We start from the raw sequence: 57,671 nt of genomic DNA on the forward strand, positions 1-57,671 counted from the left end.
TAAATTGGTGACCTCTACTACAATACCTCCCCGTCCTCCGGTCGCGTTTTTACCAAAACCCTCTGCCGTGGGAAAGGCCTTTAGTGGGCCTAAGTGAGCCCCGGAATTGGAGCTGCCACCACTACTGCCGCCCGACGAATCAGATCCACCATTATCATTGCTGCCACTGCCACTACTTCCACCGTCGCTGGAACTTCCGCCATCATTATCTGTAGGTGCAGGGCTTACTTTTACAATTTGTTTGACGGTATGGGTCAAGCCTTCGGCATCCTTTACCGTTAAGGCTACATCATACGATCCAGCAGCCTTATAGGTATGGTCCGGGTTTTTCGTAGTCGTAGTAGAACCATCTTTAAAGTCCCATGAGTAAGCGGTTACTTCATTATCATCCTTGGAGTTCCAGGCTTTGAATTCCACCTTAAGCGGGGCATAGCCTTCAAAAGGACCTCCGGAGATGACAGCCACTGGGGCTTCATTTTTGGCCTCCGTAGCCTTAATGCTAAGGGTAGAGGTGTTTTTTAGACCCTCTTCATCCGTTACGGTAAGCGAAACTTCATAGGTACCTTCTTTGGTAAAGGTATGGCTGGGGCTTGCAGACGTCGCCTTGTTGCCATCTTTGAAATCCCAAAAGTAACCGCTAATTTTATGGTCATCGGTAGAGTTGCCCCCATTAAATTTTATTTCCAACGGGATAGCACCTTCTACTTTGTTAGCCGATATTTTCGCCTTGGGCGCTTGATTCTCTTCCTCTTTTTCAGTTACCTTTATCGTAAGGCTTGATTGGTGACTTTCACCTTCTTCATCCTTTACGGTAAGACTTACCTTATAGTCACCTGCTTTCTCAAAGGTGTAGCTGGTGTTTTTATCCTTACTGCTGTCGCCATTACCTAAATCCCAAGAATAGCTCACAATTTGAACGTCATCAGTAGAACCATCACCTTTCAAATTAACTTTTAGGGGGGCTTCTCCTTCCTTGGGAGTGGCGACAATGACGGCTGTTGGGCTTTGGTTGATGGTATCACCGGCATTGACAGGATTTTCTGCGTCCGGCTCGTTTTCAACCAGGGTTTCTGGCGCCTCATCAGGGCGCTCGCTCTCCTCCCCATCTGTGTTCGGAACTTCTTCATTGGTTGCGGATTCCTCAGTGCTGGGAGCTTCCCACTCTTCCATATCATCTCCGCTGATGGCCTCTGCATCTTGCGGGGCTTCATATACCACCACTAGCTTAGGGCCTTGATGGCTTGTATTTTCCTTGGAAGCAAAGGCCAAATCGTCGCCATTTTCATGTTTTAATACCAAGGTAAGAGGTGCATTTTCCAATTTACCCTTTTCTAGGTCGATGCTCTTTGTTTGCCCCACACGATAATCATTGGTAGTTTCGCCCAACAGCGAATCCACTTTAGGAGCGGTGTTGGCAGACAGGTTATTTTCATCCCAGGGGGTGGCATCTCCTTTAAGTACCGATATGGTACCGTCCCCATCGTCCGTGGCAATGGTAAATTCTAGATGGGATTCTTCAATAATTCCACCGATGGAGTCAATCGGGCTAAGGTCGAACATCAAATAACTTTCGCGGCGATTTTCTTCCAAACGAACAATCTCGTCGTTATGGCCTTCCCCATCTTGTAAATAAGCATCCTGAATGGGGGAAAAAACGGTGGTTCGAACCTCCATGGGAACCTTATTGGCCTCCTCATCCACTAGCGGTTCTTCGGTGTCCTCTTCTACGGGCTCCTCTTCAGTCGCTTCTTCTTCCGTTTCCTCCTCTTCGTCCGTACTTGCTTGAGAAATAGGGGGAGTATCAGGATCCAAAATGGCATCCTTTAACAGGTCACTGTCTTTGGAGCAGGATAAAATTAAAATGAGGAATAACAAAACGGAGACCAAAAAAGACCTCGTGACTTTTGTGGGGTAAAAGTTCATAGGGTAGGTAAATATGTTAACTGCTTACTAATTTTTACGAGCGCAGATCGACGAAATGTATTTATAATCGACGAAACGCAATCCGCGCAAAAATAGAACCTTAATTTGATTGTCAAAATTTTTTTTGACTTTTCTTTTCGGAGACCCTAACCCCCTGAAATCTAAAACTATCGAAGCAAGTAGACAAATACGCATGCATTACGTCTATTGGATTTTTAGGAAGTTAATTTTAACTTTATTTTAATAAAAAAATCGACAAACGGCAGGTTTTTGGCAGATTACAAGTGTCTAAGGGAATAAAAAGACCTTTGTGCTGGAAAATGTTAAAGTTTCAATGTGAACTTCTTTTGAAATAAATATCTTGGGAAGTATGTTAAAATTTGTTTGGTTAAAGGTACTTTATTATTAGAAAATTTTCAACCTTGCTAACGATTTATAGCAAGGATTATGGAAAATGATGAATTCGTAGCAATTTTTATTATATATAATCTATGCTACTTGTCTGTCAAACATTAATATTATTTATTTTCCATTATTTTTTAAAACATTTTTAATTTCAAGAGAATACCGGATAGCTCCACTATAATGTAAATGAGATAAATCTCTAAAACCTGAATCTGGTATTTTAAAAGCTGAATGGTCTATTAACGTAGCATTTGGAAGCTTTTTTTCTTTAAACTCTTCATAACCTTTCTTAAGCGGTATATTGTTTTTGTAAAGTTTGGGGTGAACGGGAGTTGCCAATAGAATCATTTCTATATTATTCATCTCACAAAAATCATATATTTTTTGAAGATATAAAGTTTGGTATTTAGAGGAGTGATGCTCCTTGTTCTGTTCTAAGGGTGTCATACGATTCGTGGCTTCCTTTAGCTTGTCATCTTTTAAAGCCTTATACCCACCTAAGAACTTGTAACCTTTGGTTATCATTTGTATATTGTGAAAAATAGTTTGTGGAGTGCTAGTTAATGTAGCTATAGGGTTAGCTTTAAAAAGATTCCAATAATCCTCAAAATCTAGTAAGAAAAAATAGTACTTTATTTGAGTGTTTATTTTTTCCTTCGAAGTAGTCCAAGTGTCCATTTCTTTCATTAAATCATCATAAGCGTATCCAATAATTAATGTATCTATTTGAGGGTTTTTCTCTATAACGGTTTTAAGTTTTACGTAGTCATAGAAGTAGGAGGCTCCACTTTGTGCCAAATTTTTAGCATTAGTTATTATGCTATCATTTAAGGCACATTCTGGATGGGAATTACCTAAAATTAAAATGTTCTTAGAATTTTCTATGGTATAGTCAAATATGTAATTAGTTGTAATAGATGTAATTATAGATAATATTAAAATGCCAATACAGCTAATTGCTAAGAATTTAATTAGGCGGGTTATAAACTTACTCACGTCTTTATTTAATTAGGATTGATTAAAAAAATTTCCTAAAACTGGAAATAGATGAACTCCTGTTGGGATCCTCCGAAGGCAAATATTATAATAATCAGTACTATATAAGTACACCATCTTACCCATCTAAACATGAAAATTTTTTGTTCTACTATCGAAAGGCCATGTTCTTTTCCTCTTTGAAACCATTCAGCTAAAACAAATAGAAATATTAGAAAAAGGGTAGTTTTTGGTAGAATACTAGGTATAGAGAAAAGAGAAGTATGAAACAGTCTTTTTAAATAATCGAATGCGTGCCCTATATTTTCAGCCCTAAAAAAGATCCAAGCAACAACGGTAATCAAAAAAGTAGCGCCCATTTGAACAAGCTCTTTTAGGGATGGGAATAAGTTTTGTTGTGCTACAACGCCTAAGTTTTGTCGGTTTTTATTTAGGAGTAAAAGCGGCAGAAAATAAATAGCATTCAAAGCCCCCCATATTATAAATGTCCAATTTGCCCCATGCCAAAAACCACTAATTAAAAAGATAGCGAATGTGTTGCGCACTTTCATCCATGTTCCGCCCCTGCTACCCCCTAGGGGAATGTAGAGATAATCTCGAAACCATGTAGAAAGCGAAATGTGCCATCTTCTCCAAAACTCTGCAATGTCCCTTGAAAAATAAGGGAAAGCAAAGTTCTTCATTAAATCAAAACCAAAAAGACGTGAAGTTCCGATGGCAATATCGGAATAGCCAGAAAAATCACCATAGATTTGAAATGTAAAAAATAGGGCACCAAGAAATAAGGTACTTGCCGGGTGGACAGAGTGGTTGTTGAAAATTTCATTGGCATAGAAAGCACAATTATCCGCGATAACTATTTTTTTGAATAACCCCCATAAGATTTGTCGTAGTCCATCGACTGCAAATGAATAATTAAAATTTCTTTTTCTATAGAACTGTGGAAGTAGGTGAGTTGCCCTTTCAATTGGCCCAGCTACAAGTTGAGGGAAAAAGCAAACAAAGGCTGAAAACGCAATAAAATCTTTAGTTGGGGTAAGCTTATTTCTATAAATATCTATTGTGTAACTTAAAGTTTGAAATGTATAAAAACTGATTCCTACGGGAAGTAGAATGTTTAAGGAGTTTAAATTGGGTCTGTATCCAAAAAAAGAAAATGCCGTGATAAAGTTATCTACAAAAAAGTTGTAATATTTAAAATATCCAAGAAATCCTAAGTTGACGATGATACTTGTCCAAAGTAGAATTTTACGATTAAGTTTTTTCTCTGATTTTGAAAGTCCAATGCCAACTGAAAAATCCACTATGGTACTAAAGGCAATTAAACTTAGAAATCGCCAATCCCACCAACCGTAAAAAATATAACTGGCAATGACAATAAGTAGGTTTTGAAATTTTATGTTTTTATTGAAGACAAACCAATAAAGAAAGAACACAATAGGAATGAAAATGGCAAATTCTATAGAATTGAATAGCATACTTTAGTACTTATTGTGTCTTGACTTCAAGTTAGCTAATGTACTTATTTATAAATAATTATATATAGTAACTTTTATACCAATCCACAAAGTTTTGTACTCCTACAGAAACTTTTGTATTGGGTTGGTAGCCATAGTCTTTTATCAAATCGGAAACATCTGCCCAAGTACGTTCCACATCGCCGGGTTGTATGGGCATTAGATTCTTTTCTGCCTTTTTACCCATACTATATTCAATGGCTTCGATAAAGTCCATCAGTTTCACAGAATTATTGTTGCCAATATTATAGATGTTGTACTTAGGCCTATTCTCGATAGGCTGGGTAAGTACGCGAGAAACTCCTTCTACAATATCGTCTACATAGGTAAAGTCCCGTTCCATTTTACCATGATTGAATACATTAATCGGCTTCCCTTTCGCAATGGCATCGGTAAATAGAAAGAGCGCCATATCGGGTCTTCCCCAAGGTCCGTAAACGGTAAAAAATCGTAATCCGGTTGTTGGAATATCAAAAAGATGGCTATAGGTATGCGCCATCAGTTCATTACTCTTTTTACTGGCGGCATAAAGGCTGATAGGGTGGTCCACGGTATCCTCCGTTGAAAATGGTATCTTTTCATTAAGGCCATACACACTGGAGCTGGAAGCATATACCAAATGTTCCACTTTATGATGCCGGCAGCATTCCAAAAGATTTAGATAGCCTACAATATTACTGTCTATATAGGCTTCAGGATTTTCAAGACTGTAACGCACCCCTGCCTGTGCGGCAAGATTGCACACCTTACTGATGGAAGCCTTTTCAAATAATGATGGTAGGGCATCCCTGTCTTCCAAATTCATTCGTACAAAAGAGAATTTGTCAGCATGAAGCGCGCTTTCAACCACTTCGTTGAAAGCTCTCGCTTTTTCCCGATCAATCCCCAATTGTTCTAGTCGGCTAAATTTTAGGTTAACATCGTAATAATCATTGATGTTATCCAAGCCAATTACGACATGGCCATCTTTGACCAATTTTTCGCAAAGGTGGTAACCGATGAATCCGGCGGCCCCGGTGACTAAGATTTTCATGATTGGCCTATTTTGTAATACTGAAAGCCAAGAGATTCCATTTTTTCCTTATCCAAAATTCTACGACCGTCAAAAACGAAGGCCGGTTTCAACATTTTGTCAAAAATGCTGTCCCAGGCATAAGTTTTAAACTCATCCCATTCCGTGAGAATGGCTATGGCATGGGCATCTTGAACGGCATCCATTGGGTCTTTAACGACCTTTAGTAAGGCTTTGTTTTCTTCAGGAGAACGGGTGCCTAGATAATCCAAATCAGCATATACTTGTTTTTCGGAGACCTTTGGGTCGTAAACCACGATTTCCGCTTTTTCTTCTAAAAGGGCATCCGCAATATTGATGGCGGCTGATTCTCGGGTGTCGTTGGTGTCCTTTTTAAAGGCCCATCCGAAGAAAACAATTTTCTTGCCTGAAACGGTATTGTATAAGGTTGAAATAATGTTCTCGGCAAACCTTCTTTTCTGGTAATCATTCATGATAATCACCTGTTCCCAATAATCGGCCACTTCGGTCAACCCAAAACTTCTGGAAATATATACCAGGTTGAGAATATCTTTTTGAAAGCAAGAACCACCAAACCCTACAGAGGCATTTAAGAACTTAGGTCCGATACGGCTATCGGTTCCAATGGCGCGTGAAACCTCCGCTACGTTAGCGTCGGTTCTTTCACACAGGGCGGAAATGGCGTTGATAGAAGAAACCCGTTGCGCCAAGAAGGCGTTGGCTACTAACTTAGAAAGTTCGGAAGACCAAACATTGGTCTGTAAAATTCGTTCTTTTGGAAGCCAATGCTCATAAATAGAGCTTAAGGTATCTTTTGCTTCTTGTCCGGAAGGGGTGTCGTCTCCACCAATCAAAACTCTATCGGCCTTTAACAAATCTTCAACGGCCGTGCCTTCCGCCAGGAATTCTGGATTGGAAAGGATTTCAAAGTTGACGCCATTACCGGTGTTTTCCAAGATGCTTTTAATAGCACTCGCTGTCCTTACAGGCAAGGTCGATTTCTCAACAACTATTTTATCGGTTTTGGCTACTTTGGCAATATTTCTGGCGCAAAGCTCCACAAATTTTAAATCGGCCGCTTGTCCTTTTCCTTTACCATAGGTTTTGGTGGGAGTGTTTACCGAAATAAATATGATTTCCGCCTCATCAATGGCTTTGTCGACCTCCGTAGAGAAAAAGAGGTTTTTTCCTCTGACTTCACCCACTATTTCTTTAAGCCCGGGTTCGTAAACTGGAAGCTTATCTAAATCGTTATCGTTCCATTGGTCAATACGTGATTGGTTAATATCCACAACAGTTACCGTTATTTCTGGACATTGACTTGCGATGACGGACATGGTGGGTCCCCCTACATATCCTGCACCAATGCAGCATATCTTATTTACTTTTTTCATGGTAAAGTTCATTAATTGCGGTTGCAAAGATTACCAAATAACTCAAAAAAAACCTACTTTTTTTCGGTTAAAGCGGAATATTTGCGATTAAACGAATGGTGAATTGTATTCTTTGTCAAATGATTTACAGTGCTCAGCGTTTGTTGTCGATTTTTATTTCTTAGGATGAGATTCCGAATTTCGAACGCTTTAGTTCCATTTGCCTTATAAAATGTATAGTTGGTAGTATTTTTTGTAGGGTTGTATGATCTATTCGATTAAGAGTAATTATCTTCGTGCCAATTGTTTGTTTATAAAAGACATGTGCAATAATCAACTAATACCAATTGAACTTCTCTAAATGAAAAAAATATTAATCACAGGAGCGGCGGGGTTCTTGGGATCGCATTTGTGCGATCGATTTATTAAAGAAGGTTACCGTGTGATAGGGATGGATAACCTGATTACGGGGGATCTAAAAAACATCGAGCATCTGTTCAAGCTCAAGAATTTTGAGTTCTACCATCACGATGTCAGTAAATTTGTGAGTGTGCCAGGAAAATTGGACTATATTCTTCACTTTGCTTCCCCTGCAAGTCCCATAGATTATTTAAAAATACCTATTCAAACATTAAAGGTAGGTGCTTTGGGCACCCATAATTTATTGGGTCTTGCAAAGTCTAAAAATGCCCGTATTTTAATTGCTTCCACTTCAGAAATTTATGGAGATCCTTTGGTGCATCCGCAAACGGAGGAATATTATGGAAATGTAAATACTATTGGGCCTAGAGGAGTGTATGATGAGGCCAAGCGATTTATGGAGTCCATTACTATGGCATACAACCGTTTTCACGGGCTGGAAACTAGGATTGTTCGTATTTTCAATACTTATGGTCCAAGAATGCGATTGAATGATGGTAGGGTCATACCTGCCTTTATTGGTCAAGCTTTGAGAGGCGAAGATTTGACCGTTTTTGGAGATGGTAGCCAAACCCGTTCTTTTTGTTATGTGGATGATCAGGTAGAAGGTATTTATAGGTTATTGTTGAGTGATTACGATATGCCGGTAAATATTGGCAATCCTCACGAGATAACCATTCGCGATTTTGCCGAGGAAATCGTAAAACTTACGGGTACCGATCAAAAGGTAATTTACAAGCCCTTACCGAAAGATGACCCTATGCAACGCCAACCCGATATTTCCAAAGCTAAGGAAATACTGGGGTGGGAACCGCAAGTTTCAAGGGAAGATGGGATGAAGGTTACCTATGAATATTTCAAATCCTTGCCAGAAGATGAACTATATAAAAAGGAGCATAAGGATTTTACAGAATATAATAGGAGCTAAGACGCTAGAATTGAGTTCGCTGTAAATTTAAGAATTGTGGATACAATCTACATTACGTCTTTTTACCTGTTTAGGCCGTATGTATTGATGATTGCTTTTATGTGTAATTGGAATTGGAATGCGATTAACCGATTATTTCAACATCTTTAACCAATTATCTCCTAATGGAAACTATTAAGAATTAGTTTTACGCATCATGAAATTTAATGAGCTTTTTTTTATACCCCAATCTTGAAAGAATTAAACCCAAGCTAGTGAAAACAGTGACACATACTAAAATTTGGTTGTCTTCTCCCCATATGGGCGAAAATGAGCAGAAATATGTACAGGAAGCCTTCGATACCAATTGGGTAGCACCCTTAGGGCCCAACGTTAATAATTTTGAAAAGGCCATAGAGGACTATGTTGACGAAAATGTGCATGTTGCCGCCCTTAGTTCCGGTACTGCCGGTCTTCATTTAGCCCTTGAACTTTTAGGGGTGGGTTTAGGGGATGAAGTACTTTGTCAAAGTTTTACTTTTTCGGCATCTGCCAACCCCATTAAATATCTAGGCGCTACCCCAATTTTTGTGGATAGTGAAAGCGATACTTGGAATCTTTCCCCAGAGTTACTGGAAAAAGCTATTAAAGATAGGCTGGCCCAAGGGAAAATGCCAAAAGCAATTGTAGCTGTTCACCTTTATGGAATGCCCTATAAGGTTGCCGAGATTACAGAAATTTCAAAAAAATACCAAATTCCAATTGTTGAGGATAGTGCGGAGGCTCTGGGTAGTTCTTGCAATGGAATCAAATGTGGTAGTTTTGGTGATATAGGAGTATTTTCCTTTAATGGAAATAAAATTATAACCACTTCAGGGGGAGGGGCTTTAATTTCCAAAAAAGAGGAGTACAAGAAAAAAGCCGTTTTTTTGGCTACACAGGCTAGGGATGAAGCGCCACATTATCAACATTCCCATGTGGGATATAATTACAGAATGAGTAATGTGTTGGCAGGAATTGGACGTGGCCAAATGGAGGTTTTGGATGATAGGGTTGCGGCCAGAAGGTTCAATCATGAATTTTATAAGGATCAGTTGATGGAAAATTCAAATATTGAGTTTTTAGAAGAGCCATCTGGGTTTTATTCCAATAGATGGCTTACTTGTATTTTGACACCTTCTTATGAGGTTAGGGAGAAAATAAGATTGGCCCTTTTAGATGAGGATATTGAATCGAGACCCTTATGGAAACCCATGCATTTACAACCTATCTTTAAAGGTTGTGTAAACTATACGGATGGTACTTCAGAAGATTTGTTCAACCGTGGTCTTTGCTTGCCTAGCGGTTCAAATCTTGAGGAAGAGGATTTACATAGAATAGTTTCTCTTATTAAAAATGTAATATAACAATCATGATAAAGAATTATTTAGTCAATTACGCCCATAGATACGCATCCAAATGGCTGGTCTTGCTCGTAGACGTTTGCATGATTGTCATTTCTTTTGTCCTTTCTTATATCATTAGGTTTAACCTAACCTTGAATTTTGATATTGACAAATTGTTCGTTCAATTGCCTATAATTTCCTTAATATCAACGGCTTCCTTTGTATTTACTGGCTCCTATAAGGGGGTAGTAAGACATACAGGGGTAAGGGATGTGTACAACATTTTTAATGCTATTTGTCTATCCAGCATTCTGTTGATATCCATGGTTTTGTTTAATAGGGAACTTGGAGTTTTTGATAATTTTACGGTGCCATTAGGCATTATTATCATTCATAGTTTATTGAGCTTTGTTGCTCTTACGAGCTCCAGATATGTTTTTAAGTCCTTGTACAACAATCTTATGGCCCGAGATTTTAAAATCAATAAAAACGTTTTGATTTATGGTGCTGGCGAATCTGGAATTCTTACACAGAATGCCTTGGTAAATCATACCAAAAGCAGGGTAAGAGTAGTGGGATACGTAGATGAAGACGTAAAAAAGGTAGGGAAACAAATTAATGGGGTAAAGGTTTTTCATAAAGACATTCTTTCAAAAGATTTTATTGTAAAAAATAGCATATCAGAAGTTATTTTCTCTATCCAAAACATAGACCCTAGTCATCTTAAATTGTTGGTAGAAGGGCTCGTTGATTTTCCGGTGCAAGTGAAAATTGTACCTCCCGTAGAGCAATGGATCAATGGCGAGCTCAAGGTCTCTCAAATCAAACAAATTCAGATTGAAGATTTATTGGATAGGGCACCTATTAGCATTCGAAACTCTAAAATTTCGGATGAAGTAAAAAATAAAGTAGTGCTTGTTACAGGTGGTGCTGGGTCTATTGGAAGTGAAATAGTAAGACAGCTCTGCACTTATGAGTACAAATCACTGTTGATAATTGATCAAGCAGAATCCGCCCTTTATGATCTTCAGCAGGAATTAAAACAAAATGGCTACCATAACTTCATTCCTGTGGTGGGAGATGTTCGTGACAAAAATAGGTTGAACAACCTTTTTCAAGAGCACAGACCTGATATCGTTTTTCATGCAGCAGCTTATAAGCATGTGCCCCTTATGGAGTATAACTCCTATGAGGCCATTAAGATAAACATTGCGGGAACCAAGGTTGTTGCTGATCTTTCAATGGCCCATGGCGTAGAGAAATTCATACTTATTTCTACGGATAAAGCTGTAAACCCAACAAACGTAATGGGGGCTACCAAAAGGATAGCTGAAATGTATGTTAGTTGTATGCAACAGGAGGGTAAAACCAAGTTCATAACTACTAGATTTGGTAATGTATTGGGCTCTAATGGGTCCGTTATTCCATTGTTCAAAAAACAGATTGAAAAAGGAGGGCCCTTGACCGTTACACATGCTGAAGTAACCCGGTTTTTTATGACCATTCCGGAGGCATCTCAATTAGTTCTGGAGGCTGGTGCCATGGGCGATGGTGGAGAAATCTTCATATTTGATATGGGAGAATCCGTAAAGATTTTTGATTTGGCCAAGAATATGATCAAATTATCCGGTCTGAAGTATCCTGAGGATATCGATATTAAAATAACCGGACTTAGGCCTGGGGAAAAGTTGTATGAGGAGCTTTTGGCCAATGGGGAGAATACCCTACCAACCTATCATAAAAAGATAATGATCAGTAAAACAAGGGAGGTTGATTATACCCATGTAAGGTCAAAAATCGATGAACTTTGTGTTTCAAATATGTTCTTTAATGGTAGTACGGTTGCCTTGATGAAAGAAATTGTTCCAGAATATATTTCTAACAATTCTGAGCTATGTAACCTTGATAAAAAGAAAGAGAAGCTCACGAAGACAGCGCCATTAAAAAGAGTTTTATAATCTTTTTCACTATCATTGCACCTAAAAATTTTACTATATGAATCGCTTACGAACAACCTTTGGATTTCTATTTTTAATATCTATCACCTCATTTATACTAACTTCTTGCGCATCCAGGAAAGAAGTGGTCTATTTTCAAAACACAGGTGACTTTGAGACCTTGGTGGATAAAAATAGTTTTACCCCCAAATTTAAAGTAGATGATCAGGTCAGTATTTATGTTTCAACTCTGGATAAGGAGGCAAGTGCTCCTTTTAACCTTTTTAGAGGGGCTTCTGAAGAAGGCGGTTTTGGGAGACCAGAGCAAGTAGATTACCTAGTTGATAAAGATGGTGAAATAGATTTTCCTGTTATAGGGAAAATTAAGATTGCTGGTTTATCTGCAGAAGAGGTGCGTATGTTGTTAAGAGACCGTTTATCGGAATATCTTAAAGACCCCATCATCAATATTCGCTTGAGGAACTTTAGCGTAACTGTTTTAGGTGAGGTGAACAGACCTGGAACCTACCCGGTTAATGGGGAGAGAATTACTGTTTTAGAAGCTTTGGGGCTTGCAGGTGATTTAACTATTAAGGGATTAAGGGAAAATGTTATGGTCATCAGGGATTTTGACGGGACTAAGGTGTATACTCGTATTGATTTGACCAACAAAGACGCCTTAAGTTCTCCAGTCTATTACTTGACCCAGAATGATGTGGTGTATGTGGAACCAAACAATTCGGCTATCAAAACATCTTCTTTGGACAATAGAGCTTCCATTTATGTATCGGTTGCCTCTTTGTTAATCACATCTACCGTTTTATTGATCACTAGAACAAACTAGGATTGAATTTTAAAAGATATCAATGAGTTCTGATTCCACAAGTTTTACGGGTAATTTAGACCTAAAGGAAACCCTTGACAATTATACAAAGCATTGGAAGTGGTTTTTACTTAGTATTTTTATTGCTCTTATTCTAGCATTTATTTATATCCGGTATGCTACTCCTAAATATGCCGTACAGACCCAGATTCAAATACTGGAAGATAAGGCCTCTGGCTCTGAGTTGGATGTGTTTCAAGATATTCCTATCCTGGGAGGTGGCAAAAACAAGGTAGAGGATGAATTGCAGATTATAAATTCTAGATCAAATTTCATTCAGGTTGTCAAGGACTTAAACCTTAACAGTAAGATTTTATTACAGGGGAAAATAAAAGAGATGGAGCTTTACAAGAACCCTCCTGTAAATATTAGTTTTATTGCTGCGGATAGCGTACTGAACAGGGCTAAATATGAATTTTTTATAACCATAGCTTCGTCTACCACATTTGGTTTTACAGAAGAAGAGGACAAGCCGGTCAAAGTATATGCTTTTGGGAAAAATATTCCTACCCCCATTGGTGATATCGTTATTACGCCAAACGTAGGAATTTTCGAAAATTACAAAGACAGGCAACTTAGAGTGGCGGTAAATCCGATCAGTGACGTAGCTCGATCGTATCAAAAAAGTATAGTGGTATCGAATCCTGGAGAATTTTCGAATATCGTGAATCTTACGTTGGAAGATGCCATTAAGGAAAAAGCAACCGATATTCTTGATGCCTTGGTAAATGTTTATAATCAAAATGCCATTGAGGATAAACAAATCATTGCTGATAGAACTTCTAATTTTATTGATGAAAGGATTGCCAATATTGCAACCGATTTATCTAGTGTTGACCAATCTGCTCAAGATTTTAAAACGGAGCGTGGGGTTACGGATATAGCGGCTGAGACGAATGTAAACCTAAATGTAGGTGTAGCCAACCAACAAGAATTGGCCAATGCCCGTAATCAATTGAATATTGCGGCTTCCATGCAGCAATTGGTGCAGCAGCAAGGCAATTATGAGGTGTTGCCTACAAACTTGGGACTTTCAGACCCCAGTATAACCAGTACTATAGACCGTTACAATCAACTGGTATTGGAGCGAAGAAGACTTTTAAAAAGTTCCAATGAGAAAAACCCTGTGATTGTCAATTTAGATCAACAGATTTCGGGGCTTAAAAATAGTATGCAATCAAGTCTAGGAGGAACGGTGAACAACTTGGGTATGACAGTAAACTCTTTGAGTAGTCAGCAAGCTCGATTTAATTCCAAAATATACTCTTCTCCGGCTAATGAGCGAGCTCTCAGGGATATTACAAGACAGCAGCAGACAACCGAATCCCTTTATCTTTATTTGTTACAAAAAAGAGAGGAAGCTCAAATTACGGCAGCTTCTAGCTCACCGAAGTCAAAAGTAATTGATAGGGCCTATAGCGTTAGTAACCTGCCGGTATCCCCAAAAAAGAAAATAATTTACTTGGCTTCCATAATTTTAGGTTTGTTAGTTCCCTTTTCCATAATATATGGGCATAATTTGTTGGATAATAAGATTCACAGTATGTACTCCTTGGAAAAAGAAGTGAAAAATATTCCTATTTTAGGTGAATTACCAAAGTTATCCAAGAATGATGGTAAACTGGTCATTAAGGAAGATAGGTCTGTTTTAGCGGAGTCTCTTAGAATTATTAGGACCAACCTTGACTATTTACTCAAAACCAAAGAGAAAAATACAGGAAAAGGAAATGTCGTTTTTGTAACCTCCAGTGTTCCTGGCGAAGGAAAAACATTTCTTTCAACCAATCTTTCCATGATATTGGCAAGCACCAATAAAAAAGTGTTGTTAATTGGAGGGGATATTAGAAATCCAAAACTATATACCTTCTTCACTGGAAACGATGTTGATAAAATGTCGAAGCCTAGTAGAAATAAGGATGCAGGCTTAACGGAATACCTTTATGACAACACCTTGGAAATCAAGGATATTGTTAATCCTATGCTAGTTCATCACAATACTATAGATGTAATTTATTCCGGTAGAATACCACCCAATCCGGCGGAATTATTAATGAGTTCACGAATAAAGGAACTTTTGGACCAGGTTTCCAAAGATTATGATTATGTAATTGTGGATACGGCACCTTTGATGGTCGTAACGGATACCCTTCTTATCAGTGAGTATTCAGACTTAATGATTTATGTGACAAGGGCCGGTGTTACCGAAACAAAAGCAGTTCAATATCCTATTAAATTAAAAGAAGAAGGTAAGCTTAAAGACATTTCCTTTGTAGTTAATGACGTTGAGGCCAGTAAACTGGGGTACGGTGGTAAATACGGGTATGGCTACGGCAAAACCCAAAAAAAATGGTGGAAATTCTAACACTTTCAAATTTCAAAAAGACCTTGATTTATTCAAGGTTTTTTTGTGAATTATAAATTTATAACTACCTCGATTTAAATTAGTAATAGTTAGAAGTAAATCTCGAGGTGCAACTTACCGATGAAGGCTGGGTTTTTAACGAAAACCGGTAGGGTAAATAATGGCCAAGGTGTTATTGATTTATATTTACTCTTGGCTTGATGAAACTTTCATCTCAACCGACAAGAACACAAGAACAGAATTATGAAAAGAAAGTACGATTTAAACCTGCTGATTTTATCATTCACATTATTGTTATTTTGCATTGTTCAAGTTAGAGCTCAGTTAACAGACGAATTTGCAAAAGTTGATATTGTTACAGGCCTCTCCAACGCAACTAATTTTAAATTTGCGCCAGACGGAAGAATTTTTATTCTAGATCGTTTCGGAGAGATTCTAATTTACAAACCTGATCAAAAATTTACAGTTTCGGCTGGAACTCTTCCCGTTTATCATGAACATGAAGATGGTTTAGTGGGGATTGCCGTAGATCCAGATTTTGAAACTAATAATAAGATTTATTTACATTATGCTCCCATTGATTTTGTCGGTTATAGAGTTTCCCGATTTAGTGTCAACGGTGATCAAATAGACTTTAATTCAGAAGAGGTCATTATTCAATGGAACACTTCGCGATCAGCTTTATGGCATTCGGGGGGTGACATGGATTTTGATTCTCAGGGCAACCTTTATATTGCAACTGGAGATAATACCACATATGGTTCAAAGGAGTATGCTCCAATAGATGAAGTTGATTCCGATTATAGTGCAGAAAAGGCCTCCTCTAATACAAATGATTTAAGAGGAAAAGTTTTAAGAATCAAACCCGGTCCTGGTACGAGCTATTCCATTCCCGCTGGCAACCTATTTCCGCCAGGAACATCAGATACGAGACCAGAAATCTACGTAATGGGTGCTAGAAATCCATATCGGATTTTTGTGGACAAAGAGTATAATGATTGGTTGTTTTGGGGAGAAGTTGGACCTGATGCAAATTACAATGATCCAGAAAATCCAAATGGTCCCCTTAATGAATTGGGTCCTGAAGGAAGAGACGAAATTAATTTGACCAAGCAGGCTGGTAACTATGGTTGGCCCTATTTTTCTGGAGCTGACAATGCAGCCTATCAAATAACTTACACAAATCCAAAGTACTATAACAATCCCTCTGCACCAGAGAATGTATCCAAATGGAATACGGGACTAACCGTCTTACCTCCAGCAGAGCCCGCTTGGATAGAAAAGTTTCATAAATGTTATTTAGCAGGTTTTAGATATAATTATGTAGATGATGATTTGTTGGATAAGCAACGGCTTCCTGCTGAATTTGATGATTTGTTCTTTTATTTTGATTTTAATACGAGTCGTATTTGGGCAGTAGATATGACAGCTGATGGTTCTATTATCTCTGAAGAACTACTTTCCACTAGTGTTTTTCCCGGTTCAGGAAATAGTTTAGATGGTTACATAGATATGGAATTGGGGCCTGATGGCAAAATGTATATTTTAGCATACGGAGAAGGTTGTTGTCCTCAAGATATTCCTAATGGTATCGGTAAGCTTATTCAAGTTAATTATACAGGTATTACAAGCAATTCTCCTCCGACTGTAGTGATGGAGGCAGATGTTACTAATGGAGCCTTGCCTCTCAACGTTAATTTCTCAGGAGACCAGACTACAGACCCTAATGATGATTCCCCTTTAACCTATGCTTGGGATATAGATGTAGACGGAATTGTTGATTATACGACTCCAAATATTCAACACACTTATAATTTGGAGGGTACCTATACGGCTCAGTTAAAGGTTACGGATCCGGAAGGAGCTGTTGGAGCTAAAACTATTACCATTTATGCAGGTAATACTCAAGCCGATTTTAGCTTTAATTCTCCAGTAGATGGCGGTTTCTTTAATTGGAACGATGATACAGATTTTAATTTGGTCACTACGGATGCAGAGGATGGGGTGATACCCTGTGAAGATGTAAATGTAATTCCCTCATTGGGCCATGAAAACCACTTTCATGATGTAGGTACGATAGATGCCTGTACCACTTCCATTAATCTAGGTGATGGTGGACATCAAATAGATGGGGAAATGGATATATTTTATGTTATAAATACTAATTATACCGATTCTGGAGGACTTATTTCTAGAAGCCAAATACGGGTGCATCCAAAAAGGAGGGAAGCGGAATATTTTGATACCCAAAATGGTGTAACGATTATTCCTAACACCTATGAGCTGGAGGGAGCCTCAAGTGCCATCCAAGTCAATAACAACTCTTTTATTTCTTTTACAGGCCGTAATTTGTTGAATATGAATGCTGTTAAGTACTTGGTGTCAAGTTCAAATGCCGGAGGAAGTATTGAGTTGCGCTTGGACAGTCCCACGGGTACGTTGGTTGCTACAACAACTATACCTTCTACAGGGGGTAATGATAACTGGCAATATGTAGAAACGCCAATTACCAATCCGGGTGGTAAACATGATTTATACTTTGTGTTTAAAAATTCTAGTGTATCGCAAGACATATTCCGTCTTAATTATGTAGAATTTTTGGGTGATGGTGTTTCCGAAGATAATACCCCGCCCACAGTTAAACTAGTTGAGCCCGATGGAAACAACAAAGTGGTAATCAAATTTTCGGAATACGTTAATGAGAGTACAGCTGAAAATGTTGCTAACTATACCATCACCAATGGCGTTACAGTACAGAGTGCCGTTCTACAACCAGATGGTCAAACAGTGTATTTAAATACAAGTCAATTAAGTGCAGGTGTGGATTACAACTTAAGTATTTCCAATGTTCAGAATACTAGTGACGTTACCATGGCAACGGATAGTTTTAGCTTTTTCGTTTTCGAGGAAATACGGATTAATGTAGGTGGTAATCAAGTTACAGGACCTGGTGGTGAGATTTTCCAGGCCGATAATTATTTTAATACAGGTAGTGTATATGTTAATGAGGTAACCATTGAAGGAACCGCGTATGATGAGCTGTATCAATCGGAACGATACTCCTCTAATAAAGGTTCAATAGCGTATGAGATCCCTGTAGCGCTTACTGGGGAGTATGATATTCGTTTACATTTTGCGGAATTGTTTTTTGGAGTAGATGAAGATAAATTGGATGAAGGGGCAGGTTCTAGGGTATTCAATGTGGTCATTGAAGGTCAAGAAGTGCTTTCCAATTTTGATATATTAGCAGAAACAGATCCCGCTACCGCGCTTGTAAAGGATTTTGATAATGTAAATATTTCCGATGGTTTTGCTAGTATAATTATCAATGGGGTCGTTGAAAGTTCGAAAATCAATGGTATTGAAATTTTGTCAAAGGACACCTTTGAGGGAGGGAGTACAAATGCCGATATTATAATTACATCACCTTCTAATGGGTGGGATGTTAACCAACCGTTTGAAGTGGCTTTCAGAGTGGAGAATTGGGTGATCAATGAAGGAGATACACATTTACATTATTACATTGATGGTGAAATGGTGGATCGATACTATGGCTATGACCCAATAGCAATTGATGAACTTTCTCTTGGAGAGCATACCATAAGAGTTGAATTATTTAATGCAGACCATAGTGGAACGGGAATTTTTGATCAAGTAACTGTCAATGTAACAGGAGCCATTTCATGTAATGAAACAGCCTTTCCTGATTCTTGGGTAGTTCATGAATTTGATGAAAATCCGTACACCGTAGTTTACACCTTTGCTGATGATGATTTGGATGGTGACGGGTTAAAGGATATCGTAACAGGAGGTTGGTGGTACAGCAACCCTGGTTCCGCAGGAGGAAACTGGGAAAGAAACACTATTGGCAATAACTTTGGAAATGTTGTACACGTCTATGATTTTGATGAGGATGGGGACATGGACTTATTGGGGACGGCTTTGGGCATTTCCCCAGATTTAGAATATGAAAGCGCACAGTTACTTTGGGCCCAAAATGATGGTAAAGGGAACTTCACAGTTTTCAATAATATACCTGCAGGGGATACGGATTATAACGAACCCTTTCTTGCAGGAATAGCGGGTGGGGTTTTTGAAAATAATGGTCCTTATCGTATGGCAATTAATTGGAATGGTGCCGAATCAACGGGTTCTCCGGTTCAAATGTTGACTCCCCCTTCTAAGGATAATGTTACCACAGAAACTTGGAGTCTTGTTGACATCAGTAATGATAGCTCGGGAGAGGATATTCAGGCAGGGGATATTGACCGTGACGGGGACTTGGATTTGTTTCAAGGAGTCAATTGGTTACGAAACAATGGCAATTTACAATTTGAGACGTTTTCAACCGGAATTACTTATGTAACAACACCGGATAGAGCACAATTAGCGGATTTTGATAGGGATGGAGACCTTGATGCCGTAGTAGGTCAGTTGAGTGCGAATACGTCTGATCCCGCACGAGATGAGTTTTCTTGGTTCGCAGCGCCGTCGGATCCCACACAGCCTTGGACCAAAAACCTTTTGAGCGATAATGTAAAGGGAAGCTTGAGTGTATTTGCCATAGATATAGATTTCGATGGTGATAAGGATATCGTAGTAGGGGAATGGCGAGGTAATCATCGGTTGATTGCATTTGAAAATGATCTCTGTGGTTCAGGGCAGTTTATAGAAAGGGAAATTGATAATGGGGCATTGGATTATGAGCATCACGATGGTGCAAGGGTAGTTGATATTGATAGTGATGGAGATTTGGATGTGGTTTCCAATGGTTGGTTGAGAAATAAAGTACTTCGAATTTATGAGAATACTTCTGCTTTAGTGACAGATGGTAGCCCATCTGTGAATGCAGGGGAGGACCAATCCGTAGTTCCGGGAACTGCTGTAAACCTAAATGGTAGCGGCAGTGATCCTGATGGAGGAACCGTTACTTTTGCATGGAGCCAAACGAGTGGTCCTTCAATTACATTAAACAATAGCACTTCTGCCAGTGCTACAACTACTAGTCTAACGGAACCCGGCACTTACGTCTTTAGGCTAACGGTTACGGATGACGAAGGTGAAATGGCTTTTGATGATGTATCCATCATCGTAACTGGCCAAATAGGAGTTACCAATATCAATGCCGGAGGCCAGGCATTTAGTTTTGGTGGTACTAACTGGGCAGCTGATCAGTATTCAAACGGAGGTTCGGTTCTTACCAATGCAATTGAAATTGCCAATACGGAGAATGATCAATTGTATCAAACCGAAAGGTATAGGACGAGCGGAAATTTAATTTATGAGATTCCCGTTTCAAATGGAACTCACAGTGTCAATCTCCATTTTGCCGAAATATACTTTGGTGTGCCAGGTGATGGTACTGATGGAGGTGCTGGTTCTAGGGTTTTCAACATAGATATCGAAGGTCAGGGAATAAAGAACAATTATGACATATTTGTTGCCGCCGGGGGGGCAGCTTCAGCCATTGTTGAAAGTTTTAACGACATTGAAGTGAACGACGGTAATTTGACCATAACCTTAATTCCTGTAACGGAAAACCCGAAGATTTCCGGTATCGAGATTGTTCAACCAACATCGGATTCAACTCCTCTAGTAGAAGCAGGAGAAAACATACAAATTACCCTGCCAAATAACAGTGTGGTTCTAACCGGAACGGGTTCTGACCCAGATGGCGGACCGGTGAGCTTCTTATGGGAAAAAGTAAGCGGCCCAAGCGCAACTTTGAGCGGAGAAGATACGGCGCAATTAAATTTAAGTAATTTGCAAGCAGGGGTGTATGTATTTAGGTTAACGGTTACGGATGACGAGAATGAATTCTCTAGCGATCAGGTGAGTGTTACCGTAGTTCCGGAAAACGGATTGTTAGCGGTAATAGATGCAACGCCCAATGAAGGAGAAGTTCCTTTGGAAGTTACCTTTACAGGAAGCAATTCAATGGGAGAGGTTAGTTCTTATCTATGGGATTTTAAAGATGGGCAATCTTCTACTGATGCGAATCCGGTTCACACTTTCGATAATATAGGAACTTATGAGGTTGAATTGACTGTTACCGATATGGGTGGCAATCAACATACTTCGCAAATTATTATTGCGGTTCTTAACATAGGGGAAGGCAATAAATTAGGACTTGTGATTCGTAAAAACCCAGTGACCGAAGGTATTTTAGGGTTTAGGATTGATAACGAACCTGATGACATGAAAATATTAGGAGTCAATCTTCATGACCAGCAGGGTAAACTTGTCAATGCTTTTGGAACCTCGCAAATTACTGTAAAGGGAGACGGTTCTTATGAGATAATCGTGGATACATTGACAGATGGGCTTTACTTTTTAAGGTTAGCCTTAAATACGGGTGATATATTAAACATCAAAATATTAGTTGACAATTGATGTAAAAAAGAGACGGGCGCCTAATGGCGCCCGTCTCTTTTAAAGATTTGTTGATTTAGTAAAAATTAGCAATAGTCCTATCTACTATTGGGATAATTTTTTCTTCTGTTTTTTGACTTATAGTAATTTTCTTTAAGGCTTCAATTTGTCGTAGGTTATGGATATCCGATCCCACAAAATCAATAAGGTTATCCTCTAAAAGCTCTAGTGCCATTTTCTGTACTTCCTTACCATAGTAATCACTTAAAGAAAGTAAGTTCATTTGGTAAAGCATTCCTTGCTCTTTGTACTCTTTATATTTTCTTTTCTTAAAATGTAAGAAACCATATCTCTCCGGATGTGCCAGAATGGTAAAATAATTTTTCTCGGCAGTTTTCTTTATGGCCTCGTCGAAATTGATGGGAGGTTGTAGATAAGACATTTCCACCAGTAAATAATTTCCTGCTAAGGACATTACTTTGTTTTGGTCCAACAGGTTCTCAAAATTATCATCGATCATATGTTCTGCAGAGGCCTCCAGGGATTCAACTTCCCACTTTAGCTCGGTCAGCTCTTCACTTAATTTGTTCAAGGCAGCAGAAATTGTTTTGGGCGTATTGGGATAATAGTTATGCATGATATGTGGGGTTGCTATAAACTTCCTGATCCCAATTTCCTGCATTCCTTTTATAAGATTGATAGAATCTTCCACTGTCTTAGCCCCATCATCTATGCCCGGTAAAATATGATTATGGATATCAACTATCCCCTTGAGGCTATCGACCAGAAATCTTTTTTTGCTGAAAAAATTGAACATATGTGAGCGCTACTAATTCTGTTCTAATTAAACGATGAAAAATCAATTTTCATGCAATGCAAAGATACGTTAGAAGAATGCGCATAGAAAATCAAAATTTTGAGCCTATTTTAAACAAAAAAGTAGCGGTTATAACCGCTACTTTTTCAATATATTGGCAATACTATATTTAGAAGTTAACAGAGATTTTCCCTCTTAGGAAAAAAGGAGTTCCAGGGGTAAAGTGGATTTCTTCAAAGGATTGTGGTTCATTAAATAACCTGCTTTCCGTTGCAAATTGTGTTTCGTTCCATTCGGTATCAAATAGGTTTTCCACGATTAATCCCAATGTCCAGTTTTTGATATTGTAATTGAGATTTAAATCAGTTACGAAATAACCTTCGGCTACAATTGAATTGTCTTCATTGGCCGGTCTGTCCTTGATATATCTATAGTTGATGCCTCCCGAAAAATTATGGATATTGCTAAAAGATAATCCTGCGCTAGAAGTCAGGTCAGGTGCTAAGGGAATATAATTTTCGCCGTCTGGATCTTCAATGCTTCTTGCGTAGGTGTAATTTACATCCCCATTGGCGTAAAGCCAATCGGTCAACTGATATCTTAAACCAAAATCGACCCCTAGTCTTTTTGTTTCTCCACTTGGTTCCACAATACCGGCATCTCCCACATAAACGAATTCTTGTTGTAAATAAAGATACCATAGGGCCGCATTGACCACTAAACGGTCTGTAGGTTTTAGAATGGTGCCCAAGTCTGAGCCAATGGCAAGCGGTAATATTTCTTCCCCACTTTGCGCCGTGACTACGCGACTGTCATTAGAGTGAAAGCCAATACCTGTTTTAGAGAATAACTGAACATTTGGCGAAGCGGCATATATCAAATTCAATTTGGGGCCTAGGAACAATTTTTGCTCTCCCTTGTTGTCATAGGCTTCCGTAAGTAGATTTTCATAATCAAATTTAAAATAGTCCAACCTCAAGCCTGGATTAATCGTCCATTTGTTTTTCTTGTAGGTAAGGTCAAAGAATCCATAAGCATTCAGTTCGTCTACATTTCCATAGGCCAGTCGTTCTAATAGCGTTTTTCTATTGGCCGTTCTTGATAATTGTACATCGTTCACATCATCGTACCTAAAACCAATGCCTGTTTCATATTTTAATTGAGAATCGTGGTTACCCACATGCACAGAATGTTGGTATGCGGTCTCCGCCCCTATAATTGTTCTATTTTCATATTGCCTTATCTGATCGCCGTTTACGGGGTCCTCCAAGAAAAAGGTAAAATTGGAAAATAGTTCAAAATCATAATTTGATACATAGGCTTTTGATCTTACGCTTGAGTGTTCGTCAAGTTGCTTGGTGTGATTCACAAGGAAATTGGACCTACTGGTATTGCCTCCCTCAGTATCATCGATTGCACCGAAACGACCAATTAAACCTTGATCAACCGCCCGTTGGGGTATTTGCCCGGAAGCATCCCATTTACTCTGAAAATGAGAAATGGAAATGGTAAGATCCTGGTCTTTTCTGTTGTTGTAGTTGTACCTACCCATGACATTTAGACGATTGAAGTTCTGGGAAGATTCAAACGGACCATCTGATAACAACATTTCCGATGCAATATAGGCGTTACTGAAATCACTTTCTGCAACCTTGAACATCCCCAAAGTTCTTAGGGTATTAAATTGCCCCACCTCTACTGAAACCATACTGCTTTCAATTTTCTTCTTCAATTTGAGGTCTACATATCCGGCAGTATTAAAATTTCCCTTATTTGCATGGTAGGGACCTTTGCCAAAATCTAAATTATCTATGGTTTCTGGAATAATAAAATGCATATCTGCATACCCCTGTCCATGGGCATGTGACACCATGTTTATGGGCAAACCGTCAACGCTTAGGGCTACATCCGTACCGTGATCAACATCAAATCCTCTTAAAAATATCTGTTCTGCTTTTCCGCCACCGGCATGCTGGCCGATTATTAAACCTGGAACTTTTCGCAATATTTCCTGTGAGGATTTCACCGGGCTGGTTTTGACATCAACGTTTACGAAATTACTTAGAGCATTTACCTTGGAAACCAACACAACTTGGTCGAGACTTACTACGGACTCTTGCAAAACGATTTCAACTGATCCGTCCAACAAGTCTTCCGTTATTGTCAATTCGTAATTTTTATAGCCTAGACTGTAAAAGAATAGCTGATCGCCTACAGAAATATCATCCAGTTCAAAATAGCCGGAAACATTGGTGTACGTATAGCCACCTGTAGTCTTATTATATACACCTACACCTTCTAGACCAACTTGTTTTTCGTTGGTAACGGTACCATAAAGGTCATGTGCCTTGAGAGAATATCCTGTTAAAATCAACAGGATAATAGTAATTATATTTTTCATTTATTTAAAATTTAGTAAGTCATATGGCTGTGTGCAATAGGAACCTTAAGGACATTTCTTAGAAGGAATATCCTATTGCTCCAACAGCTTTGGTAATTGGCCTAAAAGAGTTTAATAGTTTCTAGCTAGGCCATTATTTAATTGAAAAAAGAAATCTCTTTTCTTCGAAGTTTTCTTAAATAGAAATAAGATTAGGCGGGTGTAGTATTTTACTATAATACCCCTCTACCAAGGGAAGGGATATTTTTATAAAGTTGGCCTTTTTCTCAAAATTGTGAATAGGAGTTAATTTTATATTCGTTGAATTGATATGTTTATCCAGGGAAATCAAACTTTGAAAGTTTTGATCTTGTTTCTTTTGTTCTGAGTGTTCTTGGAACAACGAATCAAAAAAGTCTATTAATTGATGATGGTGTGAAACGGATGGATGTTCATGTTCTTGATGATGGTGGTATTTGCTTTCTGACCCATGCGAATGATGATGTACAAGGACCGCCGGTTGTTCCATAAAATGGGAAAGGTCATGAAATACCTCGCTAAGCATGGCGTGCATGGGGTTGGCCAAATAGCATAAGGCCATAAAAAGAGCACCATATTTTAGGAGATTCTGTTTCAATTACTTTAAGTTGGTTTATCGTATCTACGAGTTTATTTTAAAAAGGTTTTAGTTTTCTAAAAGTTCAGTAAGCGTTTTTTCAATGTAATTCGCATAGGCTTTAATACTCGGGTATTCAAATACTTTATTCAAAGGGAAGTTGGTCTCTATTTCCTCATTGAGTCTCGCGGTCACTCTAATGGCCGCCAATGAATGACCTCCTAGAGCAATAAAATCATCGTGTATTCCCACCTTATCCAGTTTTAGCACCTCTTTCCAAATGCCCTCTAGAAGCTCCTCAATTTCATTTCTAGGGGCTTCATACGGGGTATCGAGTTCTATTTGAAGGCTTGTTAGCTGTTGTAGCGCCTTTTTGTCTACCTTTCCGTTTTTCGTAAGTGGTAGTTCGTTCAATTGTTTAAATTGGGAGGGGACCATGTAGGAGGGGAGCTGTTCTCGCAAGGTAGTATTTAATTGTTTTACGGATACTCCAGGGTTTCCGGTATAGTAGGCAACCAATCTGTCACTATTGGCCCCACCCTCCTCGTCTTCTTTAGAGTAACCAATTTCAGACATGATTCTCTTTACCTCGGTTTCGTCAATTACCTCGTTTATTTCATCCAAGGTTTCCTCTCGGGTTTTATGCCCCAAGCGAACGTCCCAACTGTAAGGGAAGGAGTAATTGCTATACCCCAATTCTTTTTTATGCACATAGATTCCCACCTGGTTGATCAAACAATTGGTAGATCGGCCCGTATCCGTAGGTCGTACCCAACCCACTTCGTCTTTAAGATATTGCAGCATTTCATCCAAGCTCACATCACTATACCTATAAAAATCTACATACTGTATTTTTTCAAAAACGCATTCATCATCAAACATAGAAGTATCCAACAGCTTTTTTACGGCATCGTTTTCTTGATGATATAATTTTCTGGCATCTAAAATGGTCTGGTCAATTTTTTCCGTATTGAGATGGTCATCCCAAAAAAGTTCTTCCGTAAGACGGGTTTCAAAAAACTGCCCCCTGCTCAATCCAGTTACTATGAATGGAATTTGTTTCTCTAGGGCAATAGAGGTACTAAGGGTATAAATGGTCTTAAAACAGCCATTACAAACATTCTGATGTCTATGGAGACTATCCACAAAAATTTCGTTCATATGAGGTGTTTTACCATATACATGGTCTACTCCTAAATTTTTCACAATCTTATCAATATTGACTTTTGCTTGTTGGGATATGTATCCATTATCCATAGTAAATGCCAATACTTTTAAACCCATATTCACAAGTCTAGCCAACACGTAAGTACTGTCCTTTCCGCCACTTAAAAGGGAAATACAATCATAATTAGGGTTCTCTTCTCTTTTCGAGGTTAAAAGTTGAACTAGGGCATTGTCATTCTTGAAATACCGATGCGCTTTTTCTTCGTACGACTCAAAAGCCCTGCACAGATGGCAAACTCCTAATTCATCAAAATCTGTACTTGGATAATTGGAAGGCAGACCACATTTCACACAATTTGTAGTTTCTTGGTTATTAGCTGGTTTGTTGCCGGAGACAACCACAACCGAGCAACTTTCAACTCCCTCAATATTCAGTAATTGTGCCTCTATTTCAGAAAGTTCTATTCTATGCCCCCTTAGTTTGATCTGATCATCTATCCTGCCCAAAAATTCCAACTCCTGATTGGTATTCCTACGTGCCAAATCCCCTGTTTTGTATATTTTGGTTTGTTGGCTGTACGGGTTTTCCAAGAATTTCTCGGTTGTCAGTTCATGTTCACCCACATAGCCTTCGGCTAGACCTTTTCCCGAAAGGTAAAGTTCTCCTTGAACCCCATTGGGTACCATGTTCATATGTTGGTCCAGAATATAGACTTGCGTGTTATCGATAGGTTTGCCAATGGGTACCGACGTTTGGTCGTGCCTAGCTTCATCAAATTCGGTGTAGATACATCCTACGGTAGCTTCCGTTGGGCCATATTCATTAATTATGCGAAGTTGAGGATGAAATTGATTCTTTAGCTTTTTTGCCACGGCCACTTTTAAGTCTTCTCCGCCCAATATCATGATGTCAATCTTAGAAGTACTCATGTCTCTGTCAGCAAGGAGAGCCAAATGGCTTGGAGTGAGTTTAATGGTATTGACCAAATTATCCGTAACCACATCCAAAAGTGAGGTGTCCGGACCGCTACTTTTTTCAGGATATATGATTATTTTGCCTCCTGATATCAGAGGAAGGAAAAGAGAGGTAATCGTTAAATCAAAGCCTATGGATGTAAATAAGGGAAATATACTTTTATCATCTACTTCATAGGTTATTTTGGCCCAATGGAGGTAATTGATTAGGGCTCCGTTGGAAATTGCAACTCCCTTTGGGTTGCCCGTACTTCCTGAAGTAAATAAAATATAACTTAGTTGATGTTCAGAAGAGATTTTAAAATCGAAGTTTTCTGGTTGAGGCTTTGACCAATTGAATAAATTCAGGTTGGTAAAGGCTATTTCTAAAGGAATTTCTTTTTGACACAAGAGGAACGAGCAGTTGGCTTTATGTACATTATATTTTAATCTTTCCAAAGGTTGATCAGTAGCAATGGGAACAAATACCGCCCCAATCTTTAGAATGGACAATACACTTATCACATAGTCTGTACTTCGCTGTAAATGCAGCGCTACTTTGCTCCCTCTTTGCACCCCATTTGAAATCAAATGGTTGGCAAGTATATCTACTTTATGGAAAAGATTTCTATATGTAAGTGTCTCAGCTTTACTCTGTAGGGCAATGGAATTTGGATTTTTTTCAGCTTGAAGCTTAAATTCTTCATATAGGGTCTTTGTTTTTGAACTATTTTGTTGGGGAAAATTGCTTTCATCTGAAAAAGTGGGTTTAACCAAGGGTATACTGGCTATTTCGGACTGTAAATTCTCTAAAAAAGCATCTAATAGAAGAAGAAAATGCTGGGGTACCACCCTTCTTTTTTCTTCATTGAAAACAGAGGTGTTTAAGTCAAATGCAATGTAGTAATCACCATCGCCCTCAAAGTCAAAAATATGACAGCGTATATCGTGAGAATCATCAATATGCCCATTGTGAACCCATTTAACCTTTGTAGGCATGCCGTGAAAATCAGGAAATTCAGCATTGATAAAATTTAGGACTGCAGCAATCTGCTGGTCCTTTACATTACCCACCATGCCGGGAGAAACATTTTTTAAAAAGTTATTGCTTTCAATTTTTACTTTTTGAAGTAGGGATTGAAAACTCTCTTTTTCCGTTATGTCGAAATAGTATGGAAGAACCTCTACAAAAAGGCCCGGTGTGTTATTAAATTTTGGCTCATTCCTATTATGAGAAGGGGAGCCAATGGCAATATGATCGCTGCCAGTCACCCTATGGATAAAACTTGCATAAACGGTCATAAAAATGTTGTACAAGGTCAAACTTGGGGTCCAACCTCTCACTTGGGACAATTGACTAACCGTTTTAAGTTTTTCTAAACGTTTTGATCCTAAGTTTACTATGATACGTTCAGCGGCGGTAGTATTAGGCGCTTTCTTCTCACCATAGAATTTTATTTCATCAACGGCTTGTAGCGACTTTTCTTTCCAATAGTCAGAATGTTCGCTAAAACCTTCCCTGTAGACGGCATCGTTTTCAAACAAAACGTAATCTAGATACTTACCTGGAATATTTTTGTCCTCAACTTCTTTTGACATTAAATTTGCATACAAAACACTTAATCTTCGATAAAGTATTTGATAGGAAATAGCGTCCGTTACCAGATGGTGAAATTTTAACAACCAAATTGTGCTATTTTGTTTTTGTAGCAGAAGAGCATCAAACACTTGGTGTCCAATGTCTATAGGCTCTAAAGTCTTTTCGTAAATCTGTTTTTCTACCTCCTTTTCCGATAAACTTGTTACATCTAAAATGGGCAATTCAAACTTTGTAATATCAGTTTTTAACTGAAAAGGTTCTCCTTGATTCTCTCCAAAAGTTATGTTGAAAATATCGGTTTCTGCAGTAAGATTGGCAAATGCTCTTTTAAAAACAGTGGTGTTGAGAGGACCTTCGATTTCAAAAGTGTAGACAATATTATGGGATGGACTATCTGGTTGAAGCTTTTGACTTGCCCAGATAGAAAGTTGACTTTGGGTCAATGGTAATTTTGTTTTGCCTTGATCTTGCATGGGGGAGGATGATATCACGTTGTTGAATGGTTTGCCAAATACTCGAGAATATGATCAATGGTCATAAAATTTTCGAGGGTGAGATCTTCGGGAGGAATCTTTATTTGAGCCTCTTTTTCTACGTACGCAACCAATTTCATCATTCCAAGAGAATCGATTAATCCGTCGGCTAGCAAATCATCGTCAGCATGGATTGCTTCTATTTTCTGTTTCGCAATATGGTGGATGATATAATTGGAAATTTTATCTTTCATGGTTGTGGCTGGTCTATTAAATTGGCAATTTGTTTACGATCAATTTTTCCGGAACTGGTTCTTGGAAAATCTTTCATTATTGTTATACTCTCAGGGAGGGCATACGAGGGTAAAAATTGGCTGCAGAATTCCCGAAGTTCATCAATTTGCAAGGATTTGCCGTTTCTTAAAAGAATACTGGCTTGTAATTTCTGAGCCTCTTCGGTGTCCTTTACAGCTATTACCGCGGCTTCTTCCACCAGTGGATGTTGTAATAGAATATTTTCAACTTCATCCAATTCCACGCGATAGCCTCTTAGCTTTATTTGACGATCGTTTCTGCCTAAAAAAAGTAGTTCATTGGCTTCGCTTAACTTAACTAAATCACCCGTTTTATAATAGGTGTGTTGATATCCTTGAGCAATGTTTACTTGGTGAAAACATTTTTGGGTCATTTCAGGATTGTTCCAATAGCCTTGCATTAAAGTCGCAGACCGTATGGTGAGTTCACCTTCTTCGCCTTGTAGTACTTCTTCACCTTGAGAATTTAGGATTTTAAACTCTGTATTGGCCCACGTTTTTCCTATTGGAATGTTGATATGAGCATCGGGAATTTCCTCTAATGGATAATAGGTGCATAAAATAAGTTCTGCCGGTCCATATAAGTTACAATACCTCGCCTGTGGCCAGATTTCCATTAGGGCTTTTAAATGCTTGGGTATAAATACTTCCCCAGCAAAGAAAATCCATCGTAAATGGGAAAAATCATATTTTGTAAGGGTATTACTTTTTAGCAGTTGTATGAGCATTAAGGGTACAGAATACCAAACACTTATTTTCTCCTGAGCAATCAATGCACTTAAACTAGCAGGCATTTTTAAATATGCCTCAGGTATAATAACCGTTTTCGCCCGTACTAAAGGAGCAACAAAGTAACCGAAGGTGGAAGGGTCAAAATGCAGTGGTGCGGGATTGCCAAAAATATCTTCTTGGGTAAAATCAAAAGTATGAGCCACAATTTTGGCTAAACTTAGGGCACTATAATGGGTGTGCATAATGCCTTTAGGAGAACCTGTAGATCCAGAGGTATAAAGTATAAACGCAAGGTCACTTTCCAAAATTTCCAACAGGGGCTTGCTATTTTTTTCCTCAAATATGGTTTCCCAAGCTATGGATGAACAATTTGAAATAGTTTCCGATCCAATGATAAGCTGAATTTGGGAGGTCTCCTTTAGTACACCTTCAACCCTCTTTTTCTGATTAGGAATAGTAACCAAGGTTTTTATGTTGCAATCCTCAATAATGGCGGCCGTTCTATGGGCAGGAGCAAAAGGGTCTAATGGAACGTAGACCCCACCTGATTTAAGAATCCCAAAAACGGCTGTGACGGATTCCAAACAGCGTGGCATGTAAATTCCTATTCGATCCCCTTTTAAATGTGCATTATTTAACAAAGAATGAGCAAGTTGATTGGCTTGTTGATCCAACTCTTGGTAAGTAATGACCTTTTTTAGACAACTAAAAGCAACACGGTCCGGGAGGGATTTTGCTGCGTTTTCAATTATATGTTGCAAGTTGTATAACAAGATAGGAACTTGGTTGATGATTAAATTAACAAACCAAAATACTCCCCTAATAGAAAGGTGTATTTTCTTAATTCATAGCTTGGTAAAGGTAGGTTTTGGATTTTAAGAATTCAAGCAAAAGTTGGATTGCTAATCCTTATTTTGGGGTCGATAATCGAAAAAAAGGAACTTTAGTATACTTTCTTTTGAAATATTGGCAATATTTATCAACTAAACCAACAGATTGTTAAAGTGTATACTAAGGTTTGTGCTATGTAAAACTCAAATGTACTATCACACTTAAATTTTGTCTGAGCTACAATGGATATTTTATTAGCTCCATCCATTTTTCGAACCCGGGCTTTATTTTACAATTATAAAAATCTGTACCTTTTTAGACGTTATGAAAAAACTGTTACCATTACTTATTGCATTCCTATTATTACCTATCTTAATTTACGCCCACCAACCCAAACAGAGCCTTATATATTTAAGAATCTATGAAGAGACCGGTATCGAGGGGCGTGTGGAGGTAAATGCCAATGAGCTTATTTCGGTGTTTAAATTGGATGTAGGTTTAGGCCCTAGCATTGAGGATGTACGTCCATACCAAAAGAAAATTGAAGAATACCTACTGGAACATTTGCAATTTTCGTCCACTGAAATAGGCGCTTATAAAATTGTTTTCACGGGTGAGCTTTCTAAACTTGATACCAGTTTTGGAGACTTTATCAATTTTCATTTTAGGTTGGAACCGGCGAAAAACATTCCTGATGACTTAATTGTAGAATATACCGCGTTTATGGAAGAAGACCCTTCGCATCAAGGGTTGATTGCCATGGAATACAATTGGAAAGCCGGTTTAATTAATAATGAGTCCATTGTAGCCCTCTACCTTACTAAGGACGAACCTAAGGGAACCATTGACCTTACCGAAACATCTTTATGGAAAGGATTCGTAGCAATGGTTGAGCAAGGTATTTGGCATATTTGGATAGGTATGGATCATATTCTTTTCCTTTTGGCCTTGATTCTACCTTCCGTAGTTCGAAGAAGAAGGGAACCTATGGCCGATGCACCTACTAAATTCAACATTTTTGGGTGGGAGCCGGTATTGGAATTTAAGCCGGCCTTTATGTACATTCTAAAAATTGTTACCTTTTTTACCCTTGCACATACTATTACTTTAAGCTTGGCATCTTTAGGAATTATAGAATTACCGTCAAGGGTGGTAGAGTCAATTATTGCTTTTTCGGTAGGTTTGGCCGCTCTGCATAATATCAAGCCTATTTTTAAAGGGAAGGATTGGGTAATTGCATTTATATTCGGTTTATTCCATGGTTTTGGTTTTGCCAGTGTTCTTGGGGATTTAGGTTTTAAGGGGGAATATCTTTCCTTATCCTTGGTAGGTTTTAACGTAGGTGTGGAGATTGGTCAAATAGTCATCATAGCTTTAATTTTTCCAGTTCTATTCCTGATACGAAAGCGAAAAATATATCCAAAATTATTGGTCGGTCTATCTGTACTTCTCATTTTGGTGTCTGCCTATTGGTTTATAGAAAGAGCTTTTGATGTGGATTTGCCTTTGGATGAAATTGTTAATCGCAATTTGTACCCCATCGCCAGGTTCATAGGTTTGCTGTAACTTCAAACAAAATAATTTTTTAGTTGGAAAAAAAGGCATCAAATAGTTCGCTTTTAAACAGGTGGAAGAATCGGGACAAATCCAAAACATCCACGCAATCCACAGTGCCGAAAGCGCCGGAGGATGCAAAGATTCCTCTGTCTAGCGGTCAGCAGCGTATCTGGTTTTTACAGCAATTGTATCCTGAAAATCCGTTCTATAATTATTCGGAAGCTTTACTTTTTAAAGGAAAATTGGAGACTCAATTTTTGCAGCAAGCCTTTGAGCAAGTTTGCCTAAATCACGAAATACTGAGGTCCTATTTTCCAATGGAAAACGGCTCTCCTGTGATCAAAACTTCCGATTTAAAACCAGAAATACGGCAGGAGGATTTCAGCAAGCATTCAAGTGTTGAATCTGATAGGCTTTTGCAAGCCCTGATGCGCGAGCAATCCCGAACCGTTTTTACGTTATCGAGTCCGTTACTTTTAAAAGCCTCCCTAGTTAAACTTTCTGAGGATTCCCATGTTTTTTTCCTTACCATCCACCATATCATTGTGGATGAATGGTCTATTGGCCTTTTAAAAAATGAATTGGCAACGCATTATAGAGCATTGTCTTCCGGAGCAGATTTGTTAGTTTCTCAACCAGAAATCCAATATAAGGATTACGCCTATTGGGAAAGAAATAAGGAAATAAATCCCCAAGCACTGGATTATTGGAAGGAAAAACTTTCAGGAGAAATACCTGTTTTAAATCTGCAGACCGATTTTCAAAGACCGGCGGTGCCAAAGTTTAACGGAAAGCAACTAACCAAATCCCTGTCCGAGAGCTTTTCAAAAGAAGTTCTAAATCTGGCAACGAGACAGAAAACGACACCTTTTAATCTTCTTTTGGCCGGTTTTTATGTACTATTACATAAGTATACGGGTCAAAATGACATTTTAGTAGGAACCCCAGTTTCCAATAGAAATAACAAAGTCTTGGAAGATGCCTTCGGTTTTTTTGTTGATACGGTTGTTCTTAGAAATTCCATTTCTGAAAATGATTCTTTAGCGTCCTTAATAGAAAAAATCAAAACAAATACCTTGGAGGCTTTTTCCAATAAAAGCATCCCTTTTGATGTCTTGGTAAAGGAACTAAAAGTGACGCGTTCACTGTCTGTGAATCCTTTTTTTCAGGTTATGTTCTTATATCATCCTCAAGAAGAAGTTCCGGTTTTTGGTGATGAGGTTCAATTATCCAAAGAGTTTGAATTCGACACAGAGGTTGCCAAGTTTGACCTTACCCTTTCCATTTCGGAAAAAAAGGGGAGCCTTGATCTTACTTTTGAATACGATACCGATTTGTTTCAAGAAGTGACCATTAGACGAATGTTGGATCACTATGAAATTCTTTTGAAGCAGCTAGTGGTATCAACTGCTATACAAACTTCTGAAATAGCCCTATTAACAGAAAAAGAAAAAGCCTTTTTTCTAGAAAGACCCGCAAGGATTAGTTCCTTTTTGGAGTACCAAGGAATACATGAGGTCATTGGGGAAGTAGCTAAAAATAACCCGGATAAAAAGGCCGTAACTTTGGGTGATACCTCTCTTAGCTATCAAGATCTTGATAGTAGGGCAGAAGAGGTAGCAGTACATATTTTAAACCAAAGGAAGGGTGTAAGCAATGGAATTATCGGCTTGTGTGTAGACCGTTCTATGGAAATGATCATTGGTCTATTGGGTATTCTAAAATCTGGCAATGCCTATTTACCCATTGATCCAAATTACCCAATGGTACGGCTACATTTTATTTTGGAAGATGCCCAATGTTCCTTATTGGTTTCCCATAGTTCGTTAAAGGATGTTTTTGCAGGAAAAGATATCCAAACACTTTTTATAGATGAATTAAAGCCCTCGAGAACTAAGGAAAACATCACTTTTCCAGCAGACAATAGAAATAATCTGGCCTACGTTATTTATACATCGGGTAGCAGTGGAAAACCTAAAGGAGTACCCATAACACATGATGATATCCTCAATTCAACCGCAGGCCGGTTGGATTTTTACAAGGAAAGCCCTAAAGCGTTTCTTTTAATGTCTTCCATCTCCTTTGATAGCTCAAAAGCTGGAATTTTTTGGACCCTCTGTACAGGTGGCAACTTGATACTTACCGAAAATAGAATTGAACAAGATGTACAAAAAGTTGGGGAACTTATTGAAAAAAATCAAGTTAGTCATGCCCTTATGCTCCCTTCTTTATACGCACTTATTTTGGGCCATGTGGAGACTAAAAGACTTCATACTTTAAATACAGTTATAGTTGCAGGTGAGGCATGTACTCCTTCCCTATGTCAATTGCACTATAAAAAGTTACCGAGTACAAAACTGTATAATGAGTACGGACCTACAGAGGCTACGGTTTGGGCCACGGCGCACGAGATTATTCCAGCAGAAATGGAGAAAACTGTTGCCATTGGTAGGGGAGTAGCTGGTAACAAAATATATCTTCTCAACAAAAATTTAGAAATGGTTCCTTTTGGAGCTGTGGGCGAAATCTATATTTCCGGACCAAGTTTGGCCAAAGGATATTTGAATAGAACGGAACTTTCATCTGCAGTATTTCTTAAAAACCCCTTTGGCCATTCGGGTTATGAAAAAATGTATAAAACCGGAGATTTGGGTAGGTTTAGGGCCGACGGAAACTTGGAATTTTTAGGAAGGGCAGACCAGCAGGTCAAACTTAGGGGGTATAGAATTGAATTGGAAGAAGTTGAGAATGCCATCAAATCTTTAGGTACCGTAACCGAAGTTATTGCGCAGGTTGAAACTTTGGAAATAGAGAAAGATAGTACTTTTTCTGATTTTGATAATGCTGATGCATTTCTTGGACAATTGATGGCTACATTGGAAGAGGAGGAAATTGAGCAGCTTCTAAACGAAGTTGAAATATTGGGGAAAACGGAATCATTCTTGTCCTCCCGAGAATAAAAAAAATGCGAATAATTTGACTACTGCGCTTACAGATAGAATCACCAAACTGACCCCCGAAGAACGAAAGTTACTTTGGGCTAGGGCAGAGCAGCGTATAATAAACAGAGAAAAATCATCTGATAAACCAGATTCCCAACAACTTGTGGCTTATGTTAAAGCCAATCAAGATTTTGATTTGGAAGCTTTAAAAAGCAGTCTTCGAGCCAAGGTCCCTGAATATATGGTTCCGTCTCAATGGGTAAAATTGGAAGAATTTCCCTTACTGCCCAATGGGAAGGTGAATAAAAAAGCGCTCCGCAGTGTACGGCCCTTAGCGCAAGAAGAACAAAAAGCTAAGCCTGAAGCTCGAGAGCCGAAAAATGATATTGAAAAAAAATTATTATCTATCTGGCAAGAAGTTTTACAGCTTCCGAATATTGGAGTGGCCGATAATTTTTTTGATATCGGCGGGGACTCTATTTTAAGCATTCAGGTGATTGCCAAAGCGAGGTCCGCTGGAATTGAATTGGAACCCAAACAGCTCTTTGAGCATCAAAATGTGGAACAATTGGCCAATTTTATGCTCACTGAGGATAAGCGAGTAGAAGAAGCCATCTCCCAACTTAACCTAAAACATTTGGTGCCTATTGTACCTAATGGAAGCAAACCACCATTGTTCTGTCTACATAGCGGTGGAACGCATTTTTTCTTTTACAATCTTTTCGGTAAAAAATTAAAAAATGAGCGCCCTGTATTTGCCCTTCAAGCCTCACCACATGAGGGGGAATTGGTTCTTCATAATTCGGTGAATACCATGGCAAAGGATTTTATTGCGGATATAAAGCAAGTAACACCACATGGACCTTATCATTTTATTTCTTATTGCTATAACACAGCAATTGGCGCGGAGGTTTGCAGGCAGTTGGAAGAAAAAGGGGAACAGGTCAACCTTATAATCGCAGACACCATGGCCGACTACCTAAGTCTTTTTGATGCTTCACAAACCCCTAGAAGGGCAAAGGCTTTTTTGGGTAGGTTCGCGAAGAATCCGGTGAAGACCGTATCCAATTTTGTAAAGGGTAAATTTATTCGTCCCCTAAGGGAACGTTTAAAAACGAACGATGTCACAGGAAGCGAAAAAATAGTTCAAGAATTACATTTGAATCATATTGAGATTTATCGCTCGTATCAATGGCAACCCATAAAAAGCTCTATAAATCTTCTGCTCACCAAAAAAAAACAGGAAGAATTCAATAGCAAGGTGGTTGCTTCCTGGGAAAAAATGACCACTGGAAATGTACATGTGCTGCCCACCTTAGGCCATCATGACCGCTTGTTTTTGGAAGGTACCGTGATGGAAACGGCGCAGAATGTAGATGATTTAATGGACAGGTACGAGTCTGCGAAATTAATAGGTAAAGGAAAAGTTAATGAAACTTTTGAGTAATTCAGTTGATATTTGGTCCATTGATACCGCAAAGTTCCCGCATGATTTAACGTCTTACTTTCAACTATTGTCCCAAGAAGAGCAACTACGAAGCCAACGTTTTAAATTCGAAAATGACCAACGCTTGAATATCTTGGCAAGAAGCGCCTTACGCCTATTGGCGGGCCAGTACCTCAATTGTACGCCAGTTTCTATACAAATGGGTTATGAAGAGTATGACAAACCTTATTTTTTAGATTATCCAGAGTTAAAATTCAATGTTTCCCATTCGGGGGAAATGATAGTGCTAGCCTTTATACAACAGTTTGAGCTCGGTGTGGACGTGGAGTATATCAAAACAGATTTTGAGGTGATGGATATTGCCGATAATTTCTTTGCTCATGACGAGATTCAAAATCTCAAGGAAGTGGAAAAGGAATTGCAATTTGAAGCATTTTATAGATGCTGGACTCGTAAGGAAGCATTCATAAAAGCCAAAGGGAGCGGACTTTCATTTCCTTTGGCGGATTTTTCGGTTTCCATAGGGGAGAAGGCCAAATTACTTGCTACTCGTTGGGATGCAGAAGAAAAAAATGAATGGAGTTTATCATCCTTTATGCCCAAAAACGGCTATGTAGGAGCATTGGCCGTTCATGGCCCTGTAAAAACAATTAAGTATCACGAGTGGAAAGGCTTTGAAGCATAATTTAATCTACCACAAAGTTGAAACCACCAAGGGCAATCCAAGAGCTGAACGAGGTATCTCGGTCGTATTTGTAAACCTTTAAAACGATACTTTTCAATCCAATTTTTGAGATTTTGAAGTTTGTAAATATGTCCGTATAGGTGACTCCAAAACCTATTTGCTGGGCCATATATTCAGAAAGGTCAAAATCTGAAGTGTAATAATCCTGTGTTAAAATATGCTGGTTATATCCCCTAAAATAAGTAGCTGCTTGCTGCCCATAATATCTATACGAAGGGTAAAGGGTAAACTTATCCGTGATTTTAATCGGGAGTTCTACACTGGCCGTGTGGGAGGTAATTCCCCAATCATCGGTATAAAATCGATAATAGGTTCTCAAGGATAGCGAAGCATTTAAAAACCAGTTAAGTCGCGTACCAAGAGCCCATTTGAGTCGGTTATCCGGTAGTCTTTCAATATCATCCGCTAGATGAAAACCTTCCACAAAAGAATCCGAAACATCATCAAAATAAACCCGTTGAAAAGGCGTAGAGAGCAAGCCTTGTTGTTGTACGACATCCACCGAAATCAAACCTTGTATATTTTTTTGTAGAATTTGCGAAAAGGTGAATCCAAGGGAATAGGAGTTTCGGTTGGAGTTTTCCAAATCTGTAAAAGCCGGGGTGTAATTAGGATTTCCGGTTATTTCACTGCGTCTAAACTCTCCAATTCCGCCTTCGGCAAAAGGCCGCAATTCTATGGGATAAATGAGTTTCCATTTGTCTAGAAATATATTGGTGCTTAGGCTGACTTCGGTATTTTTTTCGTTGAAAAGACGGGTATAACTTCCTCCAAATCCAAAAGAAAAATAGTCATACTCAGAACTCACCGATAGCTTGCCTGTCCAAATCTTGTTTCGGTCATCGGAACTATGGCTATACGTGCCAATAAAATTCACCCAAACATCCGATTGAGAGGCTCCAGTTGTGGCATTAAAAGCATTGGCATTGTTATTACTGTCAAAGGGATTCACATTGCTGGAAGAAGCCGAGGTGTAAGCGGAAATTCCGGCATCGACCATTAAAACATCGTCATCGTTCATGGGAATGGAAACAATTACCGTTCCTGTAGCATCCGTAAGTTCTTCGGTACCCGTTCCACCTGTAACTGCAGCATTTTCTCCGTCTTGGGTGTAGTAACTAGTGAGAAAGTCTATTTCGGTGGTTTCCAGTACCCGCTTTTTATAGGAATTGTCATCTTGGGCCGTTAGCAAGAGACAAGCCATGAAAAAACAAAAAACTAGGCCATTCTTCAGTATAATTGAAAATGTTCTTAATTGCATCCGCATCCGCCCCCAGTTTTACCACCATTCGCTCCTACGGATCCCTCTCTGTAGGAATGCATCACGTTCAGGTTTCGGTCTACCTTTTTATCGGTGAGCACCATATCCGGGTCGTTTAAATTGACCTTTTGATATTCTTTTACCGTTAGACAGCTTGTGCACATAAGCCCAACGAAAGCGGCAAGAATAATTAATTTTCCCATGTTCTATCTATTTCAATGTTTTTGGAAGTAAAGATGCTTCCCTGATCATCAATAATGATGGCCTTTACTTTGGGTATTTGTTGAATTAAGTTGAGCCCTGTTTCCTTGCCCATTACAAATACTGCCGTCGCCAAGGCATCTGCAAGTTCTGCCTGTGGGGCAAAAATGGTAACACTGGCCAATCCACTGGCGGGCCAGCCGCTACGTGGGTCAATAATGTGCGAATAGCGCTTGCCGTCCAACATTTTAAATTTTTCATAGTTGCCGCTGGTTACTACAGCTTCCTCTTTTAAATTAAACGATACAAAGACTTGATTCTTGTTCAGCGGGTTGGTCAGGGCTATTTTCCATGGCTTTCCGTTCGCTTGCTGTCCCCATGTATTCATATCGCCAGAGGCATTGATAATCCCCCCGCTAACACCTTGTTTCATCAATAATTTTTTGGCCATGTCTGCGGCATAGCCTTTACCTATGGCGCCAAACCCTATTTTCATTCCGTTCTCCTTTAAAAAAACGGTATGCTTTTCTTTATCTAATTTTACCTTTTTAAAACCTACCTTAGAGACAGACGCTCTTATGTCTTCAGCCGAGGGTAGGGCTGGATCGGGATTGTTAAAATCCCAAATTCTATCCATGGAGGCATAAGTAATGTCAAAAGCACCGTCGGTCACCTGGGAAATATCCAAGCTTCTTTTGATGAGTTGCCATAGTTCCGGATGAACGGAAACAGCTCTCTTTCCTGCATTTTTATTAATAAGTGATGTTTGCGATTGGGAATCCCAGGAAGAAATAAGTGTTTCAATCCGCTCAATTTCTGCAATGGCAAAATCGATGTACTTAGCGCCTTGTACGGAATCGTTTGCTACCACTGTAATATCAAATCTGCTCCCCATCAATTTTAGGGTGCGCTGATAGTTCTGTTGGGAATAGCCAAGTGTGGTAATTAAGAAGAGAAAGTAGAGACAGCGCTTTTTCAAAGGTTCAATTCTGAGGTTTTGTTTAAAGGTAACAAATGTTGAACCCAAAATTCATTTTGAAATTATTTCTGTAAGGCAAAATAACAGCATAAAAAAGCCGGCCATTATTAAATGACCGGCTTCATTTACTTATAAGGTCTAAGAATTATTGAACCCTTAATTCACCGGAAGCCAAAGCTTCTTTATAGTTAGCGGCAATTACCGGGTGGCTACCGAAGAAACGGTGACCATTGGTACGCTTGATTTTGATTTCTTGGGTACCATCTTTCTTTTCTTTGATTGATGTTACTACCACCTCTTCGCCTTTAAGTGTCTTATAATCGGCGATGCCACCTCTTTTAATAATGAAATTTGCTCTGGGCACCTCAATGTGCTTGTATGTTCTTGCTTCGGGATTTCCTATTTCAAGAACGTCCCCAACTTTTACATCTTCTTGCGCGTTTAAAAATACACCTGAAAGTAAAAATGCTGCTACGTATTTGATCATGTTCTAAAAATTTTAAGGTTATCAATTTGTTTTTAGAACTGCCTTTTAGGTATAAGGAACCGGGGCCGTTTTCGAAATTTATTTTTATCCGAATATGTCCCTCTATATACAAGGACATATTTGAAAAAACCACTTTCATCAATGTTATCCAGAACCATACTACCCAATTGGGCAATTCTGTACCACATTGGGCAAACCGTGTGCCTGTTAAATGAAAATTTTAGATTTATTTTATAAATATTTGTCTATTAGGTAGTTGTGGGTATGAAATATTTTGCAACCAATATTTAATATGGGGATATTTTACCCAAACGGGTGCTTTTTACTCGGTTATGGTCATTCCAATTTACTTCGCAAGGTCTTGCGATCGATCTGAAGTATTTCTGCTGCCTTTGTTTTATTTCCTTGACAGTGTTCAAGAACTCGCTCAATGTACTTTTTTTCCATTTTTTTAAGAGGAACAAAGGTGTCATTTTCAAATTCGATTTGAAATTTGAGGCGATCAGGTAAATCTTGTATTTCAACCATGCCATCGGACATAATTATGGCACGCTGAATGACATTTTCAAGTTCGCGCACGTTCCCTGGCCAGTCATATCGCTGTAATACTTCGTATGCTTCTGCAGAAATTCTTAAGGGTCTATCTTTGTATTCTAAGCCATACTTTTGAAGAAAACTGTCCGTAAGCAAAAGTATATCCTCTTTTCTTTCCCTAAGCGGTGGTACTTTTATTTCCACAACGGTTAGGCGGTAGTAGAGGTCTTCCCTGAATGTTTTTTTGTTGATGTCATCCCTTAAATTGGCATTAGTGGCGGCGATGATTCGAATATCCACTTTTTCGACCTTTCTTGAACCCACCTTTACAATTTCTTTTTCCTGCAAAGCCCTGAGTAATTTGGTTTGGACGGCTAAAGAAGCGGTGCCAATTTCATCCAAAAATAAAGTGCCCCCATTGGCAGCCTGAAAAAATCCATTTCTGTTTTCATTGGCCCCCGTAAACGCTCCTTTTACATAACCAAAGAGTTCCGATTCCTGTAAGTTCTCAGGAATTGCGCCACAATTGACCGCTATAAAGGGTGTGCGTGCGTACTTACCGGAATAATGTATAGCACGAGCCACCAGTTCTTTTCCCGTTCCGCTTTCGCCCTGAATTAATACGGTAGCCTTATTGTTCTTTACACGGTCTATTAACTCAATAACCTCCAGAAATTTTTCTGAGCTACCGATCATCCCCCCATATTCCTCTTTTTGGGGAGCAGGTCTTTTCTTTTTCTTTTTTTCCGCTCCGTGAATAAAGGCTTTCTCAACACTTTCTTTGAGTTCCTGTTTGGTGAAGGGTTTGGTGAGGTAGTCCATGGCCCCGGATTTGATGCCCTCCAAAGTTCCGGAAACAGAGGGGTAGCCAGTAACGACCAATTTGGGCATTTCCGGATAATGTTCGTTGGTAAACTTCAAAAGTTGTAGACCGTCAACCTCGGGCATTTGAATGTCCGTAATGAGCAAATCAATGTAGGTATCCTTTAAGATTCGCACTGCCTCTTTTACAGAAACCGCTTTGTAGGTATGATAGTTCATTGATTGCAAATGCCTCTGCAATAGTTCTAGAATGCCAATATCATCATCCACCAACAATATATTCTCTTTTCTTAGCATGCTTGGGAATTTGGAAAATCTACCTTAAAAATAGTTCCTTTTGGTTTATTGGGCTCGTGACTTATAGTGCCTTGATGGCTACTAATGATGCCGTGTACTACACTAAGCCCTAATCCAGAGCCCTCGCCCATGGGTTTGGTAGTAAAAAAGGGCTCAAAGACTTTATCCTCATTTTTTTCTTCAATACCATCACCTTGGTCTGCAATTTTAATCTGAATTCCTTTAGGGGATTTCTTTATATCTACTAGGATCATCCCTTCCATTGGGGAGTAATAAATGGCATTCATGATAAGATTAAAAAGCACTTGGGTAAGTTGTACGGTGTCTGCCTTCATTTTGATACTGTCATGGCTGAACTGTTTTTTGAGTTTGATATGTTTACTTCTAAAAGAAGGTTGGAGCAGTTTAAGCGCATTTTCTGCAAGGGGAATCAAATCGATTTCCACCATTTCCTGTGGCATTTCACAGGCGAAAAACATCAGTTTTTTAACTATTTCCCTGCTAAAAATGGCGTTCTCCATTATTTTTTCAATGTCCCTTAGGGCATCATTATCCTTGATAGCCTCTTTAAGCAACTCGGCAAAGCCTAGAATGTTGGCCAGGGGTGTGTTGAGTTCGTGGGCAATACCAGCGGTAATTTCACCAAGAATATGCAAACGATCCGCCCGTTCCATTTGTCTTTTTATGGCCGCTTCTCTATCTCTTACCAGTTTTCGTTCAAACAAATGGCCAATGGTCAAACTAATATTATCCAACAAGTCTTGTTCTTCTTTTAGGAAATCGGATAGTTGGTATTTATCTTCAGGATATGCTACTTTTATGTACCCACTTTTTTCATTGAAAACCTTGATATTGGTGTATAGGCAAACTTGACTAGGTTTATAATCTTTAGTTTGCACTCGAAAATTGTCATAGGCTAAAATAACTTCCGTATCATTTACAAATTGCCATCCTCTTTTAAGGCAAAGTACAATTTCATCAAGGGATGATTTTAAATCATCATAATCTGCATTTACTATAATGGAAGTGACTTCATAGAGACAGGTAAGTTCTTTTACACGTTCTTTTAGACGTGCTTCGGTAGAGGTCATGGAGTATAGGTTTAAGTCGTAGTTAGCCTAAAAATACAATATATAAGCAATATTCCCCAAAGGGAGGCAACATTGGGTTTTTAGAAATTATTCGTCTATGTACAAACCATTTTGGTAGAGTCAATTCTCCAAATCGTCTATTCTCTTTTAATAGAAATGACTAGTTACGCAGTTTTGTTATAAGATTAAAATTAGTCATAGAATGAAACTACCTATTTTCATCATATTTTTTGTTTTTGTCTCAGGTATCAGAGGTCAAGAAATAAACCAAAAGAAAACTTGGAGCTTGCAAGACTGTATAGATTACGCATTAGCTCATAATATAACCGTACATCAAGCCACTCTAGAGAAGAAAAGTACGCAACGAAACCTAAAAGCCTCCAAATTTTCCAGATTGCCCAATCTATATGCTAGCGGGTCACAAAATTTCACGAATGGTAATTCAATTGACCCCATTACCAGTGATTTTGTATCGCAACAAATTAATTCTACCAGTTTGGGCTTGAATACACAGGTTACTTTATTCCAGGGCAATCAGGTTACCAATCAAATCAAACAAAACCAGCTTTTGGTAGAACAATATTCATATTACGAAGAACAAGCCAAGAACAATATAATTTTAAGTATTACAGACAGTTATGTGCAACTCTTATATACCAAGGAAAATATAAGTATTGCGGCAAACAACCTTGAGGTTTCTATTAAGGAAGAGGAACGGGCCAAAGCCAGACTTGAAGCGGGATCAATTGCTCTAAAAGATTATACGGATGCCCAATCTAATACAGCAACATTACAATACAATCTTATTTCTGTCAAGAATGATTATGAACTTCAATTATTAACACTTAAGCAACTATTGGAATTACCTACAACTTATGATTTCAAAATTACCGATATCGCAAAAGCTGAAGAGCAAATTATTCCAAAGTTGGAGGTAGTATATGAAAACGCGCTAGATAAATTACCGGAGATACATGCAGGAAAACTCAATATTTCGGTATCTGAAAAGGAACTTGATATTGTAAGAGGTGGGTATTTACCTACCCTTTCCCTAACCGGAAGTTTAGGTTCTGGGTACACCTCTACCCAAGAATACAATTTTTCAGATCAATTTGATCTCAACTTTAATCAACGGGTGGGGCTATCCCTAAATGTCCCAATTTTCAACAGAAATCAGACCAAAACTGCCGTGGAGAAGGCTAAAATAGACATAGATATAGCCAAATTGCAGCTAGCACAAGATAAAAAGGATTTATATCAAAAAATAGAAACGGCTTGGCAAAATGCCGTAGCGGCACAAAGTCAGATGGCGGCGGCAAAAGTAGCAAAATCCGCGGCTGAGGAATCATTTCGGTTGGCACGAAAACAATATGAATTGGGTGCTTTGAGCACCACCGATTTCATTGTTAGTCAAAATACATACACAATTGCGGAACAAACTTTTGCACAGACAAAATATTTAAGTCTGTTATATCATCAACTATTACAATTTTATCAAGGAAATGAAATTAATCTTTAGTCAAATGAAGTATAAAAAAAATATAATTATTGGCGTAGTATGCTTTGCGATTTTAGCGTTTTTATCCTACAGTTTTTTTAAAGGAGGAAATGAAGCTGTTGTAGAAGTACAAACTGTTGCCGTGAAAAAGGGGGGTGTTACCACTTCGGTGACTGCAACCGGGACCATAGAACCTATTAATCAGGTTGAAGTGGGCACCCAAGTTTCTGGGGTTATCGAAAAAATCTATGTTGACTACAATAGTGTAGTGACGGAAGGCCAGCTAATTGCAGAATTGGATAAAACCAATCTCAAAGCCGCATTAAGTCAAACACAAGCCTCGTATGACAATGCTATCAACCAAAGAAATTATATGCAAAACATATACGAGCGCCAAAAGACTTTGTATGACAACCAAGTCATCAGTAAATCTGACTATGAGGATGCCTTATACAACTATGAAACGGCCAAGAGTACTGTAACGCAGCGCTTGTCAGATCTAGAACAGGCAAGGACCAATTTAGGTTATGCCAACATTTATTCACCCATAAACGGGGTGGTGCTCTCCAGGGATATTGACGAGGGGCAAACAGTGGCTGCCAGTTATAGTACCCCTACATTGTTTACCATAGCACAAGATTTGAGAGAGATGCAGGTAGAGGCGGATGTTGACGAGGCGGATATAGGAGGGGTCAAAGAAGGCCAGAGGGTAAGCTTTACTGTAGATGCCTATTTGGGGGAAACTTTTGAAGGTGTTGTAACCCAGGTTCGGTTGGATTATACAGAATCCAGTAATGTAATTACGTACACGGTCGTTATCAAGGCCGATAATCCGGACCTGAAACTTAAACCAGGCTTAACAGCTACCGTTTCTATCTATACTCTAGAGTTAAAGGATGTTCTTACAATAGAAGCCAAAGCCCTTAATTTTAAACCTACACCACCCCAGTTAATGGCATACGGCAAGCAACAGGGTTTGGAGTTTGACCCGGCAAAAAATAGTAAAGCACCTATGCCCATCCAAGATGGAAGTAGGGTTTGGATTTATACGAAAGATGGCAGAATTATCCCTAAATCACTACAATTAGGGGCTAGTGATGGTGTTAATGTACAAATATTGGAAGGAATTAGTGAAGGTGAACAATTGGTGTATAATCTCAAATCTGAAAGTACGGAAGAAGGTGCTAGTAGTGCTGGGGCAGACGGGAGTCCATTTATGCCTAAACCTCCGGGTGCCAATAAGAAAAAGTAAATAAGATGAAGAGAGAAATTATAAACATAGAAAAGTTAACACGAGAGTTTACAATGGGTACGCAGACTGTACATGCCTTAAGAGGAATTTCTTTTGTAATTAACGAAGGGGAATTCGTTACCATTATGGGGTCGAGTGGATCTGGTAAAAGTACTTTATTGAATATTTTGGGGTGTTTAGATAAGCCAACTTCGGGTTCCTATAGCATAGATGGAGTTAGGGTAAAAGATTTAAGTCGTAATCAATTGGCGACTATTAGAAACGAGAAAATAGGTTTTATTTTTCAATCCTATAACCTGTTGGCAAGAACATCGGCTATCGAAAATGTAGAATTGCCACTGCTTTATAATAGTAAAGTAACCAGCGAAGAGCGAAAAGAACGAGCAATCAAAGCTTTAAGAATGGTAGGGCTGGGTGAGCGTTTAAACCATACGCCATCCCAACTTTCTGGAGGTCAACAGCAACGTGTGGCCATTGCTCGCTCTTTGGTCAATGACCCGGTGATGGTACTAGCAGATGAGGCTACTGGTAATTTGGATACGAGAACGTCCTATGAAATCATGTCTTTGTTTCAAGAACTGAACGAAAGGGGTATAACCATTGCTTTTGTGACCCATGAACCGGATATAGCCAACTTTAGTAACCGTACCATAGTTTTACAAGATGGTAATATCAAGAAGGACCATATTAATACAGATATACAATCTGCGGTAAAGGAATTGAATTTACTTCCAGTTGAAGACCAGTAATTATGAGAGTGCTAAATCTAATTAAAATTGCATTTAATGCCATCGTACTAAATAAGGTACGCACCCTATTGACTATGTTAGGTATCATCATTGGTGTGGCATCTGTCATTGCTATGTTGGCTATTGGCGAAGGTTCAAAAGAAAGTATAAGAAGCACCATTTCAAGTATGGGGTCCAATATGATTACCGTAAGACCTGGAGCGGATACCCGTGGGGGTGTTAGGCAAGACGCGAGTGCCATGCAATCTTTGACATTGGAAGATTATAAGGCGGTGAAGAATCAGTCTACTTTATTAAGCTACAGTACACCTTTGGTAAATGGGGGAGGGCAGGTAATAAGCGGATCCAATAACTGGCCTTCCACTATTTATGGAGTAAACCCGGAATATTTGAATATTAAGGTGGTGGGGCTTAGTAGTGGTAGTATGTTTACGGAGGCGGAAGTACAATCTGCGGCAAAGGTGGTGCTTCTTGGCCAAACGGTGGTAGAAAACATCTTTCCCAATGGCGAGGACCCCGTTGGCCAATTGATCCGTTTCAATAGTATTCCGTTTAAAGTAATTGGGGTTTTGGAAGAGAAAGGGGAGAATACTTTTGGGCAAGACCAGGATGATATGGTTATCGCCCCATTTACAACGGTACAAAAACGTATTTTAGCAATCGATTATATCAATCAAATAATGGCTTCGGCTACCAGTGAGGAAGTGGCACCGGATGCCGTTTTGGAAGTTACCGAAATTCTACGCGAACAGCACAATTTGTTGGATTACGAAGATGATGATTTTCATGTACGTTCTATGGAAGAGTTAATAAGTACTTTTAGTAGTACCAGTGAAATGTTGACTATTTTATTAGTAGCAGTTGCCGGCATCTCTTTGCTGATCGGTGGTATTGGTATAATGAATATCATGTACGTATCCGTAAAAGAACGAACCAAGGAAATTGGATTGCGAATGGCAGTAGGAGGCAAGGGAGCGGATATTTTGCTTCAATTTTTAATTGAAGCTATAATGATCAGCATTACTGGCGGACTTCTTGGGGTACTACTAGGTCTGGGGTCTACTGTCTTTATAGAGAATTATTTACATTGGCCCACGAGTGTCGCAATGTATTCCATAATTGTTTCCTTTGCTGTATGTGCAATTACCGGTATATTTTTTGGTTGGTATCCGGCCAGAAAAGCGGCCGCTTTAGATCCCATAACAGCACTTAGATATGAATAGAATTAGGTAATGGATAACAAAAAGAAAACATTGGTAATTTTTCATCTGTTGGTTTGGGCAATACTTTTCAGTTTACCCTACCTTTTGTCCTCAGGTCAAGACCAATTGGTAATTAGGGTATTGGCCCACTCTTGGGTTCCATTATTGTTTTATGCTATTTTATTCTATTTAAACTATTTGTATTTGATCGATCGTTTTATGTACGATCGCAAAACAATGGTTTATGTGGCCCTAAATATTCTAATTATAATGGTCTTTGTGCTCGTCAGGGGAGATATCAATGACCTTTTTTTTAAGGATGTTTTTAAACCACGTGATGAAAACGCTCCTCCAAGAAAAATGTTTCTTTACATCCAGACCGTCTCTTATCTGTTGCCGGTTGTCTGTGCAATTGCATTGCGTACCTTGGAAAGGTGGAAAAGAACGGAAGCCGAAAGAAAGGAAGCGGCCAATACCAAATTGCAATCGGAGCTTCAACATCTAAGGTACCAATTACAGCCGCATTTCTTTTTTAATTCTTTAAACACTATTTATTCATTGGTCGATAGTTCTCCTGAAAAGGCTAAAACCACCATTCATAGTTTGGGAAAGTTAATGAGGTATCTACTTTATGAGACCAAATCTGAACGTGTGCCTTTGTCAAAGGAAATAGAATTTTTAAGAAAGTATATAGAGCTCATGCAACTACGTCTTTCCGAAAAAACGAAGGTGAGTTCAAATTTTCCACCAACTACCGATAATTTGGAAATTGCTCCGCTTTTGTTTATTTCCTTAATTGAAAATGCATTTAAACATGGGGTTTCCGCTACAGTGGAGAGTGAAATTGATATGGAAATGAGCCTTCAGGAAGGAATCATTTTATTACGTATATCCAACAAAAATTTCCCTAAGAATAGCGCAGATAAAAGTGGATCTGGAATTGGACTTCAAAATCTTGAGAAAAGATTACAATTGCTTTACCCAAATAAGCATACCTTAAAACACTGGACCGATCAGGGCAGGTATCATGTAGAATTAGAAATTGAAACATAAATGGCAACCATATCTTTAAGCTGTATAATTGTAGATGATGAGCCTATGGCAATGAACCTTGTTGAGGGCTACGTGAAGAAAACCCCCTTTTTAGAACTTAAGAAAAAGTGTAGTTCAGCTGTGGAGGCCTTGGATTATGTAAACCATCATAAGGTAGACCTACTTTTCTTGGATATCCAAATGCCCGATTTGACAGGTATGGAGCTATCTAGAATGTTACCAAAGAATAGCAAGGTAATTTTTACCACTGCATTTGATGAGTACGCCTTGGAAGGTTTTAAAGTATCTGCGTTGGATTATTTATTGAAACCTTTTGATTACGCTGAATTTTTATCTGCTGTAAACAAAGCCCTTGATTATTTTGTAAACCGAAAAAAAGATGATTCTCAGCTCATAGAAACAAACGAAAAGGAATTTATTTTTGTAAAGTCGGAATATAAACAAGTGAAAATTAAACTCTCTGAGGTGCTGTATTTTGAGGGTTTAAAAGACTATGTGAAAATATGGCTAAAGGGGTTGGAAAGACCTATTTTAACCTTAATGAGCTTGAAGTCCTTACAGGAAGAACTTCCTAAAAAAGACTTTCTTAGGGTACATCGGTCCTATATTGTGGCCTTAAATAACATTGACGTAGTGGAACGCAGTCAAATTCTCATCAATGATTTACGTATAACAGTTTCAGAACAGTACAAACCTCAATTTTTAGAATACATCCAAAAAAACTCTTTGGGTAGATAATCATCATTGTTCTGTTCTAGAGCTAATTGTAAAAAGTTCTAAAACCTCTTCTTTACCGCGAAGCGGATGCGCTCCAACGGTCTTAAATCTAAATTTAGCCGATGGTTTCATTTGGCTGACCAGATTTTGAGATAAAAGAATATCAGTGTTCAATTGATTACAAAGACCTTGAATTCTTGCCGTGGTGTTCAAAACATCGCCCGTAAAAATGATATCCTTTTTTAGGTCCCCAATTTCGCCCGTAGTTACCCTTCCTATGTGTAAACCTGCTTTAAACGTAGGAACCATGCCGTATTTATTTTGATAATGATTCGCTTGTGCATCCAATTTATCTTTCATGGCAACATAACAATCAATACAGAGGTTCAAACTTTGTTTTTGACTAACGCTCCATGTGAGTACAATTTCATCCCCTACATATTGATATATTTCTCCCGATGAATTGATGATGGCATCAGAAAAATCCTTGTAATAGTCCCTTAGTAATTGAAAATATTGTATGTGGCCCAATTTTTCTGCAATACGGGTAGATGATTTCATATCAGCAAAAAGAAAGACTCGCTCTTCTTCTCTGGGTTTGTGATATTTACCGGTAAAAAAGTTCATAAGTACCCCATGACCAACATTCTCACTTATCTCCGAGTAAAATAAGCTTATAAATAAACTAAACCCAAGGGAAACGGCCGTGCTTGCAAAATCTAGACTTACAAAAAAATTGGACAGCTTTTCAAGCACTCTGGGGTGTAATGGAGATAACTCCAACTCCAAACCGGCAGCAATAGGATATACTATAATCATGACCAAGGTCAAGAATACCCCGTAAAAAACAACTTTCAAGAATATTTTTTTGAAAAACGATTTTTTGGAGAACAATCTACCCAACCAAAGTACTTCTAGCGCTCCAACGGTAAAACCGACGAGGGCTACGGCAATGCTAGCGAAAACAAATACCGAGGGAGTTAGGGTAATGGCGGCATCAGGGTTTAAATTCTGATGTTGTGTGGCCGCTTCTTGTATAAAAAGAATCAACCAGCCAATGACCAACCAGATAATACCATACGGTAGTATGCGTGTGAGGTTTCTTTTAAATTTAGGGCTCGGCATTGAAATTTGGTTGATTGTTCTAAAATAAGATATTTCAAAAAATGATGATTATTAAATGAGCTATTTATAATCTTGTGTAAATTGCCTTTCTCACAAACAAACCATTGTACATGGGAAGAAGAAAATTTATAAAACAGTCGTCCACAATCTGCGTATCCACCTTAATAGTTCCATTGGAGCCATATTTTATGGTTGATAGAAATATTAGAATTGGATTAGCTTCGGATTCCCATTATGCCGATAGGGAAGTGGCCGGTACCCGATTTTATAGGGGAGCATTGGAAAAAATGCAGGAGTTTGTTTCGGTTATGAATAAAGAAAAGGTGGACTTTGTTGTTCATTTGGGAGATTTTAAAGATGAGGACGAATCCAAGGAAGAACAAAAAACCCTTGGGTACCTTCAAAAGATAGAAACCGAATTTGTAAAGTTTGAAGGAGATACCTTTCATTGCATTGGCAACCATGATGTTGATAGCATCACCAAACAACAGTTTATTGCAAATGTGACCAATACTGGAATAGTTTCTGATAAAGGATATTACTCTTTTGATAGAAACGGTTTTCATTTCATAGTCCTGGACGGAAACCACACCCAGGAGGGGAGAGACCATTTTTATAAACTAGGTCAAGATTGGCAAGATACCAACCTAGGAAGGGAGCAACTGGATTGGTTGAAGAAGGATTTGGAAGGTAATACCTTGCCCGTAATGGTGTTTTGTCACCATCCTTTGTACGAGTTCTTTAGAGGTGAACATAAATATCATGTAAACGACTATCTTGAGGCCCAAGAACTTTTTGAGGCCTCCGGAAAGGTGCTAGCAGTTTTTCAGGGACATGTACATGCGGAGGACCATATTAGTAAAAATGGAATTCATTACTTGACCGTATTGGGAATGGTTGATTTTGAAGGCCTTGAAAACAATAGTTTTTCCGTGGTTGAAATAAAAGGAAACAAGCTAAAACTTAAGGGATACAAACGGTCTAGCTCCCATAGGTATGGGGTATAGGTGGAGTTACTAAATCTCTTTTATTTGAAGTTTTGAGTTAAGAAAGGTGGGATTTTCTGAAATTTAATAAAAAAGCCCCGCCATGGCGGGACTAATCAATTTAACTAAAACTAACTACAACTCAATATCCAAAATTTTGTTCTAAAGACGGTGCTTTTTCAATTTCCGATAACGGAATAGGTAGGTAATATTGTCTTTCAAACCAGGGTCTGTTTATTACGGTATATTCTTCTGGCACTACACTACCATCTGTCAATTTGGTCCATTTAAGCCCTTGGACATCAAAACCAAGGTGCTCCGGTAACATCCATCTTCTTTCATCATAAAAGTTATGTCCTTCAAAAGCTAGTTCAACTCTACGTTCCCTTCTAATAGCATCTAATAACTCCGTTCCACTAGCCATTATTATCGGTTGTAAGGCTCTTTTAGAGACCTTGTTTAGATACTCTAGAGCTACGGTTTCATTACCTACATGATAAGAAGCTTCCGCATAATTCAAGTATATTTCTGCCAATCGGTAAAGAATAAAAGGTCGGCCAGGGGATGTTTCTGTTAAACCAACAGACTCATCTTGAAATTTGCGGATGTTATATCCGGTTTTTGAAGAGTGAAGGACATTTCCAAGACCTTCTGGGGAATCTAACCCGTGCGGAAATATATTAACATCCTCTGAAAGAAAATATTCAACTTCCCTACCTCTAAATTCAGCACCGTTAAAATTAAGGTTTGCATAATAACGCATTTCCCTACCAACATTAGGGTTCATAGGATCATAGCTGCCTTCTTGAGTAGAAGTACCATCAGACATGTTGTATTGAAGAACATAATTTAAGGTGGGTGAAGATAATGCCCAACCACCATAGCCACTGGGAGCCTGAGTTTGGTTCCAAAGAGAATTTACGTCTGTACCAAAGTCAAAAAGATCGCTCCCATAAGGTCTAGCCCATAAAATATCTTGATGAACTTCTAAAAACAGGTTTCTATAATCTGCTGCATTTGTTACCTCCAGCAAATCTCTATTGCCTACTAAATCTATAACCGCTTTGGCAGCGTCGGCCGCATCCTCCCATTTAGTTGCGCTTGTATAATCATATAGGGGTCCATTGGGAATGGTTTGTGGATTGTGCAGCTCACTTGCTGCATATAATAATGTTCTAGACTTAACTGCAAGTGCGGCTAGTTTGGTTGCTCTGCCAAACTCCGTATCCGGTCTTGTTTCTGGAAGATCTGCAGCTGCAGCATCTAGTTCGGAAACTATATAATTTACACATTCTTCATAGGTATTTCTAGGAATGTCAAATGTTTCGGCATCAAAACCTACAGTTTCTTTTATCAAAGGTACTGCACCATATAGTCTAGTCAATTTAAAATACAGGTTAGCCCGTAGAAAACGCATTTCGGCCTTAAGAATACGTATTTCGTCCGGAGAATCCTCGGCAGCGGGCGAATCGTCAATTTTGTCAAAAAATAAATTGATTTCTCTAATGTAGCTGTAATATGTAGTCCACTTATTGTTAAAGTCACCTACATTGGCCGGATTCCAGCCCCTTCTTAGTCCTAAGCGGTCTAAATCCCTAAAATTGAATTTGGCTTCAAATGAACCGTTCTCAATATTGTACCTTCTGGACCACCAAATAGTCTTGTTCAATCCCCAGCTTTCTGTACTATTGTAGTTTGTTAGGGCTAAATTGGTAACTTGATCAATATCACTGTACACAAATTCTTCGGTAAAGGAATCTGCCGCGTCTATTTCTAATGATTCTTCACAACTAATGTTCGCTAGGAAGAGCAGTCCTAAAAAAGCGATGTATATATTATTTGTTTTCATTTTTTCTCAATTAATATTAGAAATTAAAGTTTAACCCAATACTATAAGTCTTAATTGGGGTATAGGTGGCATTTCTAAAGTTGTTATACCCCGTAGCCTCCGGGTCTAAACCTAAATCATAGATGTCCGAGAAAAAGGTTGCTAAATTGTATCCTCTTGCGAAGATTCTAATATCCCCAATCTGGGTTATGTTTTTAGGGATAGTGTAGCCCACCTCTAATTCTTTTAGGCGTACAAAGGATGCGTCTTGATACCAAAGATCAGCTCCTTGAAAGACCTCCACGTTACCATTTTGATTACCGTTGATACCATCTCCCTGAGGAAATGCTCTTGGAAAATTCGAATCTCTGTTGGAAGGGGTCCAACGTTGATCGAATACAAACTCTGGTTTGGCCCCCCCTTGGTCAAAGAACACAAGAGTTTCTGCTTGGGCCTGACCTTGAAACAAGAAATTTAAAGCGAAGTTCTTATAGGTGAACCCTCCATACACCCCGTATTGTATTTGAGGTATATTGGAACTTCCAACTCTTTTACGGTCATCGGCATTAATAATGCCATCGTTGTTGGAATCTTGATAAAAGATATCTCCTTCTTGAGAACCGTCCAATTTGGCTTGGGCACCATCAACTTGGGCTTGATCCCTAAAAATCCCATTTGTTGGATAGATAACATAGGAATCAATGGGCATGCCTTCCCTTCTTAAACTTTCTTGAACATTTTCTCCTTCTGCCAGAAAGACTACCTCATTTTTTGCCTGGGAGAAGTTCATGCCTAAATTATAATTGAGGTCATTACCAATTACATCGTTCCATGCCAACTCAAATTCAAAGCCGTAATTTTTTACCTCTCCAAAGTTCTCCGCCGGTAAATTAAATCCTAGGTAATCTGGAATAGCTGCTTGTCGCTGCGCCAATATATCCTCTCTGAGCTGATAAAAATAGTTGACATCTCCCGATAATTTACTGTCAAAAAGGCTGAAGCTCAACCCAATGTTTTGCATATTCGCCGTTTCCCAAGTAACATCTGGATTAGCGGTTGTTGAAGAACTAAAACCATTAACCAGTACTCCAGGGGAACCAATTATAAAATAATCTGGTTGGGCAACATCAAAATTAGGATTACCATTTGTGGTAGATACACCATAATCATAGAGGGTTAACCATTGGTTGGGGGCAATCCTGTCATTTCCCATTTTAGACCAAGAACCTCTAAGTCTTAAAGAGTTGATCCATGAAGCATCTTCTAAAAAGTTTTCTTTATCTATGGCCCATGAAGCCGCAATACTTGGAAAGGTCCCGTATCGCTTACCAGGTCCAAATGCACTTGACCCATCGTGACGTACCGTGAGGTCTATGAAATATTTCTTTTTAAAATCATAGGACAAGGAACCAAAGAAGTCCATTCGGGCAAATTCGCTTCTAATTCCTGAGGACTGCTGTTGCTCTGAACCTCCCGCAAAAAGCTCTGGTCGGTCATTGGAAGGAAAACCCTGGCGCTGTGCAAAAAAGGTCCTGGTATCAGAGTCCAAACGTTCAGTTCCTATAAAAGTGTTTATGGAGTGATTGTCTCCAAATATTTTGGAATAACGAATGGTGGCGTTTACCAAAGTCTCATCATATTTCCAGAAAGATTCCCGTAGAATACGGTTTTGTCCTTGTTGGGAAAAGCCGGTTGAGGGTATATATTCGCCTGTACCATCTTGAAATGTATATACGGTCCATGGCGTGTACCAATCTTTTGCATCATTATTCATTTTGCGAACACCCAAAAAACCGTTGAGGCTCAATCCATCTATTAGCTTGTCTAGATTGATATCTAATGAAAACTTAGACCTTAAGTCTGTATCCTTCCTATTTACGAAACCAGATTCTGTACTGGACATTACAAGTGGATTCTGGCCGTTTTCTCCACCAAAGCCCGGTAATCCATTAGGGTAGACCCCTACTTCAGTTGGTAGGTTTGTAAAAATGTGCTTGTAAATATTTCCATCATCTACACCAGGTCTGTTCCTATCACCAAACCTTCCTAATAGATCAACGCCTAATTTTATATCCTCAGTAATCTTAATATCTAAATTGGAGCGTACCTGTTTCTGATTGAATTTTAACGACCCTGAGCGGTATAACCCTTCTTGACTAAGCAAATCGCCACTTACAAAATATTTGACTGCTTCTGTCCCACCTGATACAGATAAGGTATTTCTGGTTTCTGGAGAGGTTTTTGCGAAGGTCAAAGCGGCCCAGTCAGTATTTGGGAAATTAATAGGGTCGTTTCCGGAAGCGTAGCCGTTTATTTGGTCTTGACTAAAAGGTAAATCGGTTCCAGCGCGTTGGGCAATTTCATTTTCATATATGGCATACTGCTCAGATGTCATCAAGTTCGGTAACTTGGTAAAGGAAGACATGTTATATGAAGAGGTAAAATTGATTTTTGGTTTTCCTTGAGAACCTCTTTTCGTGGTAATCAAAATTACTCCATTTGCCGCTCGAGAACCATAAATGGCAGCGGCCCCATCTTTCAATACTGTTAAGGATGCAATATCCTGAGGAGAAAGATTGGAGAATGAACCAGCTTGGATACCGTCTATTAATATTAATGGTGAGTTGTTATTCAAGGTAGATTTACCTCTAATTAGTATGGTAGTGGCGTCATCGTCTGTATTTCCACCACCGCCATTACCGGCACCAGGAACTCCCCCACGGTCACTAATTATAAGACCTGAGGCTCGCCCAGCTAGAGACTTTGCTAAATCTTTATTGGAAGATTGTTCTATTGCCTTACTATCTATTGTACTCACAGATCCCGTTACTTCGCCCTTATTTCTTGTGGTATAGCCTAGTACTACTACCTCTTCTAGTTTTGATGCATCTTCGGTCATAAGCACGTTTATGGTACGTTTTCCGTTTACAGCTACCTCCTGCGTACCATATCCGATATATGAAAATGTTAAAACCGCATCTTCATTGTCTATCTCTAAACTATAATTTCCATCAAAGTCGGTGGTGGTTCCTTTTGTGGTGCCTTTTATGACTATAGTTACACCGGCCAACGGACCCAATTCATCGCTTACCGTTCCCGAAATGGAAGATTGAGCTATTTGACTGCTATTTAGAACTGTATTTTTTGGTAGTGCAAAAGACTTATGATTTTCAAAAGCGTTAGCACTAGTTGAAATAAGAATAATTGAAGGAATTAATAGTTTGAAAGCGCTCCATTTTTGAAAATGCTGTAAATAGCTTCTAGCATTATTTAATCTGTTTTTTTTCATAATTTACATTTGTTAAGTTAGAGTCTTGTAGTGCAGATTTGCTTTTATCCAAATCTGTAGTATTTATCATGTATGAAGTATTTCACTTCACTTCTTTCCCTCATACATATCATATTATGATTACAAAAGAATCATAAAATTGCACTGCTATTTTTGCGGATTTTATCATTTGGTAACATTATTTTAACCAAAATGGAAAGAGTTAAATCATA

General features: G+C 38.7%; 37 protein-coding genes (1 of these 37 cut by a window edge). 17 read left to right on the forward strand and 20 right to left on the reverse strand.

Annotation, left to right across the window (positions count from 1 at the left end; all coding sequences use genetic code 11):
• The 5 genes from BIZ36_RS05765 to BIZ36_RS05785 all read right to left on the reverse strand — a co-directional run.
• Positions 1 to 1,923 carry the 5' portion of a PKD domain-containing protein gene (locus BIZ36_RS05765; protein ID WP_187456915.1) on the reverse strand. It extends 1,140 nt beyond the left edge of the window, so 1,923 of the gene's 3,063 nt are visible here — the first part of the coding sequence; it begins with the start codon at positions 1,921 to 1,923; its stop codon lies off the left edge, out of view.
• Between the two features lie 522 nt (positions 1,924 to 2,445).
• Positions 2,446 to 3,324, reverse strand: a complete 879-nt coding sequence (locus tag BIZ36_RS05770; protein WP_187456916.1) for an LB_356 family protein — start codon at positions 3,322 to 3,324, stop codon at positions 2,446 to 2,448.
• 35 nt (positions 3,325 to 3,359) lie between these two features.
• Positions 3,360 to 4,802, reverse strand: a complete 1,443-nt coding sequence (locus tag BIZ36_RS05775) for an MBOAT family O-acyltransferase (protein WP_187456917.1) — start codon at positions 4,800 to 4,802, stop codon at positions 3,360 to 3,362.
• Between the two features lie 58 nt (positions 4,803 to 4,860).
• On the reverse strand, positions 4,861 to 5,874 hold the full coding sequence (locus BIZ36_RS05780; RefSeq protein ID WP_187456918.1) for an NAD-dependent epimerase: 1,014 nt from the start codon (positions 5,872 to 5,874) through the stop codon (positions 4,861 to 4,863).
• Positions 5,871 to 7,268, reverse strand: coding sequence for a nucleotide sugar dehydrogenase (locus tag BIZ36_RS05785; protein WP_187456919.1), 1,398 nt, complete (start codon positions 7,266 to 7,268; stop codon positions 5,871 to 5,873). The genes BIZ36_RS05780 and BIZ36_RS05785 overlap by 4 nt, the downstream gene beginning before the upstream one ends.
• A 340-nt stretch (positions 7,269 to 7,608) precedes the next feature.
• Between BIZ36_RS05785 and BIZ36_RS05790 the strand changes: the two genes are divergently transcribed.
• The 6 genes from BIZ36_RS05790 to BIZ36_RS05815 all read left to right on the forward strand — a co-directional run bounded on the left by BIZ36_RS05790 (position 7,609) and on the right by BIZ36_RS05815 (position 21,534).
• Positions 7,609 to 8,595: a UDP-glucuronic acid decarboxylase family protein gene (locus BIZ36_RS05790; RefSeq protein WP_187456920.1), complete on the forward strand. Its 987-nt coding sequence runs from the start codon at positions 7,609 to 7,611 to the stop codon at positions 8,593 to 8,595.
• 299 nt (positions 8,596 to 8,894) lie between these two features.
• The gene (locus BIZ36_RS05795; RefSeq protein ID WP_286174627.1) at positions 8,895 to 9,980 is read left to right on the forward strand and encodes a DegT/DnrJ/EryC1/StrS family aminotransferase; all 1,086 of its coding nucleotides are present in this window, start codon (positions 8,895 to 8,897) and stop codon (positions 9,978 to 9,980) included.
• A 5-nt stretch (positions 9,981 to 9,985) separates the two neighbouring features.
• Positions 9,986 to 11,917, forward strand: a complete 1,932-nt coding sequence (locus tag BIZ36_RS05800; protein ID WP_187456922.1) for a polysaccharide biosynthesis protein — start codon at positions 9,986 to 9,988, stop codon at positions 11,915 to 11,917.
• A gap of 37 nt (positions 11,918 to 11,954) precedes the next feature.
• Entirely contained in the window at positions 11,955 to 12,740 is a 786-nt protein-coding gene (locus tag BIZ36_RS05805; protein WP_187456923.1) for a polysaccharide biosynthesis/export family protein, read from the forward strand.
• 22 nt (positions 12,741 to 12,762) lie between these two features.
• The gene (locus BIZ36_RS05810) at positions 12,763 to 15,141 is read left to right on the forward strand and encodes a GumC family protein (protein WP_187456924.1); all 2,379 of its coding nucleotides are present in this window, start codon (positions 12,763 to 12,765) and stop codon (positions 15,139 to 15,141) included.
• 243 nt (positions 15,142 to 15,384) lie between these two features.
• The gene (locus BIZ36_RS05815; RefSeq protein ID WP_187456925.1) at positions 15,385 to 21,534 is read left to right on the forward strand and encodes a malectin domain-containing carbohydrate-binding protein; all 6,150 of its coding nucleotides are present in this window, start codon (positions 15,385 to 15,387) and stop codon (positions 21,532 to 21,534) included.
• Between the two features lie 55 nt (positions 21,535 to 21,589).
• Here BIZ36_RS05815 and BIZ36_RS05820 read toward each other — a convergent pair whose 3' ends face one another.
• The 6 genes from BIZ36_RS05820 to BIZ36_RS05845 all read right to left on the reverse strand — a co-directional run bounded on the left by BIZ36_RS05820 (position 21,590) and on the right by BIZ36_RS05845 (position 31,339).
• On the reverse strand, positions 21,590 to 22,330 hold the full coding sequence (locus BIZ36_RS05820) for a tyrosine-protein phosphatase (RefSeq protein WP_187456926.1): 741 nt from the start codon (positions 22,328 to 22,330) through the stop codon (positions 21,590 to 21,592).
• A gap of 169 nt (positions 22,331 to 22,499) precedes the next feature.
• A complete protein-coding gene (locus tag BIZ36_RS05825) occupies positions 22,500 to 24,731 on the reverse strand; it encodes a TonB-dependent receptor (protein ID WP_187456927.1) in 2,232 nt (743 codons plus the stop codon).
• Positions 24,732 to 24,906: 175 nt separating this feature from the next.
• Positions 24,907 to 25,347 carry a hypothetical protein gene (locus BIZ36_RS05830; protein WP_187456928.1) on the reverse strand — a complete coding sequence of 147 codons (441 nt, stop codon included), beginning with the start codon at positions 25,345 to 25,347 and terminating at the stop codon, positions 24,907 to 24,909.
• Between the two features lie 48 nt (positions 25,348 to 25,395).
• The gene (locus BIZ36_RS05835) at positions 25,396 to 29,538 is read right to left on the reverse strand and encodes a non-ribosomal peptide synthetase (protein ID WP_187456929.1); all 4,143 of its coding nucleotides are present in this window, start codon (positions 29,536 to 29,538) and stop codon (positions 25,396 to 25,398) included.
• Positions 29,535 to 29,774 (reverse strand): acyl carrier protein, encoded by a 240-nt coding sequence (locus BIZ36_RS05840; protein ID WP_187456930.1) that lies wholly within the window; start codon positions 29,772 to 29,774, stop codon positions 29,535 to 29,537. Before BIZ36_RS05840 ends, BIZ36_RS05835 begins: the two co-directional genes overlap by 4 nt.
• Positions 29,771 to 31,339 carry an amino acid adenylation domain-containing protein gene (locus tag BIZ36_RS05845; RefSeq protein ID WP_187456931.1) on the reverse strand — a complete coding sequence of 523 codons (1,569 nt, stop codon included), beginning with the start codon at positions 31,337 to 31,339 and terminating at the stop codon, positions 29,771 to 29,773. Before BIZ36_RS05845 ends, BIZ36_RS05840 begins: the two co-directional genes overlap by 4 nt.
• Positions 31,340 to 31,721: 382 nt before the next feature.
• On the opposite strand from BIZ36_RS05845, the gene BIZ36_RS05850 reads away from it, so the two are divergent.
• From BIZ36_RS05850 to BIZ36_RS05865, 4 genes are read left to right on the forward strand one after another with little or no spacing between them, the layout of a single operon-like run.
• Positions 31,722 to 32,963 (forward strand): HupE/UreJ family protein, encoded by a 1,242-nt coding sequence (locus tag BIZ36_RS05850; RefSeq protein WP_187456932.1) that lies wholly within the window; start codon positions 31,722 to 31,724, stop codon positions 32,961 to 32,963.
• 23 nt (positions 32,964 to 32,986) lie between these two features.
• Entirely contained in the window at positions 32,987 to 35,914 is a 2,928-nt protein-coding gene (locus tag BIZ36_RS05855) for a non-ribosomal peptide synthetase (protein WP_187456933.1), read from the forward strand.
• Positions 35,915 to 35,930: 16 nt separating this feature from the next.
• A complete protein-coding gene (locus BIZ36_RS05860; protein WP_187456934.1) occupies positions 35,931 to 37,343 on the forward strand; it encodes a thioesterase domain-containing protein in 1,413 nt (470 codons plus the stop codon).
• The gene (locus BIZ36_RS05865) at positions 37,327 to 38,028 is read left to right on the forward strand and encodes a 4'-phosphopantetheinyl transferase family protein (protein WP_187456935.1); all 702 of its coding nucleotides are present in this window, start codon (positions 37,327 to 37,329) and stop codon (positions 38,026 to 38,028) included. Before BIZ36_RS05860 ends, BIZ36_RS05865 begins: the two co-directional genes overlap by 17 nt.
• Before the next feature lies 1 nt (position 38,029).
• Here the strand turns inward: BIZ36_RS05865 and BIZ36_RS05870 are convergent, their stop codons facing one another.
• From BIZ36_RS05870 to BIZ36_RS05895, 6 genes are all read right to left on the reverse strand, one after another.
• Positions 38,030 to 39,292 (reverse strand): DUF3570 domain-containing protein, encoded by a 1,263-nt coding sequence (locus BIZ36_RS05870; protein WP_286174616.1) that lies wholly within the window; start codon positions 39,290 to 39,292, stop codon positions 38,030 to 38,032.
• A 47-nt stretch (positions 39,293 to 39,339) separates the two neighbouring features.
• The gene (locus tag BIZ36_RS05875; RefSeq protein WP_187456936.1) at positions 39,340 to 39,552 is read right to left on the reverse strand and encodes a DUF4266 domain-containing protein; all 213 of its coding nucleotides are present in this window, start codon (positions 39,550 to 39,552) and stop codon (positions 39,340 to 39,342) included.
• Complete coding sequence (locus tag BIZ36_RS05880) at positions 39,540 to 40,529, reverse strand: FAD:protein FMN transferase (protein WP_286174617.1); 990 nt, start codon at positions 40,527 to 40,529, stop codon at positions 39,540 to 39,542. The genes BIZ36_RS05875 and BIZ36_RS05880 overlap by 13 nt, the downstream gene beginning before the upstream one ends.
• Before the next feature lie 145 nt (positions 40,530 to 40,674).
• Complete coding sequence (locus BIZ36_RS05885; RefSeq protein WP_187456937.1) at positions 40,675 to 41,016, reverse strand: hypothetical protein; 342 nt, start codon at positions 41,014 to 41,016, stop codon at positions 40,675 to 40,677.
• Positions 41,017 to 41,352: 336 nt separating this feature from the next.
• Positions 41,353 to 42,669 carry a sigma-54-dependent transcriptional regulator gene (locus BIZ36_RS05890; RefSeq protein ID WP_187456938.1) on the reverse strand — a complete coding sequence of 439 codons (1,317 nt, stop codon included), beginning with the start codon at positions 42,667 to 42,669 and terminating at the stop codon, positions 41,353 to 41,355.
• Positions 42,663 to 43,760 carry a sensor histidine kinase gene (locus tag BIZ36_RS05895; RefSeq protein WP_187456939.1) on the reverse strand — a complete coding sequence of 366 codons (1,098 nt, stop codon included), beginning with the start codon at positions 43,758 to 43,760 and terminating at the stop codon, positions 42,663 to 42,665. The genes BIZ36_RS05890 and BIZ36_RS05895 overlap by 7 nt, the downstream gene beginning before the upstream one ends.
• Before the next feature lie 202 nt (positions 43,761 to 43,962).
• Here BIZ36_RS05895 and BIZ36_RS05900 point away from each other — a divergent pair, with 202 nt between their 5' ends.
• From BIZ36_RS05900 to BIZ36_RS05925, 6 genes are read left to right on the forward strand one after another with little or no spacing between them, the layout of a single operon-like run.
• The gene (locus tag BIZ36_RS05900; RefSeq protein ID WP_187456940.1) at positions 43,963 to 45,279 is read left to right on the forward strand and encodes a TolC family protein; all 1,317 of its coding nucleotides are present in this window, start codon (positions 43,963 to 43,965) and stop codon (positions 45,277 to 45,279) included.
• A gap of 4 nt (positions 45,280 to 45,283) precedes the next feature.
• Positions 45,284 to 46,510: an efflux RND transporter periplasmic adaptor subunit gene (locus BIZ36_RS05905; protein WP_187456941.1), complete on the forward strand. Its 1,227-nt coding sequence runs from the start codon at positions 45,284 to 45,286 to the stop codon at positions 46,508 to 46,510.
• A 5-nt stretch (positions 46,511 to 46,515) separates the two neighbouring features.
• Complete coding sequence (locus BIZ36_RS05910; protein WP_187456942.1) at positions 46,516 to 47,259, forward strand: ABC transporter ATP-binding protein; 744 nt, start codon at positions 46,516 to 46,518, stop codon at positions 47,257 to 47,259.
• 2 nt (positions 47,260 to 47,261) lie between these two features.
• Positions 47,262 to 48,482, forward strand: a complete 1,221-nt coding sequence (locus BIZ36_RS05915) for an ABC transporter permease (protein ID WP_187456943.1) — start codon at positions 47,262 to 47,264, stop codon at positions 48,480 to 48,482.
• 9 nt (positions 48,483 to 48,491) lie between these two features.
• Complete coding sequence (locus BIZ36_RS05920) at positions 48,492 to 49,514, forward strand: sensor histidine kinase (protein ID WP_187456944.1); 1,023 nt, start codon at positions 48,492 to 48,494, stop codon at positions 49,512 to 49,514.
• Positions 49,515 to 50,252, forward strand: a complete 738-nt coding sequence (locus BIZ36_RS05925) for a LytR/AlgR family response regulator transcription factor (RefSeq protein ID WP_187456945.1) — start codon at positions 49,515 to 49,517, stop codon at positions 50,250 to 50,252. It abuts the gene before it with no gap.
• Positions 50,253 to 50,255: 3 nt separating this feature from the next.
• On the opposite strand, the gene BIZ36_RS05930 is transcribed toward BIZ36_RS05925, so the two are convergent.
• Complete coding sequence (locus tag BIZ36_RS05930; protein WP_187456946.1) at positions 50,256 to 51,356, reverse strand: adenylate/guanylate cyclase domain-containing protein; 1,101 nt, start codon at positions 51,354 to 51,356, stop codon at positions 50,256 to 50,258.
• A gap of 110 nt (positions 51,357 to 51,466) precedes the next feature.
• On the opposite strand from BIZ36_RS05930, the gene BIZ36_RS05935 reads away from it, so the two are divergent.
• Complete coding sequence (locus tag BIZ36_RS05935; RefSeq protein ID WP_187456947.1) at positions 51,467 to 52,363, forward strand: metallophosphoesterase family protein; 897 nt, start codon at positions 51,467 to 51,469, stop codon at positions 52,361 to 52,363.
• Positions 52,364 to 52,484: 121 nt separating this feature from the next.
• Here the strand turns inward: BIZ36_RS05935 and BIZ36_RS05940 are convergent, their stop codons facing one another.
• Together BIZ36_RS05940 and BIZ36_RS05945 are read right to left on the reverse strand one after the other, a co-directional pair.
• A complete protein-coding gene (locus BIZ36_RS05940; RefSeq protein WP_187456948.1) occupies positions 52,485 to 54,191 on the reverse strand; it encodes a RagB/SusD family nutrient uptake outer membrane protein in 1,707 nt (568 codons plus the stop codon).
• A gap of 16 nt (positions 54,192 to 54,207) precedes the next feature.
• Positions 54,208 to 57,459 carry a SusC/RagA family TonB-linked outer membrane protein gene (locus tag BIZ36_RS05945; RefSeq protein ID WP_187456949.1) on the reverse strand — a complete coding sequence of 1,084 codons (3,252 nt, stop codon included), beginning with the start codon at positions 57,457 to 57,459 and terminating at the stop codon, positions 54,208 to 54,210.
• Positions 57,460 to 57,671 lie beyond the last annotated feature (212 nt).

This window comes from Cytophaga sp. FL35, assembly GCF_014349235.1.
In the GTDB taxonomy this organism is placed as follows: Bacteria; Bacteroidota; Bacteroidia; order Flavobacteriales; family Flavobacteriaceae; genus Euzebyella.

Bases quoted from the DNA above. Each gene is read 5' to 3' on its own strand.
- BIZ36_RS05775 (WP_187456917.1), bottom strand. From the start codon at position 4,802: ATGCTATTCAATTCTATAGAATTTGCCATTTTCATTCCTATTGTGTTC.
- BIZ36_RS05780 (WP_187456918.1), bottom strand. From the start codon at position 5,874: ATGAAAATCTTAGTCACCGGGGCCGCCGGATTCATCGGTTACCACCTT.
- BIZ36_RS05785 (WP_187456919.1), bottom strand. From the start codon at position 7,268: ATGAAAAAAGTAAATAAGATATGCTGCATTGGTGCAGGATATGTAGGG.
- BIZ36_RS05790 (WP_187456920.1), top strand. From the start codon at position 7,609: ATGAAAAAAATATTAATCACAGGAGCGGCGGGGTTCTTGGGATCGCAT.
- BIZ36_RS05795 (WP_286174627.1), top strand. From the start codon at position 8,895: ATGGGCGAAAATGAGCAGAAATATGTACAGGAAGCCTTCGATACCAAT.
- BIZ36_RS05800 (WP_187456922.1), top strand. From the start codon at position 9,986: ATGATAAAGAATTATTTAGTCAATTACGCCCATAGATACGCATCCAAA.
- BIZ36_RS05805 (WP_187456923.1), top strand. From the start codon at position 11,955: ATGAATCGCTTACGAACAACCTTTGGATTTCTATTTTTAATATCTATC.
- BIZ36_RS05810 (WP_187456924.1), top strand. From the start codon at position 12,763: ATGAGTTCTGATTCCACAAGTTTTACGGGTAATTTAGACCTAAAGGAA.
- BIZ36_RS05815 (WP_187456925.1), top strand. From the start codon at position 15,385: ATGAAAAGAAAGTACGATTTAAACCTGCTGATTTTATCATTCACATTA.
- BIZ36_RS05820 (WP_187456926.1), bottom strand. From the start codon at position 22,330: ATGTTCAATTTTTTCAGCAAAAAAAGATTTCTGGTCGATAGCCTCAAG.
- BIZ36_RS05825 (WP_187456927.1), bottom strand. From the start codon at position 24,731: ATGAAAAATATAATTACTATTATCCTGTTGATTTTAACAGGATATTCT.
- BIZ36_RS05840 (WP_187456930.1), bottom strand. From the start codon at position 29,774: ATGAAAGATAAAATTTCCAATTATATCATCCACCATATTGCGAAACAG.
- BIZ36_RS05850 (WP_187456932.1), top strand. From the start codon at position 31,722: ATGAAAAAACTGTTACCATTACTTATTGCATTCCTATTATTACCTATC.
- BIZ36_RS05865 (WP_187456935.1), top strand. From the start codon at position 37,327: ATGAAACTTTTGAGTAATTCAGTTGATATTTGGTCCATTGATACCGCA.
- BIZ36_RS05870 (WP_286174616.1), bottom strand. From the start codon at position 39,292: ATGGCTTGTCTCTTGCTAACGGCCCAAGATGACAATTCCTATAAAAAG.
- BIZ36_RS05875 (WP_187456936.1), bottom strand. From the start codon at position 39,552: ATGGGAAAATTAATTATTCTTGCCGCTTTCGTTGGGCTTATGTGCACA.
- BIZ36_RS05885 (WP_187456937.1), bottom strand. From the start codon at position 41,016: ATGATCAAATACGTAGCAGCATTTTTACTTTCAGGTGTATTTTTAAAC.
- BIZ36_RS05890 (WP_187456938.1), bottom strand. From the start codon at position 42,669: ATGCTAAGAAAAGAGAATATATTGTTGGTGGATGATGATATTGGCATT.
- BIZ36_RS05895 (WP_187456939.1), bottom strand. From the start codon at position 43,760: ATGACCTCTACCGAAGCACGTCTAAAAGAACGTGTAAAAGAACTTACC.
- BIZ36_RS05900 (WP_187456940.1), top strand. From the start codon at position 43,963: ATGAAACTACCTATTTTCATCATATTTTTTGTTTTTGTCTCAGGTATC.
- BIZ36_RS05905 (WP_187456941.1), top strand. From the start codon at position 45,284: ATGAAGTATAAAAAAAATATAATTATTGGCGTAGTATGCTTTGCGATT.
- BIZ36_RS05910 (WP_187456942.1), top strand. From the start codon at position 46,516: ATGAAGAGAGAAATTATAAACATAGAAAAGTTAACACGAGAGTTTACA.
- BIZ36_RS05915 (WP_187456943.1), top strand. From the start codon at position 47,262: ATGAGAGTGCTAAATCTAATTAAAATTGCATTTAATGCCATCGTACTA.
- BIZ36_RS05920 (WP_187456944.1), top strand. From the start codon at position 48,492: ATGGATAACAAAAAGAAAACATTGGTAATTTTTCATCTGTTGGTTTGG.
- BIZ36_RS05925 (WP_187456945.1), top strand. From the start codon at position 49,515: ATGGCAACCATATCTTTAAGCTGTATAATTGTAGATGATGAGCCTATG.
- BIZ36_RS05930 (WP_187456946.1), bottom strand. From the start codon at position 51,356: ATGCCGAGCCCTAAATTTAAAAGAAACCTCACACGCATACTACCGTAT.
- BIZ36_RS05935 (WP_187456947.1), top strand. From the start codon at position 51,467: ATGGGAAGAAGAAAATTTATAAAACAGTCGTCCACAATCTGCGTATCC.
- BIZ36_RS05940 (WP_187456948.1), bottom strand. From the start codon at position 54,191: ATGAAAACAAATAATATATACATCGCTTTTTTAGGACTGCTCTTCCTA.
- BIZ36_RS05945 (WP_187456949.1), bottom strand. From the start codon at position 57,459: ATGAAAAAAAACAGATTAAATAATGCTAGAAGCTATTTACAGCATTTT.